46 protein-coding genes (1 of these 46 only partly in view) are annotated in these 57,671 nt (G+C 53.4%); 39 read left to right on the forward strand and 7 right to left on the reverse strand.

What is annotated here, in order from left to right; all coding sequences use genetic code 11:
- Positions 1-184 precede the first annotated feature (184 nt).
- The 4 genes from ribD to ribH all read left to right on the forward strand — a co-directional run bounded on the left by ribD (position 185) and on the right by ribH (position 4,066).
- Positions 185-1,453: a bifunctional diaminohydroxyphosphoribosylaminopyrimidine deaminase/5-amino-6-(5-phosphoribosylamino)uracil reductase RibD gene (gene ribD, locus BR86_RS14660; RefSeq protein WP_038288298.1), complete on the forward strand. Its 1,269-nt coding sequence runs from the start codon at positions 185-187 to the stop codon at positions 1,451-1,453.
- Positions 1,434-2,114, forward strand: a complete 681-nt coding sequence (locus tag BR86_RS0108355) for a riboflavin synthase (RefSeq protein ID WP_031472979.1) — start codon at positions 1,434-1,436, stop codon at positions 2,112-2,114. Before ribD ends, BR86_RS0108355 begins: the two co-directional genes overlap by 20 nt.
- A 45-nt stretch (positions 2,115-2,159) precedes the next feature.
- Positions 2,160-3,431 (forward strand): bifunctional 3,4-dihydroxy-2-butanone-4-phosphate synthase/GTP cyclohydrolase II, encoded by a 1,272-nt coding sequence (locus tag BR86_RS0108360; protein ID WP_051684698.1) that lies wholly within the window; start codon positions 2,160-2,162, stop codon positions 3,429-3,431.
- A 158-nt stretch (positions 3,432-3,589) separates the two neighbouring features.
- Entirely contained in the window at positions 3,590-4,066 is a 477-nt protein-coding gene (ribH, locus tag BR86_RS0108365) for a 6,7-dimethyl-8-ribityllumazine synthase (protein WP_031472983.1), read from the forward strand.
- Positions 4,067-4,197: 131 nt separating this feature from the next.
- Here ribH and BR86_RS0108370 read toward each other — a convergent pair whose 3' ends face one another.
- The 6 genes from BR86_RS0108370 to BR86_RS0108405 all read right to left on the reverse strand — a co-directional run bounded on the left by BR86_RS0108370 (position 4,198) and on the right by BR86_RS0108405 (position 14,099).
- Positions 4,198-6,204, reverse strand: coding sequence for an autotransporter outer membrane beta-barrel domain-containing protein (locus BR86_RS0108370; RefSeq protein WP_031472985.1), 2,007 nt, complete (start codon positions 6,202-6,204; stop codon positions 4,198-4,200).
- A gap of 329 nt (positions 6,205-6,533) precedes the next feature.
- On the reverse strand, positions 6,534-8,534 hold the full coding sequence (locus BR86_RS14665) for a hypothetical protein (RefSeq protein WP_038288300.1): 2,001 nt from the start codon (positions 8,532-8,534) through the stop codon (positions 6,534-6,536).
- 211 nt (positions 8,535-8,745) lie between these two features.
- Positions 8,746-9,825 (reverse strand): TAXI family TRAP transporter solute-binding subunit, encoded by a 1,080-nt coding sequence (locus tag BR86_RS0108380; protein WP_051684694.1) that lies wholly within the window; start codon positions 9,823-9,825, stop codon positions 8,746-8,748.
- A 289-nt stretch (positions 9,826-10,114) separates the two neighbouring features.
- On the reverse strand, positions 10,115-11,362 hold the full coding sequence (locus BR86_RS0108390) for a sodium/glutamate symporter (protein WP_031472989.1): 1,248 nt from the start codon (positions 11,360-11,362) through the stop codon (positions 10,115-10,117).
- Between the two features lie 362 nt (positions 11,363-11,724).
- On the reverse strand, positions 11,725-12,411 hold the full coding sequence (locus BR86_RS0108400; protein ID WP_031472993.1) for a response regulator: 687 nt from the start codon (positions 12,409-12,411) through the stop codon (positions 11,725-11,727).
- A 68-nt stretch (positions 12,412-12,479) separates the two neighbouring features.
- Complete coding sequence (locus tag BR86_RS0108405) at positions 12,480-14,099, reverse strand: sensor histidine kinase (RefSeq protein WP_031472997.1); 1,620 nt, start codon at positions 14,097-14,099, stop codon at positions 12,480-12,482.
- A gap of 278 nt (positions 14,100-14,377) precedes the next feature.
- Here BR86_RS0108405 and gap point away from each other — a divergent pair, with 278 nt between their 5' ends.
- From gap to thiI, 21 genes are all read left to right on the forward strand, one after another.
- Positions 14,378-15,406, forward strand: a complete 1,029-nt coding sequence (gene gap / locus BR86_RS0108410; RefSeq protein ID WP_031472999.1) for a type I glyceraldehyde-3-phosphate dehydrogenase — start codon at positions 14,378-14,380, stop codon at positions 15,404-15,406.
- A gap of 189 nt (positions 15,407-15,595) precedes the next feature.
- Positions 15,596-16,813: a phosphoglycerate kinase gene (locus BR86_RS0108415; protein ID WP_031473001.1), complete on the forward strand. Its 1,218-nt coding sequence runs from the start codon at positions 15,596-15,598 to the stop codon at positions 16,811-16,813.
- 40 nt (positions 16,814-16,853) lie between these two features.
- Positions 16,854-17,606 carry a triose-phosphate isomerase gene (tpiA, locus tag BR86_RS0108420; RefSeq protein WP_031473003.1) on the forward strand — a complete coding sequence of 251 codons (753 nt, stop codon included), beginning with the start codon at positions 16,854-16,856 and terminating at the stop codon, positions 17,604-17,606.
- A gap of 149 nt (positions 17,607-17,755) precedes the next feature.
- A complete protein-coding gene (gpmI, locus tag BR86_RS0108425) occupies positions 17,756-19,297 on the forward strand; it encodes a 2,3-bisphosphoglycerate-independent phosphoglycerate mutase (RefSeq protein WP_031473005.1) in 1,542 nt (513 codons plus the stop codon).
- A 316-nt stretch (positions 19,298-19,613) separates the two neighbouring features.
- A complete protein-coding gene (locus BR86_RS0108430) occupies positions 19,614-20,486 on the forward strand; it encodes a DegV family protein (protein WP_031473007.1) in 873 nt (290 codons plus the stop codon).
- Positions 20,487-20,500: 14 nt separating this feature from the next.
- Positions 20,501-22,015 carry a sensor histidine kinase gene (locus BR86_RS0108435; RefSeq protein ID WP_038288303.1) on the forward strand — a complete coding sequence of 505 codons (1,515 nt, stop codon included), beginning with the start codon at positions 20,501-20,503 and terminating at the stop codon, positions 22,013-22,015.
- 19 nt (positions 22,016-22,034) lie between these two features.
- Positions 22,035-22,973, forward strand: coding sequence for a GerMN domain-containing protein (locus tag BR86_RS0108440; RefSeq protein WP_031473011.1), 939 nt, complete (start codon positions 22,035-22,037; stop codon positions 22,971-22,973).
- 113 nt (positions 22,974-23,086) lie between these two features.
- A complete protein-coding gene (locus BR86_RS14670; protein WP_075034464.1) occupies positions 23,087-25,846 on the forward strand; it encodes a ComEC/Rec2 family competence protein in 2,760 nt (919 codons plus the stop codon).
- A 49-nt stretch (positions 25,847-25,895) separates the two neighbouring features.
- Entirely contained in the window at positions 25,896-26,876 is a 981-nt protein-coding gene (holA, locus tag BR86_RS0108450) for a DNA polymerase III subunit delta (protein ID WP_031473016.1), read from the forward strand.
- A 135-nt stretch (positions 26,877-27,011) separates the two neighbouring features.
- Positions 27,012-27,275 carry a 30S ribosomal protein S20 gene (gene rpsT, locus BR86_RS0108455; RefSeq protein WP_031473018.1) on the forward strand — a complete coding sequence of 88 codons (264 nt, stop codon included), beginning with the start codon at positions 27,012-27,014 and terminating at the stop codon, positions 27,273-27,275.
- Positions 27,276-27,792: 517 nt separating this feature from the next.
- Entirely contained in the window at positions 27,793-28,680 is an 888-nt protein-coding gene (locus BR86_RS0108460; RefSeq protein ID WP_031473020.1) for a L,D-transpeptidase family protein, read from the forward strand.
- 232 nt (positions 28,681-28,912) lie between these two features.
- Positions 28,913-30,154, forward strand: a complete 1,242-nt coding sequence (locus BR86_RS0108465; protein ID WP_242841590.1) for a sensor histidine kinase — start codon at positions 28,913-28,915, stop codon at positions 30,152-30,154.
- Between the two features lie 65 nt (positions 30,155-30,219).
- Complete coding sequence (locus BR86_RS0108470) at positions 30,220-30,951, forward strand: response regulator transcription factor (RefSeq protein WP_031473024.1); 732 nt, start codon at positions 30,220-30,222, stop codon at positions 30,949-30,951.
- 618 nt (positions 30,952-31,569) lie between these two features.
- Positions 31,570-33,204, forward strand: a complete 1,635-nt coding sequence (locus BR86_RS0108475; RefSeq protein ID WP_075034465.1) for a PspC-like choline-binding domain-containing protein — start codon at positions 31,570-31,572, stop codon at positions 33,202-33,204.
- 405 nt (positions 33,205-33,609) lie between these two features.
- Positions 33,610-34,173 carry an LOG family protein gene (locus tag BR86_RS0108480; protein WP_031473028.1) on the forward strand — a complete coding sequence of 188 codons (564 nt, stop codon included), beginning with the start codon at positions 33,610-33,612 and terminating at the stop codon, positions 34,171-34,173.
- Between the two features lie 483 nt (positions 34,174-34,656).
- Complete coding sequence (lepA, locus tag BR86_RS0108495) at positions 34,657-36,474, forward strand: translation elongation factor 4 (protein WP_031473032.1); 1,818 nt, start codon at positions 34,657-34,659, stop codon at positions 36,472-36,474.
- A complete protein-coding gene (gene hemW, locus BR86_RS0108500) occupies positions 36,474-37,805 on the forward strand; it encodes a radical SAM family heme chaperone HemW (protein ID WP_031473034.1) in 1,332 nt (443 codons plus the stop codon). Before lepA ends, hemW begins: the two co-directional genes overlap by 1 nt.
- Before the next feature lie 236 nt (positions 37,806-38,041).
- Positions 38,042-39,028 carry a 50S ribosomal protein L11 methyltransferase gene (gene prmA, locus BR86_RS0108510; RefSeq protein WP_031473038.1) on the forward strand — a complete coding sequence of 329 codons (987 nt, stop codon included), beginning with the start codon at positions 38,042-38,044 and terminating at the stop codon, positions 39,026-39,028.
- 7 nt (positions 39,029-39,035) lie between these two features.
- Positions 39,036-39,776: a 16S rRNA (uracil(1498)-N(3))-methyltransferase gene (locus BR86_RS0108515; protein WP_031473040.1), complete on the forward strand. Its 741-nt coding sequence runs from the start codon at positions 39,036-39,038 to the stop codon at positions 39,774-39,776.
- A gap of 74 nt (positions 39,777-39,850) precedes the next feature.
- On the forward strand, positions 39,851-41,005 hold the full coding sequence (locus BR86_RS0108520) for a cysteine desulfurase family protein (RefSeq protein WP_031473041.1): 1,155 nt from the start codon (positions 39,851-39,853) through the stop codon (positions 41,003-41,005).
- 14 nt (positions 41,006-41,019) lie between these two features.
- Positions 41,020-42,204, forward strand: coding sequence for a tRNA uracil 4-sulfurtransferase ThiI (gene thiI, locus BR86_RS0108525; protein WP_031473042.1), 1,185 nt, complete (start codon positions 41,020-41,022; stop codon positions 42,202-42,204).
- Between the two features lie 233 nt (positions 42,205-42,437).
- Here the strand turns inward: thiI and BR86_RS0108530 are convergent, their stop codons facing one another.
- Positions 42,438-42,677 carry an HPr family phosphocarrier protein gene (locus BR86_RS0108530; protein ID WP_031473044.1) on the reverse strand — a complete coding sequence of 80 codons (240 nt, stop codon included), beginning with the start codon at positions 42,675-42,677 and terminating at the stop codon, positions 42,438-42,440.
- Positions 42,678-42,800: 123 nt separating this feature from the next.
- On the opposite strand from BR86_RS0108530, the gene mtaB reads away from it, so the two are divergent.
- The 14 genes from mtaB to BR86_RS0108605 all read left to right on the forward strand — a co-directional run.
- Complete coding sequence (gene mtaB, locus BR86_RS0108535; protein ID WP_031473046.1) at positions 42,801-44,144, forward strand: tRNA (N(6)-L-threonylcarbamoyladenosine(37)-C(2))-methylthiotransferase MtaB; 1,344 nt, start codon at positions 42,801-42,803, stop codon at positions 44,142-44,144.
- 99 nt (positions 44,145-44,243) lie between these two features.
- Positions 44,244-44,507, forward strand: coding sequence for an IreB family regulatory phosphoprotein (locus tag BR86_RS0108540; protein ID WP_031473048.1), 264 nt, complete (start codon positions 44,244-44,246; stop codon positions 44,505-44,507).
- Between the two features lie 241 nt (positions 44,508-44,748).
- Positions 44,749-45,171: a Holliday junction resolvase RuvX gene (ruvX, locus tag BR86_RS0108545; RefSeq protein WP_031473050.1), complete on the forward strand. Its 423-nt coding sequence runs from the start codon at positions 44,749-44,751 to the stop codon at positions 45,169-45,171.
- 192 nt (positions 45,172-45,363) lie between these two features.
- Positions 45,364-45,687 (forward strand): DUF1292 domain-containing protein, encoded by a 324-nt coding sequence (locus tag BR86_RS0108550; RefSeq protein ID WP_081844200.1) that lies wholly within the window; start codon positions 45,364-45,366, stop codon positions 45,685-45,687.
- Positions 45,688-45,777: 90 nt separating this feature from the next.
- Positions 45,778-47,463 carry a ribonuclease J gene (locus BR86_RS0108555; RefSeq protein ID WP_031473054.1) on the forward strand — a complete coding sequence of 562 codons (1,686 nt, stop codon included), beginning with the start codon at positions 45,778-45,780 and terminating at the stop codon, positions 47,461-47,463.
- Between the two features lie 51 nt (positions 47,464-47,514).
- Positions 47,515-47,937, forward strand: a complete 423-nt coding sequence (locus BR86_RS0108560) for an endolytic transglycosylase MltG (protein ID WP_330372125.1) — start codon at positions 47,515-47,517, stop codon at positions 47,935-47,937.
- Positions 47,934-48,575, forward strand: coding sequence for an O-methyltransferase (locus tag BR86_RS0108565; protein WP_031473058.1), 642 nt, complete (start codon positions 47,934-47,936; stop codon positions 48,573-48,575). The genes BR86_RS0108560 and BR86_RS0108565 overlap by 4 nt, the downstream gene beginning before the upstream one ends.
- A gap of 55 nt (positions 48,576-48,630) precedes the next feature.
- The gene (locus tag BR86_RS0108570; protein ID WP_031473060.1) at positions 48,631-49,863 is read left to right on the forward strand and encodes a peptidase U32 family protein; all 1,233 of its coding nucleotides are present in this window, start codon (positions 48,631-48,633) and stop codon (positions 49,861-49,863) included.
- A 180-nt stretch (positions 49,864-50,043) separates the two neighbouring features.
- Positions 50,044-50,913 (forward strand): YdcF family protein, encoded by an 870-nt coding sequence (locus BR86_RS0108575; RefSeq protein ID WP_031473062.1) that lies wholly within the window; start codon positions 50,044-50,046, stop codon positions 50,911-50,913.
- Positions 50,914-51,001: 88 nt separating this feature from the next.
- A complete protein-coding gene (locus BR86_RS0108580) occupies positions 51,002-53,932 on the forward strand; it encodes an insulinase family protein (protein ID WP_031473064.1) in 2,931 nt (976 codons plus the stop codon).
- A 120-nt stretch (positions 53,933-54,052) separates the two neighbouring features.
- Positions 54,053-54,967: a GTPase Era gene (gene era / locus BR86_RS0108585; protein ID WP_031473066.1), complete on the forward strand. Its 915-nt coding sequence runs from the start codon at positions 54,053-54,055 to the stop codon at positions 54,965-54,967.
- Between the two features lie 39 nt (positions 54,968-55,006).
- Entirely contained in the window at positions 55,007-55,657 is a 651-nt protein-coding gene (recO, locus tag BR86_RS0108590) for a DNA repair protein RecO (protein WP_031473068.1), read from the forward strand.
- A gap of 197 nt (positions 55,658-55,854) precedes the next feature.
- Entirely contained in the window at positions 55,855-56,889 is a 1,035-nt protein-coding gene (locus BR86_RS0108595; RefSeq protein WP_031473070.1) for an acyltransferase family protein, read from the forward strand.
- Positions 56,890-57,222: 333 nt separating this feature from the next.
- Positions 57,223-57,671, forward strand: partial view of a glycine--tRNA ligase gene (locus BR86_RS0108605; RefSeq protein ID WP_031473072.1) — the start only. It continues 940 nt past the right edge of the window; the window shows 449 of its 1,389 coding nt (coding positions 1-449); the start codon lies at positions 57,223-57,225; its stop codon lies beyond the right edge, outside the window.

Consider the following 57,671-nt stretch of genomic DNA (forward strand, 5'->3'; position numbering starts at 1 on the left):
TGTACTGCAGGGCGTTTTGTGTTATGGGAGGTGTCTTGGAACGCTTCTGCGGCTCAGACGATTCCCGCATCTCCCCGGTGCTCCGGGGAGGGTAAAACGACATTTGCCTGCGGACTTTGTTCCGGCAATACACTTCCATCCGCCCGGTTCCGGGTATGTATCCCCTGAAGAGGAAAGGAACTCAATGAAAACAGAATATGACGCGGCATTTATGCGTCGGGCGATCGAACTGGCAAAAAAGGGAAATCCATTTTGCCATCCGAATCCCCTGGTCGGTGCCGTCATCGTCCGGGACGGACGGATTCTTGCCGAAGGCTGGCATGCGCGGTACGGTGGACTTCACGCAGAGCGGGAGGCCATTCGCAGCCTTACGGAACCGGCGGACGGCGCTGCGCTCTATGTGACGTTGGAGCCGTGCTGCCATCAGGGAAAACAGCCGCCCTGCACGGATGCGGTGATCTCCGCGGGGATCCGGACGGTGGTGATCGGATCCCGGGATCCGAATCCGAAGGTGGCCGGCAAAGGAGTGAAAAAACTCCGGGAGGCAGGCATTACCGTGTATGAGGATGTTCTGAAGGACGAGTGTGACGCCCTGAATCCGGTCTTTTTTCACTACATCACAAAGAAGATGCCCTATGTCCGGTATAAGTTCGCCATGACGGCGGACGGAAATACGGCGGTGCAAAGCGGGGAATCCAAATGGATCAGCGGACCGGCATCCCGGGAACTGGTGCAGCGGATGCGGAGTGAAAATATGGGCATCATGGTCGGAATCGGAACGGTTCTGGCGGATGATCCGATGCTCACCTGCCGGTTGGAGGGGGAAAACTTCCGGAATCCCATCCGGATCATTCTGGACAGCCGGCTGAGGATTCCCATGGATTCCAGGATCGTGCGGACCGCGGGAGAATATCCGACGATTGTCTGCGCAGCGGAACGGAGTGCGTCCGGGGATGAGAAGACTGTGACAGCAGACAAGGACCGGTATGCAGCAGAGAAGGGGAATACTGTGCCGGAAGACAAGGACCGGGATGCAGCGGAGGAAGGGAATATCGTGCCGGCAGACCCTTCCGAAGAACAGAAGGAAAAAGAGAATGCATTACGCCGTGCGGGAATCACGGTTCTGCGGATTCCGGTCAACCGGAAAACGGGCCGGCCGGATCTGAAAACGCTGATGGCCCGGCTGGCGGAACGGGAGATCGACAGCATCCTGCTGGAAGGCGGCGGAACGCTGGCCGCGAATGCACTCCGCGAGGGGATCATTCAGGAGGCGGACGCCTTTATCGCGCCGAAGCTTTTCGGCGGGCGGGGACATGCGCCGATGGAGGGCGAGGGCGTCGCGCTTCCGGAGGAGGCGTGGAAACTGGAGATCATGGAAATCCGGCGTTTTGCGGATGACTTCTTTATCCGTTACCGCGTAAAGGAGGAAGACGATGTTTACGGGGATCATTGAGGAAACCGGTACGATTCGCCGGATGGAACTCCGCGGCAATTCCGGTGTCATCGATGTGGAAGCGCATGGGATTATGGACGATGTGCAGGTCGGCGACAGCATTGCCGTGAACGGCGTCTGCCTGACCGCGTTTGAAGTTCGGCCGGACGGATTTCGCGCCGACGTCATGGCGGAGACCGTGCGGAGAAGTTCCCTCGGAACGCTTTTGCCGGGGCAGTATGTGAATCTGGAGCGGGCAATGGCAGCAGGAAGGCGATTTGGCGGCCATATCGTGACCGGCCACATTGACGGCACCGGTGTGATCACCGGAAGGCGAATAGAAGAAAACGCGGTGTGGGTGACAATCGAACCGAAGGATAGAGATTTCATGCTGATTGTGGAGAAAGGGTCCGTGGCGATCGACGGAATCAGTCTCACTGTGGCGAAAAAAGACCGGAACTCTTTTTCCGTCAGCGTGATCCCCCATACGGGGGGAGAAACAACGCTTCTGGAAAAGGCGGAAGGGCAAACGGTCAATCTCGAGTATGACATCGTCGGAAAATATGTACAGGAACTGCTGAAACCCATGGCGGTTGCGGAGGGCGGAGTCTCCGGAGGGAAAGAAACGTATCAGGGCGGAAGCACGCTCACAATGGAAATGCTGAAGGAGTACGGGTTTTGACGGAGGTAACTCAAACGGATGAAACGAAAGGAAGAGCGGAGGAACATGAAGCAGGAAACATTTTTGACCAAAAAATCGGCAGAAAAAAAGGCAACATATCGCTACAACCGGATTGAGGAGGCGCTGGAGGCGCTGCGGCGCGGAGAAGTCATTCTCTGCACGGATGATCCGGACCGGGAAAATGAGGGCGACATGATCTGTGCGGCACAGTTTGCGACGCAGGAGAATATCAATTTTATGGCAAGTTTCGGAAAGGGTCTGATCTGCACACCGATGAGCGCGGAACACGCGGCAAGACTTGGTCTTCCGCCCATGGTTTCGGAGAACACGGACAATCATGAGACCGCATTTACCGTATCCATCGACCATCGGGAGACGACCACCGGGATCTCGGCGAAAGAGAGAGCATTTACCATGCTGCGGTGCGCGGAGCCGGGTACCCGGCCGGAGGATCTGCGGCGGCCGGGACACGTCTTTCCGCTGGTGGCGAGAAAGGGCGGTGTTCTGGTGCGAAACGGCCATACGGAGGCGACGGTGGATCTTCTGCGCCTTGCGGGACTCACGGAATGCGGCGTGTGCTGCGAGGTAATGGATGAGGACGGCACCATGATGCGGACGCCGAAACTCTGGGAGATGGCAAGAGAACGGAACCTGGTGTTCATCACCATCCGCGAGCTTCAGGATTACATCCGCATTCACGAAAAACATGTGGTGCGGGAGGCGGAGGCCCATCTTCCAACGATTTACGGGGATTTCCGGATGTACGGTTATATCAATGACATTACCGGAGAACACCATGTGGCGCTGGTCAAGGGCAGAATCGGCGAAGGGGAACACGTGCTCTGCCGCGTGCATTCCGAGTGCCTGACCGGTGATACCTTTGGCTCTCTTCGCTGCGACTGCGGAGAGCAGCTTCACCGTGCGATGCGGATGGTGGAGCAGGAGGGGCGGGGCGTGATCCTCTATATGCGGCAGGAGGGAAGAGGAATCGGTCTCATCAATAAGATCCGGGCCTACGCGCTTCAGGAACAGGGAATGGATACCGTGGAGGCCAATGTCCGCCTCGGATTTGCGCCGGACCTTCGCGAATACTGGGTCGGAGCGCAGATCCTGCGGGACCTCGGCTGCAAGTCTCTGCGGCTCCTCACCAACAATCCGGACAAAGTGTACCGTCTGGAAGAATTCGGGCTGAAAATTGACGAGAGAGTGCCGATCGAGGCGAAACCGCAGAAATTCGATTACCGATATCTTATGACAAAGAAGACGAAGATGGGACATATGCTGACACAGCTTCCGGTAACCGGAGAGATGAGCTGATCAGACAGGAAAAGGCGAAGACCGGTATGGAAAAGAAAACGTCAGCATATGGTGCGCTGCTCTGGAATCTGACGGTCCGTTCCGCGCACAACAACTGACGTTCTGAGATATTGAAAAGGATTACTGAGGAAGAGTAAAAAAGAAGAGGAGAGAAACCAATGAGAAATATTCAGATGATGGAGGGAAATGTTGTCGCACCGGAGGGAATGCGTGTCGCCATCGCGGCGTCCCGCTTCAATGAGGTGATCACTGGAAAACTTCTGGACGGGGCTGTGGACGGGCTGGTCCGTCATGGGGCGGCGGAAGACCACATCACGGCTGTTTGGGTTCCGGGAGCCTTTGAACTTCCGGTAATTGCCATGAAACTGGCACAGTCCGGCAAATTTGACGCGGTGATCTGCGTCGGGGCAGTGATCCGCGGACAGACATCGCATTACGACTATGTGTGTAATGAAGCCTCAAAGGGAATTGCGCAGGTTGCGCTGACCACCGGCGTGCCGACTCTCTTCGGCGTGGTCACGGCGGAGAATATTGAGCAGGCCATTGCGAGAGCGGGCTGCAAGGCAGGAAACAAGGGCTTTGACTGCGCGCTCTCCGCCATCGAGATGGTGAACCTGATCCGGCAGATCGGATAAGATAAAAAAGAGAAAAAAAGAGATAAAAAAGAGAACTCCGTCCCGCGGGACGGAGTTCTCCGAATGTCGGCGTTTGATGTAGAAGTTGTTGCGCATCAAACATCAGCGGTTGATCTTGAAGTTGCTGTCGTTTAAACAGCAGCGCCTGCCGGATCAAGAGTCATGACCGGTGAATATCCGTTATCTGCAAAGATCGCCAGACGACCGTTGCGGATTGCGAAACGAAGTGTTCCGTATTTCGCAAGCAGTTCATTGAGATCGGCAGCAGTGATCACAAACTGTCCCGCTGAGGTCCGGAAGGTCATGTCAGTATATTCTGCGGTGAGGATGTTCTTCATCTCTTCCGCGGAGAATGTGACAGAACTCTTGCCTTCGCCGAAGGTATAGGAGCATTCTGTTCCGCTGGCGATGATGCTGTCAGCAGAAGCAGTTCCGGTTGCACCGGTTGTGCCGGATGCCGGCGGATTGCCGTCACCGCCATTGCCTTCGCCGCCGTTACTGTCACTGGTGTCGGGGATCAGGGCAAGGGACATGCTGATCATGACGCCGCCGCCCTTCGGAACGATGAGGTAGTAGTCGCCGTTCGTGTCACGCTTCAGGGAAACGGTCTGGTCTGCGTCGCTGTAAGCGGAAGTGACATAGTATCCTTCCGGAATATTGAGTTTCACAGCAACTTTCTCGCCCTCTTTGCCGACGGAGTAGACGGAACCGTTCTTGCTTTCTTTCTGATTGGCAGAGGTGAAAGAAACCGAATCCGTCCAATCCGGATCGACTTTCAGAATGTAGTCGATGGATTTTTCCAGTTTTTCGGTTGCTTCGGTGGCAGCATAACCGCTTGATGTCTTCTCCGCAATCAGAGAATCGGTTCCGGATTCAATCTTCCAGACAGTGAGATTCAGGGAAGACTTCGAGTCACTCATGACGGAAACCGCAGGTCCATTATCGGCGATCAGCGTTCCCTCAATGACGATGTCGGAGGTAAAACCTTCCGCGGTTGTCAGATCCATGATGCCGGTTCCGGAACTTTTTACGTCTCCGGCGATCTGCATCGCCAAAGTGGAGCCCGAGGTATCCATCGGAGAATCGATGGGGCTGATCTGGATACCTGCACTGGTTTCATCACCGAATGCATAGATACCGCCGCCTGTCCGGAACAACAGGAGGGAGCCGGCGTCGTCAATGTCTGCATTTACGCCGACGGCGCGGAGACCTTCCGCATATACACCGCCTTCACCGACAAAGGTATCGATGTAACCATTTACTGAGTTCATGTCCACGCCAATGGCTGAGTCTGTTGTTGATATGGCTTCGACGCCGTTCGCGATGGTAGCGAGAATTCCACCGTTATTGGTTTTGAGATCCAGTCCGGTTGCGGCCCCTTTGGTAGACGTAGCTTCGACCGTTCCTAAGATCTGCACGCCGCTTGCGTGACCGGAATTGACCGATGTCATATCCACACCGGTTGCCATTCCGCCTTCCGAGGTTGAGGAGACATTGCCATCGACGAGCACGTAAGCATTCGGATAATTGTATTCAGAATCTGTTCTGCTGTTGACTTCGAGACCTGTGGTATTTCCGTTCACACCGGTGGCGGTAATTCCGCCGTCAACGTATAAATCGCTGTAATCGGTTGTTGTCGTTACGGAAGCGCCGACGGAAGTGGTTTTTCCGGCAGATGAGACGTTGATGTTGCCGGTGGTTACTGCGACATTACCTTCGCCGGCGTTGTTCAGCATTACACCGTTTGTATTGAAATTGCCTCCCGTGGCAGAAACCGTTATATTTCCGCCGGAGTGAGGGGTCTCTTCGTTGCTCTTACCGATAGTGACGCCAATCCGGTCGACGTCGTTAGCATCGCTGGTGTTGGTGACCTCAACGCCGGTGACGGTGCCTTCGTCCTGCTGATTGGTCACGGTTACATTACCGGTTACTTGAACGCTCATGTCCTTATCTAACTGATCTGTTGCCTGTATACTCACACCCGTGCTGCTGTCTGTGTTGACAGAGCGGTCTATGGTGGGAGAATCATTGACCACGTTAACCGGACCGGTGGGGTCAATGTCGGCAAATACCGGTGTGACTGCGGACATGGTAAAATACACGGCCGCAGTTATGCCTGCGGTAAGTCGTTTGTTCATGCATATACCTCCTTTTTTTTGAATGTTCACGTTTCAAAATATATATAGGTTTATTACGACAATCTTACGAAAAAAATAACTTAGTAGAAGATATTTTTTTGGCGTTTAGCGACAGTCGCCAGGGCCTCATGTAAGCGTGGGTTTCGGCTTGCTTAGCGGCAGTTTCCAGGGACTCACCGGGGCGTTGGCGTCGGCGAGTTAGCCGCGTAAAAAAACTGCCGCTTTCGGACGGCAGTTTTTGCTCAAAGGCTGTATGTGTTTTGTGTCGTGAAAGCCGTCCGTCAGGCCGGTTTCACGGCGGGATGGGGCATATCATGGGGATGCCGGCATTAGGAAACCGTGTTTTCGACCACGTCCGGATCGACGGTCTTAAATGCTGTAGTATTATTGTCACCGTAAGCATTCATGTGTCCCTCCTCGACCGCAAAGCGAACGGTGGCGAAGTTGTTTACCATGGTCCAGAGATCTGCTGACGGGAAGGTGAAATTGCCGGCCGATGTCATGAAGGTCAGTTCGGTCAGTCCGCTTTCCAGAAGAGCTTTCAGTTCTGCGGTGGAGAGGACTACTTCCATCTGGTTTTTCCGTAATGTAAGGGAGTAGTGGGATCCGCTGCGGGAGAAATTATGGCTTTCATACTCAGCCGGCGGATTGCCGGAGTAGTTATCATCTTCGCCTCCGCCATTGTTCGAAACCGGCACCAGTTTCAGGTTGATCATAACGCCTCCGCCGTCGGGAACCACAAGAAGGTACTCATTACCACTGACATGTTGGAGAGCGGTCCTGGATTCATCGCTGTATGCCGAGTCAATGGTATATCCGTCCGGAACATGGAAGGTCACGGCAATTTTTTCGCCTGCTTTTCCGACGTCGTAGGTATAACCACCGACCGTTTTCCGTGCCGCAGTGAGATCGGTATAATCCGACGCGTTTGGCGCAACCTTGATGATGTAGTCAATGGCTTTTTCGAATTCCTGTGCTGTTTTCGAATCGGCGTATCCGGCTTCCGTCTGTTCCGCTACCAGCTGACCGGTTTTGGACTCAAGTTTCCAGACGGTGAGATCCAGACTGGACAGGGACTGGGTAACGACGGAGACGGCAGGACCGGCCTCGGCGATGACAGCGCCCTCCACAACAAGATTTGTCTTCACTCCGTTGATGGTGTTCATGTCCACGATGCCGGTGCCGGAGCTTTCCACATTTCCATCCGAAACGATGGTGATCTTGGAGTCGGAGGACAGGATCGGACCATCGATCACATTCTCAATATGGATTCCGGCAGAATCTTCGGTACCGGTTGCGAAAATTCCGTCCTTTACTTCGATGAGGATGTTCGAAGTAAGTCCGGCGAACGCAGTTGCGGAAACGCCGGTCGCCTCTCCGCCCTCTGCGTGGATTCCGCCATGTACCAATAGGCTTTCTGTACCGCCGTCTGCCCGCAACGCTGCTCCGACAGCGGTTTCTCCCGTCTGGGTTTTGGCCGTTATATCATCCAGAATATATATGTGAGAGGCTCCATCTCGGATATACTGATTCACACCGGTTGCGTTTCCGGATGTGGAATCGGCGGTTACGCTGCCGTAGATAAAAGCTTCCGACCGGTTTTCCGGAAGATCATTATACGCGGAATTCAGAGATACACCGGTTGCGTCTTTATTTTTCGAGGAAGCCTTGACATTTCCGTAGACATTGACGGTGGAGTAAGCCCCATCTTCTTCAGGCATCTCCGTCGGAGCGCAGTCTTCTATGGAAAGACCGGCTGTATATGCATTGTCATTCCGGGCGGAAATACCGTCGTAAATGGTCAGATCGGTTTCTCCGCCATTGGAAGAAACCGAAGCACCGTTCGTTTGAAATCCTCCGGTGGCAGTTACATCGATTTTTCCTGTGTTAACGTTGACAGGGACGGTACCTTCGTTCGTAATGTTAACACCGTTTGCTCTTCCGTTTTCTCCGGTGGATGTAACGGTGACCGTTCCGCCGGTATGATTTCCATGACCGTCATCCTGACCGATGGATACGTTGACCGAACCATCAGTGAAGTCACTATACACTTTAACACCGGATACGGAGTCATCATAGTCCGCGTTCGAGTTCTGAACCTTCACATCGCCGGTTACATTGACGCTGACGTTTTCCGGGTCGGCTCCCGATTCCTGGGCAGTTACATCCACACCGACTGGATCGGTGGTGTCTACCGAACCGTCGAGAGTGCCGGACTCGTTGTAAATGTCATACGTTTCGTGTCGAACCGTTTCCGCCAGTGCCGGAACGCCGGTGGCCAGTGTCAGCAATGTGCCTGCGGTGATCCAGACGGCCATTTGTTTTTTCATAAGCTCCTCCTGTCATTTTTTACAATGTTTGACGGAATGACAAAATATTACAAAAAATATTATAGGAGTCTTTACCAAAAAAACAATAATGCCTGTTATGCAAAGCAAGAAAACGGTAATGAATACCAAAAGAATAAGGCGGATGGTAGAAGGAGAGAAAAATATAAGAGAAAACAAAAAAGGGACTGCCGAAAGCAGTCCCGGGATTTCTTTATTTTAAAAGCCCTGCTTCCCGGTAGGCTTTTTTCGCGCCCGGATGAAGCGGGATCGGAAGATCCGTGCAGAGGAACTCCGGGTTGCTTAACTCTCCGAGAACCGGAATTGTTTTGGAGAGGTCGCCGGAAGAGCGGATCAGCGTTTGCGTGATCTTCTCAGCGGTTTCATCGTCCATGGATGCGCTGACGCACAGAAGACACTTGATACCGAAGGTTGCGATGGCATCCGTCTGTCCGCGGTAGGTGCCTGCCGGAATCGTCGTGAGATGATAGGCCGGATTCTTTGAGAGAATTTTTTGCAGTTCGTCATGGCGGAACATCAGAAGACGGATGTCCATTTTTTCTGCTGTCTCAGTGAGACTTGCAATCGGGATGCCGGCAAAACCGTGGACTGCGGTGACTTCTGACTTTGAAAGTCGGCTCAGGGTATCACCGAAACCGGTATTGAGAATCCGGTTGTCAGAATCAATGCCGAGGGTTTCCAGAACAATGCGGCCGTTGCGGTCCGTGGAAGAGCTCGCCGGTCCGTTTGCGATGATCTGATCTTTCAGATCATGGACAAAGGTAATGCCGGAACTTTTGGGGGCAATCCAGTTGGACATACTGGAGTAGACGGCTCCGAGTACCCGGATGTCCTTCGAATCTTTTCCGGAAAACGGCGGAAGATCCTGAAAGGCGTCATAGGCCGTGTCACCGCTGACAAGAGCCATATCAAACCGGTTTTTGACGAGATCGGTGACATTGGTGACCGAACCGCTGGATGCGGAAACGTTGATTTTCAGATTGCTGTCGTTGTTCTCAAGCGCTTTGGCGATGGCGTTGCCGGCCGGATACATGCTTCCGCCGGTGTCTGCTGTTCCGATGGTGAGAACGACCGGAGAAGCGGCCGGAGCGGGGATATCGTCATTCAGCGATGCATTGGATGATGCCGCCCCCATTCCGGAACCGGAACAGGCTGAAAGCGAGAGCATGATGACCGGCACAGAAGCGAGGAATACCGTGCGAAGACAGGTTTGGAAGAATGCCTGCAGACGGGCAGGCGATTCGCTCTGCTTTCGTATAATCTCTCTGTGCATGATGCTCCTCCTTGCAGATTGTTTGGCGGATATACCGCCGGATAGACCCGGATGATGAAGGTGTTGAAGAATGTTGATTCCTGTCCGTATTGCGGTGACATTTGCACACCGGTATCGTCCGGACCGGCAGATTTCGACAAAAATGATCTTCCGGTAGAATATTGTAAGAAATTATATCACAAAAAGGCCTGTCCAACAATGAATGATCGGACAGGTCTTTTCAAAAGGGGGAATTCAGCTTTTTTCTTTCCGTGTTTTCCTTTTTGTCCGGAATAATATCCGGAAGCGATCATCCAACGAAGTTGGAGAATACGGAAAGGAAGATCGGATTGTAGATATCATCTACGATAACCGCCCAGGACGGATAGAGAACCCATGCAACGGTGTGCCAGCCGTACTCATCCATCAGAGCCTTTTCATTTGCAACGGAGTTCGGACCGGAACCGCAGCCCCATCCGCAGTTTCCGCCGGTCATGATCGCAGCACCGTAATCGCGGCCGAACATGTTGAAGGAAACGAAGAGACCGAACAGAGCCATCAGGATTGCCTGAGCCAGAAGAACAACGCCCATCTGTCCGGCTACCGGGGCAAGCTTTGTGATGTCGATGGTCATCAGAACCAGTGCAAGGTAGAGTTCCAGGAACATGTGCTCGATGGCGTCAAATTCCGGAGCATATGTCTCGCTGCCGGTTGCCTCGATGATATTTCTGGCGATTGCGCCGGCGAAGAGGCAGCCGATGAATTTCGGCATCTCGATCATCGGGATGTTATCCAGAAGCACGTAGATCGGCATACCGAGCGCTGCGATGAGAAGAGCTCTTGCCAGAGCAACGGTCATTCTGGTGTTGTTCAGCGGATTCACAGAGCTTACTTCCTCGATCTGCGGCTGATCGTTCGGGTCTGCCTTCAGGCCGTGACGGCGGATGAGGAATGCAGCGACCGGTCCGCCGATGAGAGAACCCATGATGTTTCCGCAGGTACCTGCAGCGACGCCGACAGTGGTTGCATCGGCGATGCCCTTTGCCTCAAAGATCGGTCCGAAAGCAGAAGCGGTACCGACGCCGCCGGACATTGCGGCGGAAGAACACTGGAGTGCCAGGAGCGGGTTCAGGCCGACTGCTCCGCCGACAACGACGCCGACGATATCCTGCAGTGTGATGAGCAGGCAGGCTGCAACGGCGATCATGAAAACGAGTTTTCCGCCCGCCTTGGAAACAAGGGAAGTGGAGAAGCCGTAACCGACACACATAAAGAAGAGGTTCTGGCAGAGATCCTTCATGACTGTTGTGTCAAAGGAAAGTCCGATGATTCCCGCGCCCTTGATGGCGGAAACGATGACGGAGAAAATGATACCGGAAACAACCGGTGCCGGGATCGCGTATTTTCTCAGCGCTTTCGAGTGAGCGACGATGTAGCGGCCAAGGAAAATTACGATGGCAGCCAGTCCCAGAGTAGTCAGGTATTCGAACTTAAAGGTATTGAGCGCCCCATTTTCGCCCGCCTTAAAAGTACCGAAATACTTCATGATGAGTTCCATTTTGTACCTCCTTCTACTTAACCATTCCATGGTTATCTCTTGTACAGGAATCATTGTATAAAAGCAGATACAGCAGTTCAATTTATGTAAGTTTGTAAATATTTAAGTAAGTAATGTAAATACAAAAAACTTCAGAATATCATCAAAAAATAGGATAATATTTCAAAATAAAACAAGCAGCCGGCTTGTGTTCTTCGGCGGAATGTCGAAAAAACAAGTCTGACTGCTTCTTTTTGTGTCTTTTTTGCCGTGATGGTCCGGGCGGATAAACTTTTCTGCCGGGATGAGCCGCCGGCGGGCCGCAACGTGCCTGGCAGGTTCTGTCCGATGCTCTGCGTAAAGCAAAGCCGGAAAGCTTATCTTCAGACTTTGCAATACTTGTAATGAATACCCGGACGTCCGCCGGTCTGGTAGTCGATGGTGCTGGTGAGCTCGCCGATTTCCAGCATGTGGTTGACGTAGCGCCGCACGGTGATGCGGGAGAGATTTACCTCTTTGGAGATCTGTTCGCTGGTAAAGCTGTCCTCCGGATGTTTTTTCAGAAAATTGCGGATCAGATTCAGGGTAGGGGCGTTGAGCCCCTTGGCGAGGGTGTTTTTCCCCGGTTCCCCGGAGAATGACGGAGAGATCAGACGGTCGATATCGGACTGACTGACGGTTCCGGAAGTGCCGGACAGGACATTCATGCGAGCCGAGAAACGCTCGAGAGCGGAGCGGAAACGCTCATACTCGAACGGTTTGACCAGATAGTCCACCACACCGTGACGGAAGAGAGAGGTTACGGTCTCGGTGTCATTGGCCGAGGTGACCATGATGATGGCCGGTGACCATCCTGTCCGGTGAAGCTGGTTGATGAACTCGTCTCCGTTCATCTCCGGCATGAAATAATCCAGGATGATCAGATCGGTGTGATCAAAATCGGCTCCCTTCAGTGCGCTGATTCCGCCGTCAAACATGCCGGTCACACGAAAACCGGCGGTCATTTCCACATATTGTCTGTCGATGGCAGCGACCATCGGATCGTCTTCTATAATAATCACGTTGAACATAGGTCAGCAGTTCCTCCTTATTCCTTATTGACATTGTACATTCCGGGCGGTTTGCCGGCAAGTCGGTTTCATTCGCTGTTCTGTCTGGCAAACGTAACGGTAAAACAGGTTCCCTCGCCCTGCTCCGATTCCACTTCGATGGTTCCCCGGTGGTTGGCGGCGATATCATGAACCAGATGAAGACCGGTTCCGTGGCCGATTCCCTTCGTGGTCACTCCCTGTTCGAACATCCGCTCACGGATCTTCGGGTCAATGCCGGATCCCGTGTCTTCGCAGGAGATGATATTGCAGTCGTGCTCGAAGAAGATGCCGAGATTGATTTCCCTGACCGGAAAATCATATTTTTTCAGTTCATCGATGGCATTTTCCAGAAGATTCCCGACGATGGTGCACAAGTCACTTTCCGGGATCAGAAGATTGTTCTCCGCGGCGGAAGAACCGGGAACCAGCTTCAGGGTGATGCCGAGTTCGGCGGCATGCATCATTTTCCCGACCACCAGAGCGCACAGGCGGGAGATGCGCAGATTGTTCGCGGTCTCGCGGATTGCCTGACTGGTGACAAGATTCGAGTTGATGATGAACTGTTTGGCGCTGTCGATGTCGCCGGTCTGGAGATAGCCGAGAATGATGTGAAGCTTATTCAGATATTCGTGGTTGAATGCACGCATCGTGTCCATCATGCTCCGTGCGCCCGAGAGTTCATCCGACAGCCGGAGTGTTTCGGTCTGGTCCTGCAGGATGACGAGCATGCCGCCTTTGGAGCGATTTGCGATGCCGTGGTACTCCATCGGTACTTCGCTGATCAGAAGTCTTCTGCCGGAGATCTGGGCGGATTTGTGGAGAACCGGCTGCCCGCCGCGGACGATCCGTGCAAAGGAGGAGTCCGGAAAGAGATCAAAGATACTGCGGTTTCGGAGCTCTTCGCCGTCCGCGGAGAGCATGGCGCCCGCTTCCCGGTTGGAGAATGTGACCGTTCCGGAGGCATCCACCGAGAGAAGTCCCTCTGCCAGCGAATTCAGCGCCGCGTCCTGGTTGGTGTAACTTCGGATCAGCTCGTCCGGGTCATTTCCCCGGAGAGTATGACGGATCCTTCGGATGACGATGGCGGTCATGATCAGACAGAAAACGATCATGATGACGAAGAAAAACAGGTGCAGGTAGACAATATCGCGGTTCGCGGCGGAAATTCTCGCCTGAGAAACCGCCAGCATGACAAAGCCGATCTGTTTTCCGCTTTCATCGGTGACCGCGTGGAAGGAACGGCGCTGTGCGCCGAGAGTGCCGTAGCCTGTGGTGATGTAGGGGGCGGCTCCGTGAAGAATCGGGATCTCATCGCCGTCCAGATAGGTTTCACCGTCCGCATCGCGGCTCGTGTTGTAAAAGCGGACACCGTTGGTGTTGTAAATGACGGCGCCGGTCACGTCGGGAATGCTGGCGACGAACAGATCCAGCATTTCCGTGGTGGAACTCTCCGGATAACCGTTTCGGATCATCTGCCGGGTCTGGGGGAGTTCGGCCATCCAGGTGGAGGAGCCGGCGATCATCCGGTCCATATATGCCCGCTGCTGGTGGAGCGCATAGAACAGGGCAATGACGAGGGAGATTCCGGCCAGAAGAGCGGAAAAGGCAAGAAAAAGCCGGCAGATCAATTTCTCCAGCTCATTGGACGGTGTAAAGAGTCGCTTCATATTTATATAGCCTCCGTTACAAGCGTTTTAAGGAGCGAATTTTAACAGTTTGCACAAAGAAATGAAACGGGTTCCATAGAAAATGCATTGTATTTATAAAAAAAATTGCTTTCTTGGTACAGATAATGTTAGTATAGTAGATAGCGGACGCCCGTGCAATCTAACAATTCAGCAAAAAAAATCCGATTGCTCTTGTATTTTTTCGAGTACGTGTATATAATAATTGCAGATTGTTAAAACATAAACAAATTCGTTCTATCGATCAGGAGGATTAAAACATGGCAGTTAGAGTTGCGATTAATGGTTTTGGCCGTATCGGCCGTCTTGCTTTCAGACAGATGTTTGGAGCTGAGGGATATGAAGTTGTGGCGATCAACGATCTTACAACTCCTCACATGCTTGCACACCTTTTAAAGTATGACTCTTCCCAGGGCCGTTATATCGAGATTGGCCATGAGAATGAGATTACGGCAGATGATGAGGCTGGAACCATCACCGTAAAGGGAAAGACCATCAAGATCTACAAGGAGCCGGATGCAAACAACTGCCCGTGGGGTGAGCTTGATGTCGATGTTGTTCTGGAGTGCTCCGGATTCTACACATCCAAGGCAAAAGCGCAGGCTCATATCAATGCAGGTGCGAAGAAAGTTGTTATTTCCGCTCCGGCAGGCAACGATCTTCCGACCATCGTATACAATGTAAACCACAAGACTCTGACAAAGGATGACAAGATTATCTCCGCGGCATCCTGCACAACCAACTGCCTTGCTCCGATGGCAAAGGCTCTGAACGACCTTGCTCCCATCGAGTCCGGTATCATGTGCACCATTCACGCATACACCGGTGATCAGATGATCCTCGACGGACCGCAGAGAAAAGGCGATCTGAGAAGATCCAGAGCAGGCGCGGTTAACATCGTTCCGAACAGCACCGGCGCTGCAAAGGCAATCGGCCTTGTTATTCCGGAACTGAACGGCAAACTCATCGGCGCTGCACAGCGTGTTCCGACCCCGACCGGCTCCACAACACTTCTGTTCGCCGTTGTCAACAAGACTGTTACCAAGGAAGAGGTCAATGCCCAGATGAAGGCTGAGGCTACCGAATCCTTTGGATATAATGAGGAAGAGATCGTATCCAGCGATATCATCGGCATGAGATTCGGTTCCCTGTTCGATGCCACCCAGACCATGGTAAGCCCGCTTCCGGATGGAAAGACACAGGTTGAGGTTGTTTCCTGGTACGACAACGAGAACTCTTACACAAGCCAGATGGTTCGCACCATCAAGTATTTCGCTGAGAACTGCTGATCGGCAGAGGAATCGAACCGGCTTGAATAGACGATGAAAACGAGGTCCGGTGCCTTTTAGGGGCCCGGACCTTTTCTCTTTTTGAGTATAGTGGATTTGCTCAGAAAACCGGATCCCGGGGCAGGTTACAGCGGGCGGCAGTCTGCCCGGGCTGCAGGGATCCGATGAAATGAAGAAGGAGTACAAGATATGGCAGCATTAAATAAGAAATCCGTGGACGATATCAACGTAAAAGGCCAGAGAGTTCTCTGCCGCTGTGATTTCAATGTTCCGCTGAAGGACGGAAAGATCACCGATGAGAACCGCCTTGTCGCAGCGCTTCCGACGATCAAAAAGCTGATCGCAGACGGAGGAAAAGTTATTCTCTGCTCTCATCTCGGAAAGGTAAAGACCGAAGAGGACAAGCCGTCCAAGACGCTGGCTCCGGTTGCAAAAAGACTCTCCGAGCTTCTCGGTCAGGAAGTGAAGTTCGCGGCGGATCCGGAAGTGGTCGGCGCCAACGCAAGGGCAGCCGTGGAGGCGATGAAAGACGGCGACGTCATCCTTCTGGAGAACACCCGTTACAGAGCGGAAGAAACCAAAAACGGTGAGGCATTTTCCAAAGATCTGGCCTCTATCTGCGACGTATTTGTCAATGATGCCTTCGGAACCGCACACAGGGCACATTGTTCCAATGTCGGCGTGACACAGTTTGTCAAGACCTCCGTTGTGGGTTATCTGATGCAGAAGGAGATCGAATTCCTCGGCAATGCGGTCGAGAATCCGGTTCGCCCGTTTGTTGCCATCCTCGGCGGCGCAAAGGTTGCCGACAAGCTGAACGTAATCGCAAATCTTCTGGAGAAGTGCGATACGCTGATCATCGGCGGCGGTATGGCATACACCTTTGCGAAGGCACAGGGATATGAGATCGGAACATCCCTCTGTGATGATTCCAAGGTAGAGTACTGCAGAGAAATGATTGAGAAGGCGGAGAAACTCGGCAAGAAGCTTCTTCTTCCGGTAGATGCCGTGACAACCGATCACTTCCCGGATCCGATCGATGACGCTGCCATCGAGACACAGACCGTCGATGTGGACAAGATCCCGGCAGACCGCATGGGAATGGATATCGGCCCGAAGACAAGAGAGATGTATGCGGATGCCGTAAAGAACGCGAAGACGGTTGTCTGGAACGGACCGATGGGCGTCTTCGAGAATCCGGTTCTTGCGGAAGGCACCAAGGCGGTAGCAAAGGCGCTGGCCGATACCGACGCGACTACCATCATCGGCGGCGGTGATTCTGCAGCGGCAGTCAATCAGCTTGGCTACGGCGATCAGATGAGTCACATTTCCACCGGCGGCGGCGCTTCCCTGGAATTCCTGGAAGGAAAAGAGCTTCCGGGCGTTGCGGCGGCAAACGATCGCTGAAAACAAGACGGAAGTTACGAAGACACGAAGGAGAAAAGCCATGGCAAGACGTAAGATTATTGCAGGAAACTGGAAAATGAATAAGACCCCGAGCGAGGCAAGAGAGCTCTGCGCTCTGCTTGCACCGCTGGTTAAGGATGCGGATACCGATGTCGTATACTGCGTTCCGGCAATCGACATTGTCCCGGTCGTTGAGGCGGTGAAGGGATCCAATGTTGAGGTCGGCGCAGAGAACATGTACATCGAGGAGAAGGGCGCATATACCGGAGAGATCGCTCCGGACATGATTGTGGATGCCGGCGCCAAGTGGGTTATCATCGGTCATTCCGAGAGAAGAGAGTATTTCAAAGAGGATGATGCGTTCCTGAACAAGAAGGTGTTAAAGGCATTCGAACACGGCCTGACCCCGATTCTCTGCTGCGGCGAGTCTCTGGAGCAGAGAGAGTCCGGCGTGACCCTGGACTGGATCCGTCTTCAGATCAAATCCGATCTTCAGGGCGTAACCAAAGAACAGGCTTCCGGTATGGTCATCGCGTATGAGCCGATCTGGGCTATCGGAACCGGCAAGACTGCAACGGCCGATCAGGCAGAGGAAGTATGCCGTGCGATCCGTGAGTGCATCGCGGAGATCTACGATACCGACACGGCGGAGAAGATCCGTATCCAGTACGGCGGCTCCATGAACGGCGGAAACTGCAAAGAACTTCTGGCAAAGCCGAATATCGACGGCGGACTGATCGGCGGCGCATCTCTGAAGGCAGAGTTTGCCGAGATCGTAAACTACAATAAGTAATGATTTTAAGAAAACGCGGAGTTGATCATTGCTTCTTTAGAGGATTTTATGTAGAAAGACAGAAGTTTGAAGGGACGTTTTCAAACTTTGATTGACGGCTCAGACAGACAGGCAGACAGGCCTGTCTGCTTGGGTTTGGAGGATAAATTATGAGCAAAAAGCCAACACTTCTGATGATTCTTGACGGATACGGCGACACCGACGGCTGCGAGCATAATGCCATCTGTGAGGCAAAGACTCCGGTTATGGATTCACTGAAGAAGGAGTATCCGTATGTCCGCGGATATGCCAGTGGCCTGGCGGTCGGTCTTCCGGACGGACAGATGGGAAACTCCGAGGTCGGCCATATGAATATGGGCGCCGGAAGAATCGTCTATCAGGAACTGACCAGAATTACGAAATCCATCGAAGACGGCGATTTCTTCCTGAATGAGGATCTGCTTGCCGCAGTGGAGAACTGCAGAAAGAACGACAGTGCGCTGCATCTGTGCGGCCTTCTGTCGGACGGCGGTGTTCACAGCCATAACACCCATCTGTACGGCCTTCTGGAACTGGCAAAGAAGGCGGGACTTTATAAGGTATATGTTCACTGCTTCCTGGACGGCCGCGACACACCGCCGACTTCCGGAAGGGGCTTCATCGCGGAGCTGGAAGAGAAGATGAAGGAGATCGGTGTCGGAGAGGTGGCTTCCGTTGCCGGCCGTTATTACGCGATGGACCGCGATAAGAACTGGGACCGCGAGGAAAAGGCGTACCGCGTCATGACGGCGGCCGAGGGACCGAAGGCATCCGGAGCGCAGGCCGGAGTTCAGGCATCCTATGATCAGGGCGTGAACGATGAGTTTGTGGTTCCGTTTTATGTGGAGAAGGACGGGGAACCGACCGCCGTGGTGAAAGACGGGGATTCGGTGATTTTCTTCAACTTCCGTCCGGACCGGGCCCGCGAACTCACCCATATTTTCTGTGACGACACCTTTGACGGCTTTGAACGGGGCAACCGTCTCGATCTCACCTTTGTGTGCTTTACCGATTATGACGGAACCATTCCGAACAAGAGAGTGGCGTTCCGCAAGGAAATTCTGACGAATACCTTCGGTGAGTGGCTTGCCGGAAAGGGCATGAAGCAGCTTCGCATCGCGGAAACCGAGAAGTACGCACATGTCACCTTCTTTTTCAACGGCGGCATCGAGGAGCCGAATGAGGGGGAGGACAGAATTCTCGTTCCGTCTCCGAAGGAGGTTCCGACGTACGATCTGAAACCTCAGATGAGCGCTCCGGAAGTCTGCGAAAAACTCTGCGCGGCGATCCGCTCGGGCAAATACGACGTGATCGTGTGCAATTTCGCGAATCCGGATATGGTCGGACATACCGGCGTGGAGAGTGCGGCCATCAGCGCCATTGAGTGCGTGGACAGCTGTGTGGGCAAAGCGATCGATGCCATCCGCGAAGTCGGCGGTCAGGCGTTTATCTGCGCGGATCACGGAAATGCCGAGCAGATGGTGGATCCGGATACCGGAAAGCCGTGGACGGCACATACCACCAATCCGGTGCCGTTTATCATGGTCAATGCCGAGCCGGGCTGGAAACTCCGCGAGGGCGGACGTCTCTGCGACATTATCCCGACGCTGATCGAGATGATGGGTGAGGAGAAACCGGCCGAGATGACGGGTGAGTCCCTGATCGTAAAGTAAAGGGCAGAAACGATAGCGGGGTCCGGCGGGAAAAACAGCGTTGCCGGACATAAAGCATAAAGATTTGAAAAAACATGGAGCGGTCTGCCTCTGCCGGAGAGATTCGGGAGTGCAGACCGCCTTCTCCATGTCATCGGGATTTCTCCGGAATTCCCTGTGAATGAGCCGGAGTACGAGGGGATCCCAAAAGTATCCTTTGGCACCGACCAACCGCATACCGACAGAAAGTTACAGAGCATCATCTTGAATCCTGTCCGGAATCATAGTAAAATGAACAATCAGCGTGAATAGAGATAGAAACACAGGAGATAGATATATGTCTGAAAAGATAGCAGTAGTTACAGACTCTAACAGCGGGATTACACAGGAGCAGGGGAAAGAACTGGGCGTGTTTGTTCTTCCGATGCCGGTGCTGATCGACGGGAAGGAATACTTTGAAAATGTGAATCTGTCGCAGGAAGAATTCTATCGGATGATGGAAAACGGGGCGGATATCACGACGTCTCAGCCGTCTCCGGAATCGGTTACACAGCTTTGGGATAAGCTTCTCGAAACCTACGATAAGATCATTCACATTCCGATGTCCAGCGGACTGACCGGATCGGTGCAGACCGCGAGAATGCTGGCTCAGGATTACAACGGCGCAGTGTTTGTGGTGGACAACCACCGAATCTCGGTTACCCAGCGTCAGTCGGTTATGGATGCTAAGGCAGCAGCGGCAGCAGGCTGGGAAGCAGAGCGGATTGCGCGGTTTCTGGAAGAGACGGGAAGGGATTCGTCGATCTATATTATGCTGGATACTCTGAAGTATCTGCGCAAGGGCGGACGAATCACACCGGCGGCAGCCGCACTCGGAACGCTGCTTCGGCTGAAACCGGTTCTTCAGATTCAGGGCGATAAGCTGGATGCATTTGCGAAGGCGAGAACCATCAAGCAGGGAAAGAAACTGATGCTCCAGGCCATTCAGCATGACTGTGAGAACCGTTTCGGCTCACCGGACGGTACCGGCCTTCATCTGGCCATGGCGCACACGATGAATGATGAGGAAATCCAGATCTTCCGGGACGAATTCGCAGAGCTCTTCCCGGGACAGGAAATCTACATTGACCCGCTTCCGCTGAGTATTGCCGTCCATATCGGACCGGGTTCTCTTGCCGTAGCGGTATCAAAACGATTCAAATTCGACTGAACCGGAGGAAAACAATGAAAATCATGGGAAAGCAGGTATTGGGCAGAGTCAGTATGAGGATTCCGCTGATACTCTGCTTTCTTTTTGTTACAGCCATTCCGTTGATGATTCAGGCGAGAGTGCTGGCGATTTACAACCGGAAAGCGATGACCAGCCAGGCCATCAATGACGCGCAGAACCGCTGTACGATTCTTGCCAATGAACTTGCCCAGGCGGAGTTTTTTACCGGACTTCAGAACACGTCGCGGATCACCTCTCTCAAGACGGAGATTGAGACGACGGCGGATGTGTTGGGCGGAAGAATCGTTCTGGTGGATGCGAACTACAAGATCATGGAGGACACCTTCGGCCTTTCCGGCGGAAAGACCATCGTGGTCCGCGAGGTTCTGAAGGCATTTGACGGAACACCGGTCACCCATATTGATGATGACAACGGATTCTATTATGTGGTTTATCCGGTGATGAGCCGGGAAAATGCACTGGCGGACGGAACCGGCGGCAATGGTTCCGGCGCGGCCAAGGGAAACGGAGATGATCCGGCGGGGGGCAAGACGGCGGACGGCGTCATGATTCTGATTGTATCGACGGAATCCATCGGACTGGTTCGGGGGAAGATTTCCGGAAGCACGGGGCTTCTCCAGCTTCTGCTGATGCTTGCCTTTTTCTTCGTGGATGTCCTGCTGGCATCGCTTCTTCTGCGGCCTTTCCGTAGACTGCAGGATCAGCTGGATACCGCAGCGGACGGAAACCTGAGTCAGGAGATTGACGAGGATACCTATGCGGAGACCTCGGATATCAGTGACACGGTCAGTCGGACCATCAATCAGCTGAAGGCGATCGATGAGTCAAGGCAGGAGTTTGTATCCAATGTGTCGCACGAGCTGAAAACGCCGATCACATCCATCCGGGTTCTGGCGGATTCCCTGATGACGATGGAGAATCCGCCGGTTGAACTCTATCAGGAGTTTATGGAGGACATTTCCCAGGAAATTGACCGTGAGAGCCAGATCATCGAGGATCTTCTGACACTCGTGCGCATGGACCGGTCCAATCCGGATATGAACATGCGATCCGTCTCGATCAATGCGATGATCGAGGAGATCCTGAAACGGCTCCGGCCTCTGGCCAAGGCAAAGAACATCGAGCTGGCCTATGAGAGCATTCGAGAGGTGAAGGCAGACATCGATGAGGTGAAACTTTCCCTTGCCATCATGAATCTGGTGGAGAATGCGATCAAATATAACCGCGAGGAAGGCTGGGTGCATGTGACGCTGGATGCGGATCACCGGTACTTCTATGTGCGTGTGATCGACAACGGAATCGGCATTCCAAAGGAATACCAGGATCATGTCTTTGAGCGGTTCTACCGTGTGGACAAGGCGAGATCGAGGGAGAGCGGCGGAACGGGACTGGGCCTTGCGATCACGAAGAATATCGTGGTGCTTCACCGGGGCGCAATCCGTCTGCAGAGTGAAGAAGGAAAAGGGACGACATTTACGGTCCGCATTCCGCTGAATTATATTCCCTGACGGGATAGGGAGGTCAGTGATGAACAGACGGAGAGGAAAACGGATTTCCGCGGCGGTCTGCGGTCTGGTGCTGGCGGCGCTAATGGTCTTTCTGGCCGGGTGTACATCCGGTAAGAAAGAAGAGGAGCCCGGCGCAGGAGATTATTATGTCTGGTATCTGGAGTCGAGCGGCGCGGAACTGACGAAAAAGCGGTTTCACACAGATGCGGACACGACAGAGAAAGTCGCGGCGGATCTTCTGGAGCAGATGTTTGCGGTACAGGAAGACGGCGGTATGCAGCCGGTCTTCCAGGACGGAGTCAGCGTGTCATCCGCGTCGATGGAAAAAGGTGTTCTGAGCGTGGATTTCAATAAGCGCTATAATTCCATGGATCCGTCCAGAGAAGTGCTGTGCCGTGTCGCACTCGCCAAAACGCTGACGGCGGTGGAGGGGATCGATTATGTTCTGGTCAGCTGTGACGGCCAGCCGCTGCAGGACCGGAGCGGCAATGCCGTCGGCGCGTTTTCGGCGTCGGATTTTGTGGACAGCATCACCAACGTCAACTCATACGAGAGAGTCAAGCTGAAGCTGTATTTTGCGAACAGCGACGGAACGCAGCTGGTACAGGAAGAGCGGGACGCCGTGCACAACACCGGAACATCCCAGGCGAGACTGGTGGTTGACCAGCTTCTGGCCGGTTCGGAGAACGGAAACGGGGATGTGCTTCCGCGGGATCTGAAAGTCCTGAATGTCACGGTGACAAACGGAACCTGTTATGTCAACCTGGATTCCGCATTTCTGAACAGCACGCTCAATGCGGCGGATTACATTCCGGTCTATGCGCTGGTGAATTCCCTCACGGAGCTGAAAACAGTCACGAAGGTTCAGATCATGGTCGGCGGATCGGCGGATGTCACGTACCATTCGATCAGTTTTGCGGAACCGTTCACGAGAAATGATGAGTATGTGCAGAAGTGATCGGGGATCCGGCAGGAGAGCGCTGGAGCGAAGCGGAAAAGAAACAGGTAAATAACGGATAATCATCAGAAAAGGATCGGGAGGAAACGACCATCAAAAGACCACTTGTCCGGATGACAGCGGCATTTGTACTTGGAGAGGTCCTATGCGGTCAGACAGACATCATACCGGCAGTATCGGGGCGGATAGCGGCCCTGATACTGCCGGTTTTTCTGCTTCTTACAATCGTTTGGATGTACTGGAGGAAGGCGCGCGGGGGCAGCTTTCTAATGATGGCTGTGATGCTTCTCTTCGGATTCTTCTGCATGAGAAGCGCGATGCGGAAAGAGCCGCTGGAAGTGCGTCTCGAGAAGGCGGAGAGCGTTTGCGGCGCAGAGGCGGAGGGCGTGGTCGATTCGGTGTCGGAAAAGGAAGACCGGGTAAGATATACCGTCCGCGATGCGGTGATCCGGATTCCGGCAAGCGATGGCGGGACGGAGACATTCCGCGCGGAGAAGATCTATGTGACGAGGCTGGAGGAGCGGGAAGAGTATGGGATTGAACCGGGAGAACCGGCGCGCTTTCACGGAAAACTCTCTCTCTTTGAGGAGGCGACCAACCCGGGACAGTTTGATTTTAAGCGATATTACCGCGGACTCGGAATCCGTTACCGTCTGCAGGCCGACAGCGCGGAACGGCTGGAAGGGGAAAATGAAAGCTCCCCGGCGGAAATGGCAGCGTATCGAATCAAAAAGCGGGCGGAGCGCGCGATCGATGCGGTCTGTCTTCCGGAAGACCGGGGATTTTTCCGCGCGGTTCTTCTGGGCGATCGGGGGTTTTTGTCGGAAGAGGATGCGAAACTTTTCCGCGAAGGCGGCATTTCCCATATTCTTGCGGTATCGGGGCTGCATGTCTCTCTGATCGGAATGACGGTCTATACGATCCTTCGAAAGACAGGGGCGGGATATGGTCCGGCCGGCGCGGCAGCAGGAGTGCTTCTTCTGATTTACGGGATCATCGCCGGCTTCGGGGCGTCGGTATTCCGGGCGGTGTTCATGACGATTCTCGGGATGGGCGCAAATTTCATCGGACGGACCTATGACCGGATGAGCGCGATGGCACTGGCACTTCTCCTTCTTCTGATTCCGTCGCCGTATCTTCTGTATTCGGCGGGCGTTCAGCTTTCTTTTGCAGCGATCCTTGCCATCTGTGTTCTGGAGAACCGGGACAGGAGGCGGAAGCGGAGAGAGATGCTGGAGGAGAAAAACAGAAACCGTGACCGGGAGGGACGAAGAAACGGCGGAAAAACGATATGTGCCAATGGATTCGGACGGATCTTCGGAAAGGGCGGCGGAACCGATGGACGGAAGGCGTCTTGTACTGCAGATGCCCTGCCATGCGCGGACCGGATTCGGGGGGCATTCCGGATGAATGCCGCAATCCAGCTCTTTACCCTGCCCGTTATTTTGCAAAATTTCTTTACATATCCGGCGATCGGTCTTCTGCTCAATCTTGTGGTGATTCCGCTGATGTCATTTGCAGCCGCTTCCGGATTCTTCGGAGCAGGCCTCTGCGCGCTCGGAATCACGTCATTTGCCGGAGCGGTGATCGCGCCGGGACACTATATCTATCATTTTTACCGGTTTCTCTGCGCGATTGCGGAGAAGGCCTTTTTCCTGCAATTCACGCCCGGAAGCCCGTCAAATTTGGCGGTTTGTGGGTATTATGCGCTGATTTTTGCCGCATTTTACGAAGATGAGATCAGAATAAAACTAAATCTGAGAAAAAAGTGGGGATTTGGACTCGGCATCGCGATCGCACTCGGCATCCTGTTTATTCGACGGCCGCTGTCCGGTCTCGAAGCGACGTTTCTGGACGTGCGGCAGGGAGAATGCCTTGTGCTCCGGTATGGAGATCACACCTGGATCTCGGACTGCGGCAGCACGCAGGATAAGAACGTGGGGGAGAACCGTCTGGTGCCGTTTCTGAAATCAAGAGGGGTGACGCATGTGGATACGGCCTTTGTCAGTCACTCGGACGCGGACCATGTGAACGGAATTTCCTATCTTCTAAAAGAGAAGACGGGGATTTCCGTTGGAAAACTGGTTCTTCCGACGGTGGCAATTTCCTCGGACCGGTACGATTCGCTGAAGGAAACCGCGAAAAAAGCAAAGGTGCCGGTGGAGTATATGGATGCGGGGGTGACTTCGGCAATTGGAAAGACGGATCCGTGGGGAGGCCGGATGCGGTGCATTCATCCGCTGGCCGGTGAGAAGCCGGATGCGGAGGAACCGAACGAACACTGTCTGGCGTTTGAAGTGTCCTGCGGGAAGCTAAAGATGATCCTGACGGCGGATCTTCCCGAAACACATGAGAAAGAAATCGTCGGACAGATAATGGAACATAAGTCGGAACGGGATACCGGATCCGGCAAAGCATCTGATAATACATCCGATAAAGCATCCGGTAACACATCTGATAATGCATCCGATAATGCATCCGGCAAAGCATCCGGAAATACATCTGATAATGCAACCGGTAAAGCATCCGGAAATACATCTGATAATACATCCGGAAAAGCATCCGGAAAAACGGTCACCATCCTCAAAGCGGGACATCACGGTTCAGCGACAAGCACATCCGAAGCTCTCCTGAAAGCCGTGAAACCGGATCTGGTTGTGATCTCATGCGGTAGGCACAACCGTTACGGGCATCCGGCGCCGGAAACGATGGAACGGATCCGGAGGTCCGGGACAAAGATTCTGGATACGGAGTTCGACGGAGCGATCACAATCCGGAGCGATGGGGAGAGTGTCCGCACGGAGACATTTCGGCAGAGGCGGTCCCGGGCCGCCGACTGCCGGTCGGGCTCAGAGACCGGAAACAGGCCTTGAGAAAACTGCTTTGCATATCGTATAATGATGTTTCGAGGAGGACGACGCAGTGAGTAATGTTTTAGATGAAGATATCAAAAAGAAAAGCTTTCATACGCTGTATCTCCTTTACGGGGAGGAGGATTTCCTCCGGCAAAGCTACAAAAAACAGCTCTGTCAGGCGATGACCGGCGGAGATGACATGAATTTCAACACGTTTCACGGCAAAGACATCAGCGTGAACGAGATCATCAGCCTTGCGGACACGCTCCCGTTTTTTGCGGAGCGGAGAGTTCTTCTGATCGAGGACAGCGGCTTTTTCAAAAAGAGTCCGGAGGAGCTGGTAAAGTATCTGCCGGATATGCCGGACACGACGAGCATTGTCTTTTCGGAGACGGAAGTCGATAAGCGGAGCGCACTCTATAAGAAGGTGAAAGACCTCGGTCTGATTTCCGAGATGGCGAAGCAGGAGACCGGCGATCTTGCGGTCTGGGCGGCAAAGTATCTGGCACATTCCGGAAAGAAAGTGACGCGGCAGACGATGGATGAATTCCTGATGCGCACCGGAAACGATATGTTGAATATCCGGTCCGAGCTGGAAAAACTCATCAGCTATGTCGGTGAAAAAGATGTCGTGGAATCGAAGGACGTGGCGGCAGTCACCACCATGCAGGTGGAGAGCCGGATCTTTGATCTGGTGGACGCGCTGGTTTCCGGGAAAATGTCGCAGGCGATGAAGCTGTACGAAGATCTGACGGCCCTCAAGGAGCCGCCGATGCGGATTCTTTTTCTGATCACCCGGCAGTTCAACCAGCTTCTTTTGGTAAAGGATATGCAGGCGGGCCGTGCAGACCGTGCGGCGATCGCGAAAGCGGTGAAGGTCCCGCCGTTTGCGGTGCGGAAGCTTGAAGCGCAGGCGGGAACATTTTCCAGAAAGCAGGTACTTTCCTGCGTCCAGAGCGCGGTGGAACTGGAAGAGGCGGTGAAAACCGGAAGGTTATCGGATCGGATGGCGGTGGAGCTGATGATCACGCGAAAATATAAAAATTAATGCTTGACATATCGCCCGAGTCTGATAGAATACAAGAGTATGTTTACATTTAAACTAACCGTGTCAAGGTTTAATGCAAACGCCATATGTTTCAAAGAAAACTATTAAAATCACATTCCAATGGAGGTGTCCAAATTGGCTAACATTAAATCCGCCAAGAAGAGAATCTTAGTTGCAGAGAAGAAAGCTGCAAGAAACAAAGCAATCCGTTCCGAAGTTAAGACCGAGATCAAGAAGGTCGAGGCTGCTGTAGAGGCTGGCGACAAGGCTGCTGTCGAGGCTGCTCTTAAGCATGCAACTTCCGTAATCGAGAAGGCTGGAACCAAGGGCGTATACAAGAAGAACAATGTTGCCCGCAAGGTTTCCCGCATTGCAAAGGCTGCAAACAAGGTTCAGTAATCACTGACCGATATAAAATAAATTAACCCAATCAAGGACTCTGCTGGTGTGGCGGGGTCCTTTTTTTATTTCATAGGATATTTCTACGAAATTCCCTATGAAACAAAACCGCCCCGCGAGGATGCGCACGCCGCTGTAAGTAAGCTGTCACCTAACGGTGACCAGCGGCGGCGCGCAAAGTTCGCAAGCTCATCTCAGGAGTGATGGGCGAGGGGAGTCGAAGTCCGCTTGCGGACTTTGTCATAGATATAATGCTATTGAAAACGCTGGCGTTCGAAGCGCGTGATACATTATGAAAATATATTTCCCGGATGAAGAGATAAAAAAGGATTTGCGGAAGAATCCCGGAATAATGCGCAACAGGAAGAAGGTCGAAAAGAGGGCAGAAAACAAGAATTTCCTTGACGTAACCTCCGTTTGGGTATAAAAAGGTATTTGGCGCTGTCTGTGGGCAGGCAGCAGAGTGTAGGTATGAACGGTGCAGCGGAGAAAGCCCCGTTGCAGGGAGGATGAAAACGTGAATACAGAAAATCAGAGCAGAAATGTCAAGGGGATTCTATTTTATCTGGCAGTATTTGTCGCTGCGGTTGTGCTGATGATTTCAGGAACAACGACGACGGCATTTGCGGGAAAATATGAGAATGTTACCGTGAAGGGCGGCCACGCAGGACCGGCTTCCACCGGATGGATGCAGAATGCGGACGGAACCTGGAATTATCTTGCAAGCGGCAGCGCACTGAAGAGCCAGTGGCAGGAGATCGGCGGAAACTGGTATTATTTCAATCACGACGGTCTGATGCTCACCGGATGGCAGGATCTGACACAGAGATACTATTTCAGCAGTGAAGGAAAGATGCAGAAGGGCTGGCAGAATATCGACGGCGTTGATTATTATTTCGCCGAGGATGGCGACACGACTCACTCCGTCGGCGCGCTCTACGTCAACGAGGCGACACCGGACGGCAACAAGGTGGATGCGACCGGCGCAAAGGTTGATCCGGCAAGACCAAACCCGACCGGATATGCCAACTGCGTTGAGGTTTCCATCGGAGAGCAGTCCATGTACTGCTACCGCAACAATCAGCTGGTGCTCTCTTCTCCGTGCGTAACCGGCAGACTGGGCGCACATGACACCACACAGGGCGTACACCGGATCCAGGCAAAACAGCTGAACCGCGTGCTCAGAGGAACCAATGACAACGGAACCCCGTATGCATCTCCGGTAAAATACTGGATGCCGTTCTACAACGGCGAGGGACTCCATGATGCTTCCTGGAGATCCAATTTCGGCGGCGCAATCTACACCACCGGCGGTTCTCACGGCTGTGTAAACCTGCCGACCGACATTGCGGCTCAGCTCTATAATCTGGTTTATGTCGGTATGCCGGTTGTGATTCACGCATAAATTTACTGAAAAAATATCATATCGCGTTCAGGGAAAGCATTCGATGCGGAGAGATTCGTGTCGGATGCTTTTTGCTTACGCGGGATGAATACGCCTCTTAGCGGAAGGAAGACAGAAAAACGTAACATTCTGGCGATGGACTGTTTAGAAAGTTTGCATAAAATGATAATGAGCTTTGTTAAAATGGTCATAATGACGATATATGATTATATGACAGATCGAGGTGGCCGCTATGATGTCTGAACGAAAGAAAACCATTGAATCGAAGGTATTTCGCTCCAATACGTTTATGGTTCTTTTTGTGCTGCTCACTTTTCTGACCGTCAATCTGGTCACGCTGAAGATTTATTCCAAAATTGTGGAACAGCGTTTTAACGAGGCGATCACAGAGATGCTGAAAGATACTTATGATCCGGAGAAGGACCTGGAAGAAGAGCTCGAAGCGCGAATGGCGATCGAAGGCGGAGAGGTGGATGATCTTCTGCAGACATACGCCGAGTCCTGGAGCGGTTTCTTCATTCTGTTTGCGGCGGACGGTGCAATCTGTATCGGCGGTCTTCTTCTGATCAGCCAGTTCTTCACCAAGCGGCTTTCCGGAAGCATTATGGTTCCTTTGGACGAACTGGAGAGCGGAGCCAGAAGGATTCGTGACGGAAATCTGAAGACCGATATCTGTTACGAGGGGATTGAGGAATTTGAACATGTCTGCGGTCAGTTCAACCGGATGCAGCACTCCATTCTGGAGGCACAGGAGCAGAACGCGCGTTATGAGAAAGCGAGAACCGAGATGATCGCCGGCATTTCCCACGATCTTCGCACGCCGCTGACGGCGGTGCGCGGAACCGTGAAGGGGCTGATGGACGGAGTGGCGGTGACGCCGGAACAGCAGCAGAAATTCCTGCAGAGAGCCTATCAGCGGACGGGAGATATGGAAGTGCTTCTCCGGAATCTGCTGTATCTGTCCCGCGTAGAGACCGGGCATATTCCGCTTCAGATGGACAGTTTTGACGCGGATCTGTTTTTGGATGGATATGTGAAAGACCGGCAGGAGACCAATGAAGACCTCATATTGGAGTTTGATTCCGCGAACCGGCCGGTGATGATCTGGGCAGATCCCGATCAGATCGTTCGGATTCTGGACAATCTTCTGGAGAACAGTAAAAAATATGCGGAAGCGGATCCGCTGAAGCTCCGGATCGGAATCCGGCAGTCCGGAGACCGCGTGGTGATCGATTTTAGTGACAACGGAAAAGGCGTGCCGGAGGATCAGATCGAGAATATTTTTGAGGAATTTTACCGGGGCGATGAGTCCAGAAACCGGACGAAGGGAAACGGACTGGGGCTCTACATTGTCCGTTCGCTGATGCATGGAATGAACGGATCCGTGACCGCGGAGTCGGATCACGGAATGATCTTTCATCTGAGCTTTTGCAGCGGAAGAGACGACACCGAAAGCACGGAAGCTGAGAAGTGAGTGATGTCCGGCAGGAGGAAGATGCCCCTTTGACTTTCAGAAAACAGTTAGGAGAGCGATATAAGATGGATGAGAAGAAAAAGATTCTGATTATCGAAGATGATGAAGATATCAGCATGATTGAGGAGGCGTACCTTTCCGCAGCCGGTTACGAGGTGGAGGTGCATCGGGACGGAAAAGAACTGGAGAAACTTGCCGCATCCGGGGTATACTCCCTTTTTCTGATCGACGTCATGCTGCCGGGGAGAAACGGATATGAGCTCTGCAAGGCAATCCGGAGTCTGACGGCTGTGCCGATTCTGATGGTGACGGCGAGGACCGAGGCGATCGATAAGATTCAGGGACTGGGAAACGGGGCCGACGACTACATTTCCAAGCCGTTTGATCCGGCGGAGCTGGTGGCCCGCGTCAATGCGAATCTTCGCCAGTATGACCGGATCGTGGAGAGCGCCGGAAATGAGGCGCTGAAAGAAATGCAGGAAAATGAGAACGACGCCGAGGAGATCGTGATCGGCGATCTTCATATCTTCCCGAAAGGCTATCGCGTTACCAAGAACGGGGAGGAGATCTCGCTGAAGACGAGAGAATTTGAACTTCTCTGCTTCCTTGCGCAGAACCCGAACATTCTCTTTAATAAGGAACAACTCTATGAGAAAATCTGGGGCTATGATTACGTCGGCGATGCGGCGACGGTGATCGTTCATATCAACCGAATCCGTGAGAAGATCGAGGATGAGCCGAAAAAGCCAAAACTTCTGGAGACGGTCTGGGGCGCCGGATACCGGATGAACAAATAAATGACGGAAAAAGAAAAAAGGATAAAAGCGAAAAGGATATAAGAAAAAAGGATAAAAGAGAAAAAAGAAAAGGATAAAAGCGAAGCGGGAAAAAGACAAAAGGACAAAAAACAGAAAAAGAGAGAAAAGATTCAGGTTGAAAAATATGCCGGCACGGAATGTCAGCGCAGTTGGACGGGAAAGGTCCGGCTGCGTTTTTTTTTGCGGTATAGGAACCCTATAACACAAAAAACGCTCCGCAGCTGACTCGCCAAAGCCCACGCCTTAATGAGGTCCTGGAGACTGCCGTTAAACGCTCGAAACTCGCAAAGCGTGTTAGGACTCGTTTGGTCATTCTTCTGGGAAATCCCGGAAACTGTCATCTTTTGGTAGAAAACAGTTTAGAAACGGTTTAGGAAATCCCGACTTTTCGTTTAAGAGGTTTCGTTATAGTGATATGCGTAGGGCGGAACGGGCAATTCAGGGGTTGCCCGCGCTGTCCTGACAGTTTGTGCGGGCAGTCGCCAATAATCAGGGTGATACAGACTCCGGATTTTGGCGGGGAGCCGCGACAGCGCATGAAAACCGCCGGGCGTGTTTCATGCGCTGAAACGAAAAGAAAAGGAGTGAGCATAAACAATGAATAAGAAGGCAAAACTTGTTGCAGTATTATCTGTGTCTGCCATTCTCGCACTCGGTGCCTCTCAGGCATCATTTGCGGCCGGCTGGGAGAAGGATTCCACCGGTGTATGGCATTATTATGACAAAGATGACGAGATGGTGACCGGTTCCTGGCAGAAGGACGGAAATAAATTCTTCTATCTGGATGATGACGGTAATATGAAGACCAACGGATGGGTTGACGATGAGCACTATGTCGGCTCAGACGGCGCCATGCTGGTTAACCAGTGGGTTAAGACATCGGATTCCGATGACAGCGACAGCTCCGCTCCGGGCGAGAACGACGAGCATTGGTACTATTTCGGCACAAAGGGAAAGAAAGTGACCGACGGTTCCAAGAAGATTAACGGCAAGACCTACTACTTCGATTCCGACGGTAAGATGCAGTACGGCTGGTATCAGAAGGGCGATGATATCTTCTATCTCGGAACAGAGGATCAGGGTTGGAGAGTGGAGAGCAAGTGGCTCTGGCTCCAGAATCCGGGGGAAGCGCACGATGAAAATGACGAGGATTCCAAGGAGATCAGCTTCAAGGGTGAGAACTGCACCGGCGATACGGATTCCCAGAAGTGTGAATCCGAGGGATGGTATTATTTCCAGAACTCCGGAAAACTCTACACCGGCGCAAGCAGAAAGAAGATCAATGGAAGCTATTTCATGTTCAACGGCCACGGACAGATGCTGTATGAGTGGATCGACGGCGATACCAAGGTGACACGCAGCTCCAATGCGAACCTTGACGGAAATCTCCCGGAGAATGCCACCAGAGCATCCATCGACAAGATGTACTACTTTACGCCGAACGGCGAGGGCAAGGCAGACGGCGGTGCCGCAAAGGGCTGGTTTGAGATTACCGGATCCAGAGATCTCGGCACCGATGACGATACCGACTGGTACTGGGTAAAGAACACCAAGGGTGAGATTATGCACGCGGGAAGCCGTGATGCGAACGGCCTGACCGATGAGGGCAAGGACGTTTACCGCAAGAAGGAGAAGATCTCCTGGAACGGCAAGACCGGAACCTTCGCATTTGATGAGAACGGAAGAATGAAGACCGGACTGCAGTATATTGGCGGTCACACCTACTACTTTGACGGCGACGGCTACATGAAGACCGGTAAGATCAGTAACCTGGAAGAGGATGACAACAACACCTACTACTATTCCTTCAAGACCAAGAAAGGCGGCTCCGGTCAGGGCGTTGACGGTGTAGATCACGATACGCTGTACTTCCAGGGTAAGCGTCTGGAGGCACAGGACGACAACCGTGTATTCAAGATCGGCAACAAGTTCTATCTGGTCAACAAGAGCGGTAAGATCCAGAAGAGCAAGACAAAGAAGTACAATATTGAGACCGTTGACGGCAATACCTACTCCAAGTGCAAGGTTGAGATGAGCGGTCAAAACATCAAGTCCGCTGTCGATGAGGACGGAAACGTTCTGAATCTGAATGAGATTGCGGAAGTACCGCACATCGAGCTGCTGGATAACTGGATGTATCCGAATGCGAACGGCGCAGTCGGCATCATGCCGAAGCAGGACGGCGCAGACACCCTCACTCCGGCGGCACTCGGAAATGAAGCCGAGAAGTAATACCGTTTTTTTGAACAGTCCCGCTTTATGACAGAGAGCGGAAGTGCTGATATTTTTTTTCCGAAACGGACGGCGGAGCGGATGAACCCGCCGCCCGTATTCTATATCTCGGGAGAGGGTTTGTGCGCAGTCCTTTTTTCTTTTTTCATAATTTGTAAATGCTTAAATGATATCTTTGGTGAGAAGCAGTTTCCGGAACAACCAGCCGGAGGCTGCTTTCTTTTTGCGGGCAAAACTTTTGGAAGGAGAGACTTTTGGGGATGAGTTTTCACAGGGGATTTTTGCGGGAGAATATTTCATTGCAATGTCAGTGACAAAAGATGTCCGGGAAAGCACATGCGCGGAGCGGAAGGAATCTGTGCTACAATACGCTCATACATGTTTGACAGCGGGAGGAGACTATCCATGAACATTACAGTATATCTCGGATCATCATTCGGCAAAGATGAGAAATATCGAAGAGCGGCGGAACGGCTCGGAACCTGGATCGGGGAGAATGGACACCGTCTGATTTACGGAGGCAGCAGAGTCGGACTGATGGGCGTTCTGTCCACCGCGGTTCTCGGTGCGGGCGGTCATGTCATCGGCGTGGAACCGGAATTTTTCGTGAAGAATGCGCTTCAGAATGAAGATATTGATGAACTGATTGTGACAAAAGACATGCGGGAGCGAAAGGGAAAGATGATCGAACTGGGCGATGCGTTCATCGCTTTTCCGGGAGGGACCGGTACGCTGGAGGAGATCACTGAGGTGATGGAAATGACGACGCTGGCCCGCATCGAAGAGGGGAAAGAAGGCGGCATTGACAGTCCGTGCATCTTCTTCAATCTGGACGGATACTACGATCACATCCGGGCGCTGCTTTTGCAGATGGTGGAAGCCGGTTTTCTGGAAAAACATCGTCTCGGCGGAGTGCATTTTGCGGAGAGTCTGGAGGAGATTGTGCAGATTCTGACTTCCGGATCATGATCGGGCAGTATGGTGCTCCGGCGGTCCTGATGATCGGGCAGTATAGCGCTTCGGCGGTCATCATGATCGGGGATAACAGCGCTGCGCAGTCCTGATGATCGGGGGAGTACCGTGTTACGGCGGCCAGGAAAAATGGTGACCGGGAATTGGCAGCGGAACCGGAGCGAAGAATCGGCAGATAGGTCGGCGTGCGGAACCGGCGTGAGGAACCGGCAGTGGAACCGGAGCGAGGGACCGGCAGTGGAACCGGTACACGGAACCGGCGCACGGCGTAAAGTGTTGCGGAAACGCCGGATCAATGATATTCTATTAAATTGAGTTATTGTGTCTTTCTTGTGTTATGCGGACTTTGCTCCGTTTCGGGAAATCCTTCCGGAGAGAGACAGGGGTATGCGCGGGCATACCCGCCGGCCGCGTTCCATAAGAGAGGAACGGGCAATTACCACAGAACGATATTTCGATATAAAGAAAAGAGGAAACAGGATGGGAGCTGCTGATCAGAGCAGAATCAGAAATTTCTGCATCGTGGCACACATTGACCACGGCAAATCAACACTTGCAGACCGTATCATCGAGAAAACAGGACTTCTCACCGAGCGTGAGATGCAGGACCAGGTGCTGGACAACATGGAGCTGGAGCGGGAGCGCGGCATCACCATCAAGTCGCAGGCAGTCCGCACCGTGTATAAGGCAAAAGACGGCAATGAATATATCTTCAATCTGATTGACACTCCGGGACACGTCGACTTCAACTACGAGGTATCCCGAAGCCTTGCGGCGTGTGACGGAGCCATCCTCGTCGTCGATTCCACACAGGGTGTGGAGGCGCAGACGCTGGCCAATGTCTATCTTGCGCTGGATCATGACCTGGAAGTATTCCCGGTGCTGAACAAGGTGGATCTTCCGAGTGCGCATCCGGACGAGGTTGCCGAGGAGATCGAGGATATCATTGGGATCGATGCCTCCGAGGCACCGCGTGTATCGGCGAAGACCGGTCTCAACGTGGAGGAAGTGCTGGAGAGTATCGTGACAAAGCTTCCGGCGCCGTCCGGAGATCCGGATGCACCGCTGCAGGCGCTGATCTTCGACTCGATCTATGATTCCTATAAAGGCGTCATCGTGTTCTGCCGTGTGAAGAACGGCTCCATCAAAAAGGGCATGAAGGTTCGCATGATGGCCACCGGAGCGGAGATCGACGTAGTGGAGGTCGGTTATTTCGGCGCGGGACGGTTTGTCCCGGGCGACGGCCTTGACTGCGGCATGGTTGGATATTTCACCGGAAGCATCAAGAATCTGCAGGAAGCGCGTGTCGGCGACACCGTGACCGGCGCGGCCAATCCGTGTGCGGAGCCGCTTCCGGGATATAAGAAGGTAACGCCGATGGTTTACTGCGGCATTTATCCGGCAGATTCCGCCCGCTATCCGGAACTGCGGGATGCACTGGAAAAACTTCAGTTAAATGATGCCGCTCTCTACTATGAGCCGGAGACATCGGCGGCCCTCGGCTTCGGATTCCGCTGCGGATTCCTTGGCCTTCTCCATCTGGACATCATCCAGGAGAGACTGGAGAGAGAATACAATCTTGACCTTGTGACCACCGCGCCGGGCGTTGTCTACCATGTCTACAAGACCGACGGCACGATGATGGAGCTCACCAACCCGTCGAACCTTCCGGACCCGTCGGAGATTGAGCACATGGAGGAGCCGATCGTCAAGGCGGAGATCATGGTCACCACGGAATATGTCGGCGCCATCATGACGCTCTGCCAGGAGCGCCGCGGCGTATACCTGAATACGGATTATGTGGAGGCGACCAGAGCGATCCTTCACTACGAGCTTCCGCTCAACGAGATTATTTACGACTTCTTCGACGCCCTGAAATCCCGATCCAGAGGATATGCGTCTCTCGATTATGAACTCAAGGGTTATGAGCCGTCCAAACTGGTGAAACTGGACATCCTCATCAACCGCGAGCAGGTGGATGCGCTGAGCTTCATCGTCTTTGCGGATTCTGCCTATGAGCGCGGAAAGAAGATGTGCGAGAAACTTCAGAACGAGATTCCGAGACATCTCTTCGAGATTCCGATTCAGGCAGCGGTCGGCGGCCGCATTGTGGCCAGAACGACGGTTCGCGCGATGCGCAAGGATGTCCTGGCGAAATGTTACGGCGGCGATATTTCCCGTAAGAAAAAACTTCTGGAGAAACAGAAGGAAGGTAAGAAGCGTATGCGCGAGGTCGGCAATGTCGAGATCCCGCAGAGTGCGTTTATGAGCGTCCTGAAGCTGGATGACGGAAATTGATGAAGAAAGAGCGGCCGGATATGGAGATCTATGTTCACATTCCGTTCTGCGTAAAAAAATGCCGGTACTGTGATTTTCTCTCTTTTCCCTGCGGAAATGATTCTGCCGGAAAGGAGGACCGGTATGTGGAAGCGCTTCTCCGGGAGATCGCAGAAATGCGGCACGGAAGAGGAAAATGCGATGCCGCACCGGCGGACGTAACCTCCGTTTTTATCGGCGGCGGCACGCCGTCGGTCCTGCCGGCGGAATCGATCCGTCGGATTCTGGACCGGATCCGGGAAGTCTACTTCGTCCGGGAGGATGCGGAGATCACGATGGAGGCAAATCCCGGCACGATCACGGAGGAAAAAGCGCGGATCTGGAAGAAGGCCGGCGTGAACCGCCTGAGTATGGGGCTTCAGAGCGCCCATGACGAGGAACTCCGGCTTCTCGGGCGGATTCATACATGGGAAGATTTTCTGGAGAGCTGGAAGACGGCGAGAAATGCGGGCTTTGACAACATTAATATCGATCTGATGAGTGCGCTTCCGGGCCAGAAGGAAGAGACCTGGCGGGATACCCTGAAACGGGTGATTGCGCTCGCGCCGGAACACATTTCGGCGTACAGCCTGATTGTCGAACCCGGAACGCCGTTTTATGAAGATTACGGCGCGATGAGCAGCGATATCGCGGATTACGGCGAGTACGCCGATGTACCCGAAGATCATCTGGCGCGCTACCGCGGCCGGGCAAGGATTCCCGGGGAGACCGAGGACCGGGCGATGTATCACGATACGAAACGGATTCTCGCGGAGGCCGGTTACCGGCGCTACGAGATCTCCAATTATGCGAAAGCAGGCCGGGAATGCCGGCATAATCTCGGGTATTGGACCGGGGTGGAATATCTCGGCTTCGGCCTCGGCGCAAGTTCCTGTCTGTGTGAGAACGGGCATTACGTCCGGTTTTCCGTGACGAGAGATCCGGATGAATACTGCGGCTGCTTTGAGAGCAGAACCCGTGCCACGGCCGAGCGACCCTCTGAACCGGAGTCATCGGACCACAATGCCGGGGATGCCGGTATAAGGCCGCGCGCACTGTACGATACAACGGAAATTCTCTCCGAAGCGGACCGGATGGCGGAATTCATGTTTCTCGGACTTCGCCTCACGGACGGGGTGTCCGCGGCGGAATTCCGGAAAGAATTCGGCCGGGAGATCCGGGAGGTTTACGGAGAAGTGATCGGGAAACTGAGACGAGAAGGTCTTCTTGCGGAGAACGGTGACCGCATTCTGCTCACAGAGACAGGACTGGATGTGTCCAATATCGCGATGGCAGAGTTCCTGCCGGACTGAATGCGGGAAAGAGCAGGAGACGGAATCGAACGCCGGAAAAAACCATCGGAGACGGAACGCCGGAAAAAGACTATCGGAGACGGAACGCCAGAAAAAGACCATCGGAGACGGAACGCCAGAAAAAGACCATCGGAGACGGAACGCCGGAGAAGGATAGACGGAGAAAGATCACAGGAGACGGATTGTCGGAATAGAGCACCGGAAACGGATTAACGGAGATAAATGGAGGAAACGCAATGAAGTGGAAAAAATACACACTGACAACAACAACCGCAGCGGAGGATCTGGTTTCCGCAACGCTCGATGATATCGGCATCGAGGGCGTTATGATCGAGGACAATATCCCGCTGACCGAAGAGGAGACCAAGGGAATGTTCATTGATATTCTGCCGGAACTTCCGCCGGATGAGGGTGTTTCCCGGATTTCCTTCTATCTGGACGACGATGAAAATGCGGCGGACATGCTTCAGAAGGCAAAGGAGGCGCTGGCAGAGCTTGCGCAGTTCACGGACCTCGGCGCCTGCACCATCGAGGAGTCTGAGACCGAGGACAAGGACTGGATCAACAACTGGAAACAGTATTTTAAGCCGTTTACCGTCGACAATATCCTGATTAAGCCGACCTGGGAGCCGGTGCCGGAAGAGCACAAGGATAAGCTCATGATCCAGATCGATCCGGGCACAGCCTTCGGAACCGGTCTTCATGAGACGACACAGCTCTGCATCCGTCAGCTCGAAAAATATATCAAAGGCGGCGAGCAGATTCTGGATGTCGGAACCGGAAGCGGTATTCTCGGCATCGCGGCGCTGAAGCTTGGGGCCGGCTATGTCTTCGGAACGGATCTGGATGAAAATGCCATCGACGCTGTGGCGGAGAACCTTGCGTCCAACGATATTGCAGGCGATAAGTTTGACGTCCTTCAGGGCAACCTTCTCTCCGGTGGCCCGGATAACCAGACCGAAGAAGAGACCAGAGCCGTACAGGAAAAAGTCGGCTTTGAAAAGTACGATATTGTGACCGCCAATATCCTTGCGCCGGTGATCATCGGCCTGGTTCCGGAGATCCCGCAGCATCTGAAAAAGGGCGGCGTGTTCATCACCTCCGGTATCATCAATACCAAAGAAGAGGACGTTGTAGCGGCATTTCAGGCGGAACCGTCCCTGAAGATCGTGGAGATCAATCATCAGGGCGAGTGGGTCAATGTGACCGCAGTGAAGGAGTGACCGGATCATGTACCATTTCTTTGTGGAACCGGATCAGATCGCGGAAGACCGGATCACGATCCTCGGTGAGGATGTCAATCACATCGGCAATGTTCTACGCATGAAGCCGGGAGAAAACGTTCTGATCAGTGCGGAAGGGGAAAAGGACCGTCTCTGCGGGATTGAAGAAATCCGGCGGGACGAGGTGATTCTCCGGATTTTGGAAGTGCGGGAGGAAAATAATGAACTTCCGGCGCGCATCCATCTGTATCAGGGACTGCCGAAGAGCGACAAAATGGAACTCATCATCCAGAAGGCGGTGGAGCTTGGCGCATACCGCATTGTTCCGGTGTCAACGAAGAATACGGTTGTGAAGCTGGACGCCAAAAAGGCGGAGGCTAAAGTGAAGCGCTGGAACGCCATCGCGCTGGCGGCGGCCAAGCAGTCCCAGCGGAGTGTGATTCCGGAGGTCGCTCCGGTTATTTCCTTCGGACAGGCCCTGGAGGAAGTGAAGGCGTTTGATCTGAAGCTGATTCCGTATGAAAATGCGGATGGAATGGCGAAGACGAGAGCGTGTCTGGAGAAGGCGGCGCCGGGACAGGATATCGCGGTGTTCATCGGCCCGGAAGGCGGATTTGATCCGGGAGAGATCGAAAAGGCAAAAGACGCAGGCACAGAGCCGGTGACGCTCGGAAAGCGGATCCTCCGCACGGAGACCGCGGGGCTCTGCATCCTGTCCGCTCTGATGATGCAGCTCGACGACTGCTGAAAAGCGATGAAGGCCGATAACGGCAAACAGAACTGAATAAGACAAAATCACCAAAGTTTAGAAAAGAAAGAATTATGGAAGCATATTTTGACAACTCTGCGACGACCAGAGTATATGACGAAGTCGCCGAAGCCGTTCTCCGTGCCATGACAGCGGATTTCGGCAACCCTTCCTCCATGCACACGAAGGGAATGGAGGCGGAAAACCTGATCCGTGAGGCGAGACAGAACATCGCGGATACCCTGAAAGTAAGCGCCCGGGAGATCGTGTTTACCTCCGGCGGAACGGAGTCGAACAATATGGCGCTCTACGGAACGGCATATTCGATGCGCCGAATGGGAAAACACATCATCACCAGCGGCGTGGAGCATGCGTCGATCTATCAGCCGCTGACATTTCTGGAAGAGATGGGATATGAGATCACCTATCTTCCGGTAGATGAGAACGGACACATTTCTCTGGAGCAGCTCCGGGAGTCCATCCGGAAAGACACGATCCTGGTGTCCATTATGTACGTGAACAACGAGATCGGCGCCGTGGAGCCGGTGGAAGAGATCGCAAAGGTGATCCACGAGACCAATCCGCGCACCGTCTTCCATGTGGATGCGATCCAGGCATACGGAAAATACCGGATCCGTCCGAAGAAGTCGGGCATTGACCTTCTGTCGGTCAGCGGTCACAAGATCCATGGACCGAAGGGAACGGGCTTCCTCTATATCGGCGAGAAGATTCATGTCCATCCCATTATTCTCGGCGGCGGGCAGCAGAGAGATATGCGTTCCGGAACGGAAAATGTTCCCGGCTGCTACGGTCTCGGCGTGGCCGCAAAGATGGCTTATACGGGATTTGAAAAACGGATTGACCGCTTTTACGAGCTCCGGGATCGCCTGATCCGGGGACTCCATGAGATCGAGGGAACCACGATCAACGGATTTGAGGACCGGAGAAATGCGCCGCAGATCGTGAGCTGCAGTTTTGACGGCATCCGCGCGGAGGTTCTCCTCCATGCACTGGAGCGAAAAGAGATCTATGTCTCCTCCGGATCGGCATGCTCGTCCAACCATCCGGGCATCAGCGGTACGCTGAAGGCGATCGGCGTGAAGAAGGAACTTCTGGACTCCACACTCCGCTTCAGCCTCGGAAGCTTTAACAACGAAGAACAGGTCGATTATGTCATCGCACAGCTGAAAGAGATCCTGCCGGAACTGAGAAAATTCCGCAGATATTAATTTAGGAGAAAAATATGTTTCATTCATTTTTGATCAAGTACGCCGAGATCGGCATCAAGGGAAAGAACCGTTATCTTTTTGAAGATAAGCTGATCTCCCACATCAATACCGTCCTTCGCCCGCTGGACGGAAAATTTCTTGTCACCAAAGAGGCGGGACGCATTTATGCGGACGCATCCGAGGAATTTGACTTCGACGAGGTTGTGGATGCGCTGAAGAGAGTATTCGGTATCGCAGCCATCTGCCCGCTGGTCCGCATTGAGGACAAGGGCTTTGATGACCTGAAAGAGCAGGTTGTGAAATATGTCGGCGATGTCTATAAAGACCGTCATTTCACCTTTAAGGTCAACAGCCGCCGCATCAACAAGGAGTATCCGGGAACCTCCGAGACGATCAACGCGGATCTCGGCGAGGTTCTTCTGCAGGCGTATCCGGAGCTGAAAGTTGACGTGCACCATCCGGAAATGCTGCTGAACGTGGAAATCCGCAAAACCTGCGTCAACATATATTCTCTGGTGATCCCGGGACCGGGAGGAATGCCGGTGGGGACCAACGGAAAGGCAATGCTTCTTCTGTCCGGCGGAATCGACAGCCCGGTTGCGGGATACATGATCGCAAAGCGCGGCGTTGTGCTGGAGGCGACATATTTCCATGCGCCGCCGTATACCAGCGAGAGAGCAAAGCAGAAGGTAGTGGATCTCGCAAAGCAGGTTTCCAAATATTCCGGAAACATCCGTCTGCATGTCATCAATTTTACCGATATTCAGATGTATATTTATCAGAACTGTCCGCATGATGAGCTGACCATCATCATGAGACGATACATGATGAAAATTGCGGAGAAGCTGGCGCAGAAGAATGGCTGTCACTGCCTTGTCACCGGCGAGTCCATCGGTCAGGTGGCATCCCAGACCATGCAGTCCCTGCAGTGCACCGATGCTGCAGTCACGAACATGCCGGTCTTCCGTCCGCTGATCGCGTTTGACAAGCAGGATATCGTCGACATTTCCTATAAGATCGGAACCTATGAGACCTCGATCGAACCGTATGAGGACTGCTGCACGATCTTTGTCGCAAAGCATCCGGTAACCAAGCCGTTCCTCGATACGATTGAAAAGAGCGAGAAGAATCTCGAAGAGAAGATCGATGAGATGGTCCAGACCGCGATTGACACCGAAGAAGTCATCGCGTGCTGGTAAAGAGAGGACAGAACAAAGTCCTCAAGAGGACTTCGGCTCCTCCATCCCCTCAGGAGTGAGGGAATGGGGGAGCTTCGCAAGTTACGACCGTTTCGCGGCAGTTGCCAAAGTCTCGCCGGGGCGGGGGCTTTGGCGGGTTCGCCGCGTAAAAAAACCGGACTTCCGTCGGGAAGTCCGGCTTATGTATGACTTATATTTGATGTCGGATGGCGTACAATGAAGCTCTGCCTTGATCAGGCGATGATGTACGGTGCCAGAGTGGCAAGAACTTTGTCCAGCTTCTCGCCCGGGTCGCACTGGATATTCAGGTCGATCGGCTTGGAGAGATCGAGGGAAAAGATACCCATGATGGATTTTGCATCAACAACATATCTTCCGGATACAAGGTCAAAATCAACATCAAACTTTGCAAGGTCATTGACGAAAGCCTTGACTTTATCGATAGAATTTAAGGAAATCTGAACAGTTTTCATGAAAACGCCCTCCATTCAATAAGATTAGTAAATATAAATAATAGTACAAATCAGTGACGTAAAAGTCAATGGGAAATGTATGCACGATTTTTCATACAGTAACACTCGGAAGGAAGGAAAAATATGCGAAAAGCTGCTTTTCATACACTGGGCTGCAAAGTCAATTCCTGGGAGACGGAAGCGATGGAACAGCTTCTGGAAGCGGACGGATACGAGATTGTTCCGTTTACGGAGAAGGCAGATGTCTATGTAATCAATACCTGTTCGGTGACGAATGTGGCGGACCGGAAATCCCGTCAGATGCTTCACCGGGCGAAGAAAATGAATCCGGATGCGGTTGTCGTGGCAGCGGGATGTTATGTGCAGTCGGCGGAGGGCACGCTGAAAAATGACGGCGCCGTGGACCTCATCATCGGCAATGACCGGAAGACAGAACTTGCCCGCCTGCTGAATGAATATCTCTCGGAGCACGGACCGGAAAACGGAGAAAAGAAGGAAGAAATCCTCGATATGAATGAGGTTCATGAATTTGAGGATCTTCACATCAGCCGCACGGAGGAACACACCCGGGCGTTCATCAAAGTACAGGACGGCTGCAATCAGTTCTGCAGCTACTGCATTATCCCGTATACCAGAGGGCGGATTCGGAGCAGAAGACCGGGCGATGTGGTTCGTGAAGTGACGAGACTGGCCGAATCCGGCTATAAAGAATTTGTCCTGACCGGAATTCATCTGGCGTCCTACGGAAAAGATTTCAAGGACGCGATGGAAGGCGCGGGAGATTCCAATATGAATCTTCTGGATCTGATCGTGATGCTGGATCGGGTGCCGGGCGTCGAGCGAATCCGCCTCGGTTCCCTGGAGCCTCGCGTGGTGACGAGGGAATTTGCCCAGACGATTGCGACACTTCGCACCATCTGTCCGCATTTCCACCTCTCGCTTCAGAGCGGCTGCGACGCGACGCTAAAGCGGATGAACCGCCATTATACAGCGAAAGAATATTTATACAGCTGCGATGAGCTGCGGGAGGCATTTGATCACCCGGCGATTACGACGGACGTCATTGTCGGCTTCCCGGGCGAGACGGAGGAAGAATTCGAAGAATCCAGAACATTCCTTGATAAGGTGAATTTTTACGAGATGCACGTGTTCCGCTATTCGAGAAGAAAGGGAACCCGCGCGGACCGCATGGATCATCAGATTCCGGAGTCGGAGAAAGAAAAGCGCAGCGACATTCTGATCCGGATGGGCGATGAGATGTCAAAGGAATTCCGCCGCTGGTATCTGGGGAAGGAATCGGAAGTGCTTCTCGAAGAGCCGGTGGAGATTGACGGCGTCAAATACATGATGGGACACACCCGGGAGTATGTCAAAGGCGCTGTTCCGTATCGGGACGGACTGAAAAATGTCACCGTCCGCGGAACCTTTACCCGTATGCTGAACGACGAAGTTCTTCTGTTAAATTGACACTTTCTTAAAGAATTTTAAAGATGCGATCCGGCGCTCTTGTAGAATGATTTGCGTTATGTTAGAATGACGCATAGGTATAAAAAGGACGTGAATACTATGGGCGATATTATGGATACACAATACTTCAGGGCCGTTCAGGACCAGAAGAAGATGGAAGTAGCAGATGTCATCAGACAGGTGTATGAGGCGCTGACCGAGAAGGGATATAATCCGATCAATCAGCTGGTCGGTTATATCATGTCCGGTGATCCGACCTATATTACAAGCTACAAGAGCGCGCGCAGCCTGGTCATGAAGGTGGAACGCGATGAGATCGTGGAAGAACTGATGAAAGCTTACGTGGAAACGAAGCTCTCATGACGGAGATAAATGAGAAACTCAGGTGCGAATGAAAGGCCGTGCGGCCCGATCCTGTGACGGGGATATGGGGCATGGTCTCGTTTGCGTGATAAGAATCTTTTTGTGCAGTCTTTCCTCTGATAGGAACGGAAAACGGTTCGATAGTATAGATAATGAGCAGGATACCGCATCCCGGGGACTGTCGTCCGCGGGTTATGCCGGTGTGACGTGAAAAAGCAAACGGAATAAAGGAAAACTGAATATGAGAGTAATGGGACTGGATTTCGGGTCCAAAACGACCGGTGTGGCGGTCAGTGACGCGCTGGGAATCACGGCGCAGGGAGTTGAGACGATTACAAGGCCGGATGCGAATAAGCTTCGCAGAACCTGTGCCCGGATCGAGGAACTGATTCGCGAGTATGAGGTTGAGAAAATCGTGCTCGGATATCCGCTGAATATGAACGACACCGAGGGGGAACGTGTGGAAAAGACCCGGGAGTTCAAGACGATGCTGGAGAGAAGAACCGGCCTTCCGGTCATCTTATGGGATGAGCGGCTGACGACGGTGGAAGCGGACCAGATTCTGATGGAAAGCGGCGTGCGCAGAGAGAACCGGAAAGCGGTGATCGACAAGATCGCGGCTGTATTGATTCTGGAGAGCTGGATGAATGCGCAGAAGCAGTGAGCCACAGAAAACGTGAGCCGCAGAAGCAGTAACTCGCAGAAGCCGTGAGACGCGGAAGCAGTGACCGGCAAAAAGAGGGCTTCGGCATGCCGGAGGCAGACTGCGCCGGCAGGATACATTTTTACTGAAATATAAAACATACAAATATGATATACATTTCCGGCGAACGCCGGAGGAGAACGGGAGAATTCAATGACAGATAAGATAAATCATGCGGATTCCAAACGCGCGGAAGACGCGATCCGTAGTTTTCCGGACCACATTGTTTTTGTGGATGAAAATGGGGATAACGTGACGTTCTATGTGATCGAGCAGACCAGAATGAGCGGAATGGACTATCTGCTGGTGACCGATCAGAAGGACGGGGACGGCGAGTGCTGGATCATGAAGGATGTTTCCACGCCGGAGAGCCCGGAGAGCGCGTACGAATTCGTGGAAGACGACGTCGAGCTGGACGCGGTATTCCGCATTTTTGAAGAACTGATGTCGGATTCCGGCATTGACATTACAAACTGATTAAGACATTCATGTCCGAAACGGATTTCGGACCCGGATATAGATATTGTACGTTGTCCGCGGAGCGGACAGATGACACAGGAGGATATTTTGAAGAAACAGAAAGAACAGGAACCGAACCACAATAAGATAAGAATCATTCCGCTCGGCGGACTGGAGCAGATCGGAATGAATATGACCGCGTTTGAGTACGGCGATGATATCATAGTCGTGGACTGCGGCATGGCGTTCCCGAGCGACGATATGCTCGGAATCGATATGGTCATCCCGGATGTGACCTACCTGAAGGAGAATATTCAGAAGGTGCGCGGCTTCGTGATCACCCACGGACATGAGGACCACATCGGCGCGCTGCCGTATGTTCTGCGCGAGATCCCGGCTCCGGTCTACTCGACAAAACTGACCATCGGCCTGATTGAGAACAAGCTGAAAGAGCACGAGATGCTGCGCTCCACCAAGAGAAAGGTGATCCGCCACGGACAGTCCGTAAATCTCGGATGTTTCCGCGTGGAGTTCATCAAGACCAATCATTCCATTCAGGACGCGTCCGCGCTGGCGATCTTCTCGCCGGCCGGAATTATCGTCCACACTGGTGACTTTAAGATCGATTACACTCCGGTATTCGGCGAGCCGGCGGATCTTCCGCGCTTTGCCGAACTCGGCAAAAAGGGCGTTCTCGCGCTGATGTGCGATTCCACGAACGCGATCCGTAAGGGATTCACGATGTCGGAAAAGACGGTCGGACAGCGGTTTGACTCGATCTTTTCGGAGCATCAGAACCAGCGTATCATCGTTGCGACTTTCGCGTCGAACGTCGACCGTGTGCAGCAGATCATCAACTCCGCATACAAATACGGCCGGAAGGTTGTCGTTGAGGGCCGGAGCATGGTCAATGTCATCGGCGTTGCGACCGAACTCGGATACATCAACATCCCGGAGAACACACTGATCGACATCGATCATCTGAAGAATTACAAGCCGGAAAAGACCGTGCTTGTCACAACCGGCAGCCAGGGAGAGTCCATGGCGGCACTCTCCCGTATGGCAGCCAATATTCACAAGAAGGTATCCATCCGCCCAGGCGATGTCATCATTCTCAGCTCGACCCCGATTCCGGGAAATGAGAAGGCGGTAGCCAATGTCATCAATGAGCTTGAGGCAAAGGGCGCAGAGGTCATCAATCAGGACACTCATGTTTCCGGACACGCCTGTGAGGAAGAGATCAAACTGATGTATTCCCTGGTGCGCCCGAAGTACTCCATTCCGGTGCACGGAGAGTTCCGGCATCTGACCGCGCAGAAGCACATCGCAATCTCGATGGGCGTTCCGAAGGAAAATGTTGTCACCATGCAGACCGGCGATGTGATTGAGATCGGCGAGGAAGGCTGGGAACTGAAGGATCATGTTCAGGCCGGCGGTGTTCTCGTGGACGGCCTTGGCATTGGTGATGTCGGCAACATTGTCCTTCGCGATCGTCAGAATCTTGCGGCAAACGGTATCATCATCGTGGTTCTCACGCTGGACCGCGCGTCGAATCAGCTTCTTGCGGGGCCGGATATCGTCTCCAGAGGTTTCGTCTATGTGCGTGAATCCGAGGATCTGATGGGAGAAGCGCAGAATATCGTGGACGATGCCGTTCAGGACTGCCTTGACCGCAATATCAGCGACTGGGGTAAGATCAAGCACGTGATCCGCGACAGCCTCAGCGGCTATCTGTGGAAGAAGATGAAACGAAACCCGATGATCCTGCCGATCATCATGGAAGTCGACGAATAAAACGGCAAAAGATCGAAAAAACGCATTTCGGAAAGGAGAAGAACCTTGAGTGTGATCAAAGAACTGAACCGCATTATGTCTGCGATTCTCGGGACCTCAATCCGTCTTCTCCTGATCCTGATGGTGGTGTTCCTTCTCTATGAAGGCTCGGTCCGCGGCTACCGGTTCGGCTACCGGCTGTTCTCACCGGATACCTGGAATGAACAGCAGGGGATCGCCGAACTCCCGGCGCTGGACCGCGATTTCGAGGTGCATAAAGGGGAAACGATCGAGGAGATCGCGGCAGATCTCGCCGATCAGGATCTCATCTGGAACCGGAATGCCTTCTGGCTGACCGCTCGCTTCTATGAGTACAAGCCCCAGCCGGGCGTCTACCGGATCAACCGGAATATGAATATCCGTGAGATTCTGGATACGATTTCCGGAATGGGCACCGAAGAAAAGGATACAAAGGAAATATCAGCAAAATCATGATTACAGATCAGCGAATCAGGGATTACATCGGATCGCTGGACCGCGGAAATGGAGCACTTCTCGATGCGATCGAGGAGCGCGCTCTCCGGGATCGTGTTCCGATTGCAAAAAAAGAGACACAGGCACTGTTAAAGACGATGGTGGTACTGACCGGGCCGGAGAAAATCCTGGAAGTCGGTACTGCTGTCGGCTTTTCTGCGCTTCTGATGGCCGGTGTTATGCCGGAACACTGTCATATCACAACGATCGAAAAATATGAGAAGCGGATCCCGGAGGCGAAAGCCAATTTTGCCGCGGCAAAGATGGAGGACCGGATTACCCTTCTGGAAGGGGACGCCGAAGAAATCCTTGCGGGGCTGGAACCCGGATACGGACTGATCTTCATGGATGCGGCAAAAGGCCAGTACATCAACTGGCTTCCGCAGGTGCGGCGGCTTCTTGTGCCGGGCGGTCTTCTGATCTCCGACAATGTCCTGCAGGACGGAGAGACTGCCCTTTCCCGTTACGCGGTCGGAAGACGCGACCGCACGATTCACACAAGAATCCGGGAGTACATCTGGGAACTGACGCATTGCGATGATTTTGAGACGGCCATTCTTCCGGTGGGAGACGGCGTTGCGCTGAGCGTGAAGAAGTGAAAAAAAGAGATATTATTCGAAAAGAACGATATAATAGATACAGTAGGAGAATTTGATGAAAAAACCAGAATTACTGATTCCGGCCGGAAGCCTGGAAGTGATGAAGACAGCAATCCGATACGGAGCAGATGCAGTATACTGCGGAGGCGAGGAATTCAGCCTGCGCGCGAAAGCCAAGAATTTCAGCGACGAGGATCTGGCGGAGGGAATCCGCTATGCCCATGAGCACGGTGTGAAGGTTCATATCACCGCGAACATTCTCGCACATAATTATGATTTCCCGGAAGTCGAAGAATTCATGAAGAAGATGAAGGAACTGAAGCCGGATGCCATGATCATCAATGATCCGGGAATCTTCATGACCGCAAGACGGATCTGCCCGGAAATCGACATCCATATCAGCACCCAGTCCAGCAGTACGAACTACGAGACATTTAAGTTCTGGCATGATCTCGGCGCAACCCGCGTGGTGGCGGCGCGAGAGCTCTCTCTCGAGGAGATCCGTCAGATTCGTGCGAAGGTGCCGGAGGATCTGGAGATTGAGGCCTTTGTGCACGGAGCAATGTGTATGTCTTACTCCGGCCGCTGCATGCTGAGCAATTTCTTCACCGGCCGCGACGCGAACCGCGGCGAGTGCACGCATCCGTGCCGCTGGAGATACTCCATCGTGGAGGAAACCAGACCGGGTGAGTACATGCCGGTTTATGAAAATGAGCGCGGAACCTACATTTTCAACTCCAAGGACCTCTGCATGATCGACTACATCCCGGAGCTCTGCGAGGCAGGCATTGATTCCTTCAAACTGGAAGGAAGAATGAAGACGGCGCTCTATGTGGCAACCATCGCCAGAACCTACCGCAAAGCGATCGACGATTATTATGAGGATCCGGAAAAATACCGCAGAAATCTTCCGTGGTACCGCGATGAGATCGCAAGATGCACATATCGCGAGTTCACGACCGGCTTCTATTTCGGGAAACCGGATACGAACGCGCAGATCTATGACAGCAATACCTATGTGAAGAATTACACCTACCTCGGTACGGTGCGCAGTCTGGAGGAGGACGGAACAGCGGTCTTCGAGCAGAAGAACAAGTTCTGCGTCGGCGATGCGATCGAGATCATGAAGCCGGACGGCACCGATCTCACCGCAAAAGTTCTGTCGATCCGCAACGACGACGGGGAGGAACAGGATTCCGCGCCGCATCCGCTTCAGAATCTTCATGTGAAGCTGGATCAGAAGGTGGAAGAAGGCGATATTCTTCGCGTGGAAGCTGCCGCGGAGTAAGCGGAACCATTTGCGGAATGGAAGCCGCCGCGGAGTAAGCGGAACTGTTTGCGGAATGGAAGCTGCCGCGGAGTAAGCGGAACCGTTTGCCGAAGGAATGGCCCGCAGTAAGCGGATGGCGTGAGGTTTGCCGGCTCTGCCGGCGGGCAAAGAGATAAAGAGAATAACGGGGGTGGAGAAATGATCAGGATATTTGAACTGATATCGGCGGGATGCCTTGTATACGCGGCAATCCTGGCCGTATATTCCGGTCTGACCACCTCCTTTTTTGTGTTCTGGCCGCTGATGAGCATCTTGTTCGCGGGACTTTCCCTCTGGATCCGCTACACACAGACGAGTCCGGTGGAACTTCAGACCAAAGTTCGCGTGATCACCATCATGGCTGCGGCAGCGGCCGTGTTTCTCGCCGCGGAGGCGGTGATTTTCATCGGGCTTCTCCGGTCTGACGATCGTTTCGGGCCGGAAGACAAAAAGCCGAAATACTGCATTGTCCTGGGGGCCGGACTCAAAGACGGAAAGCCGTCCGTCTCACTTGAACGCCGGCTGGAGCGGGCCTATGAGTATCTTCAGGAGAATCCGGGAGTCATTCTCGTTCTGTCCGGCGGAAAAGGGAAGGACGAGAATATTCCGGAGGCGGAAGCGATGCGCGTCTGGATGATGGAACATCATGTTCCGGAATACTGTTATCTGATCGAAAACCGTTCGGAAAACACGGTGCAGAATATCGAGTGCAGTCTTGAAGTGATCCGGAAACATGTCGAGTCCAGGACACTCGTTCCGGTCCGCGTGACGATCCGGAGCAATGGGAAAGACGGTCCGCCGGAGGAAAAGACGATGCCCGAAGAACGGGAAGCGGAACCGTACCAACTTCCGCCGACGGCCGTTCTGACCAGCGATTTTCATGTCTACCGGGCACTGAAAATCTTTCAGCGAACCGCGGGCGTGACGTGCGCGGGCATCCCTGCGAAGACCGACCCGGTGATGTCGCTTCATCTCTGGGTGAGAGAAGGAGTGGCGCTGTTAAAGGATAAATTTGTCGGAAATATCTGATTAGCGTGCGGACCGGGCGGAAGGCTTAGGAATCGGCAGCAGAATACAGAATCATAGAGAAAAACAAGGAAAGGAACAGAGAAATCGGATGAAACTTGAAGAACTTTCGAATTACCGTCTGATCAGAAGAAATACGATTCCGGAGCTGAACGGCGAGGGAATCCTGATGGAACATATCAAAACCGGAGCAAAATTTTTCCTGGTATCCAATGATGACGACAACAAAGTCTTCACCATTGCGTTCCGCACAAGACCGTCGGACAGCACCGGCGTTGCCCACATTATGGAACACAGCGTTCTGTGCGGATCGGAGAAATTCCCGGTCAAGGATCCGTTTGTCGAACTGGTCAAGGGGTCGCTCAACACATTTCTGAATGCGATGACTTACCCGGATAAGACCGTATATCCGGTGGCGAGCTGCAATGAGCAGGATTTCCAGAATCTGATGGACGTCTACATGGACGCGGTGCTTCATCCGAATATCTATAAGACCGAGAAGATCTTCCGGCAGGAAGGCTGGCACTATGAGGCGGAGGATGAGAACAGCCCCATCACGGTCAACGGCGTGGTCTACAATGAGATGAAGGGCGCATTTTCGTCCCCGGACAGTGTTCTTGAGCGCGCGACAACCACCGCTCTCTACCCGGATACCACCTACAGCGTGGAGTCCGGCGGTGATCCGAAGGATATTCCGAACCTGACCTACGAGCAGTTTCTGAATTTCCACCGCACATTCTATCATCCGAGCAACAGTTACATCTATCTGTACGGAGATATGGATATGGCGGAGAAACTGGACTGGCTCGACCGGGAGTATTTATCCAGATACGATCGCAAAGAGATCGACTCGGAGATTCAGTATCAGAAGCCTTTCGACGAGATCCGTGAACTGCGGGTGCCGTACTCCGTGACGGAAGACCAGCCGACGGACCATGCGGCGTATCTCTCGCTGAACATGGCGATTGACGATAAGATCGACAGCACCCTTCACATCGGACTTCAGGTTCTGGAATATGTCCTTCTGGATGCGCCGGGCGCGGTTCTGAAGCGCGAACTGGTGAAGGCCGGCATTGGTGACGACATCTACGGCGGTTACGACAGCGGGATGCGCCAGCCGTATTTCTCCGTGGTCGCAAAAGATGCGGATGAGGGACAGAAAGAGGACTTTCTCCGCATTATCCGGGAGACACTCGAGAAGACCGCCAGAGAGGGACTCAGCAAACGCTCGCTTCTTGCCGGTATCAACTATTATGAGTTCCGGCTTCGCGAGGCGGATTTCGGGAGCTTCCCGAAGGGACTGGCGTACGGTCTGCAGTGCTTTGATTCCTGGCTGTACGGCGAGGATCCGGAAATGTACCTTCGGTACAACGAAGCCTTTGAGTATCTGAAAAAGGCCGTGGATGAGAGATATTTTGAGAAACTGATCCGCCGCTATCTTCTGGACAACCGCTTTGCCGCGGTGGTGATCGCGTATCCGGAGAAGAATCTGGATGAGAAGCAGGACAGAGAACTTGCGGAGAAAATGGCGGCGTTCCGGGAAAGTCTCTCCTCCGATGAGATTCGCGGCATTGTGGATTTCGCGAAGGAACTGAAGATCTATCAGGAGACGCCGGATTCCAGGGAAGATATGGAGAAGATCCCGCTGCTCCGCAGAGATCAGATCAAACGCGAACCGGAAAAACTATCGCTGGAGACGGCATCCGTCAAAACGGCGGATGAGGAGACCACAGTCTTAAAGCACGAATTCTTTACCTCCGGCATTGACTATATGCGTCTTCTCTTTGAGACAGACCGTGTGCCGTCGGAAGATCTTCCGTATGTGACCTTTCTCAAACAGGTCATCGGATACATTGCGACGGAGAAGTATTCGCTCGAAGAGCTGAGCGATGAGATGGATCTTGTGACCGGCGGCATCGGCGCCGATATGGTGAACTATGTGGATTTCGACCGTCACAACGAATTCCGCGGCTTCCTTGCGCTGAACCTGAAAGTTCTGGATGAACGTCTGGAAGACGGAATGGCGCTTCTGGAAGAGATTCTCCTTCGCTCCCGGCTTCACGACACGGACCGCCTGAAGGAAGTGCTGGATGAGATGAAGTCCCGTCAGCAGACAAAACTGAACAACGCCTCCCATATGGCGGCGGCGCTCCGGGCCGGTTCCTACATCGCGAAAGACCGCGCCTGGGATGAGATGACCGGCGGCATCACCTACTATGACTTCCTCTGCGGACTCTCAAAGGATTTTGAGTCCCGAAAGGAAGCGATCGCCGATAAGCTTGCGGAGGTTGCCGGAAAGCTCTTTACGAGAGAGAACCTGACGTTCAGCTTTACGGCGGATCATGACGGAATCGCGCATATGTGCAGGGCGGCGGAGAAATTTGCCGCGGCACTCCCGAAAGGAAGCGGCGAGACCTTCCCGTTTGAGTGGAAGGAAAATCTGGCCAATGAAGGCTTCCGCGTACCGTCACAGGTGAACTATGTGGCCCGCAGCGGCGATTTCCGCGCAGCCGGCTATTCCTATGACGCGGCGCTGAAAGTGCTGAAGGTTATTCTCGGATATGAGTATCTCTGGAAAAATGTCCGCGTAAAGAACGGCGCCTACGGTGTGATGTTCGGCACCGGCCGCTCCGGAATCGGAAACTTTGTCTCCTATCGGGATCCGAAACTGCGCGAGACCGATGAGATCTACCGCACCGTGCCGGATTACATGGAAAACTTTGCGGCGGATGAGCGCGAGATGACAAAATATGTCATCGGCACGGTCAGCGATCTGGATACGCCGCTTGCCCCGCAGTATAAGGGACTCCGGGGTGATTCCGCGTACTTCTCTCACGTGACGGACGAAATGCTGACCCGGGAGAGAGGACAGGTGCTCGACTGCACACCGGAGGATATCCGGCGGCTGGCACCGATTGTCCGGGCGGTTCTGGAGACCGGCGCATTCTGCACCGTGGGATCCGGAAGCGCGATCGATGCGAACAAAGAGATGTTTAAAGAGACAAGAAATCTGTTCCAGTAAGACACGAAGCGGCACACCGCAAAGAGGTTGCACTGCAGAGAGGACTGTGTGGCGGTAACTTCCCGACTGCGGCGGTGACGGCACGGCGGAAGAGAACAGGATGAAGGAGATATGGAAGATATGGAAGGAAAGAACGGATTTCATTCCGGGTTTGTGACGCTCATCGGGCGGCCGAATGTCGGCAAATCGACTCTGATGAACCATCTGATCGGACAGAAGATCGCGATCACGTCCGCAAAGCCGCAGACAACGCGGAACCGGATCCAGACGGTCTATACCGATGAGCAGGGCCAGATCATTTTCCTGGATACGCCGGGAATTCTGAAGGCCCGTCACAAGCTGGACGAATATATGCTCGAGACTGCGGAAGAGACGCTCGCCGAGGTCGACGCGGTTCTGTGGCTCGTCGAGCCGGCAAGCTATGTCGGGGAAGGCGATCAGTATATCGCGAAGATCCTCGCCGCGGCGAAAAAGCCGGTTATCCTGGTCATCAACAAGATCGACCAGGCGGATGAAGCGAAGCCGGAAGAAGCGAAGAATGCGTTCGCCGGACTGATGGATTTTGCCGGGATCGCGGAAGTGTCCGCTCTCCGGGGCATCGGCGTGGATGCGCTCCGCAGGAAAATCATGAGCGTTCTCCCGGTGGGACCGCAGTTTTTTGACGAGGAGACGGTCACCAACCAGTCGATGCGGGAGATTGCGGCGGAGATTGTCCGCGAAAAAGCGCTTCGTCTTCTGAAGGAGGAAGTTCCCCACGGCATCGCGGTGGTCATCGATTCGATGAAACAGCGCGGAAACGGCCTCTGGGACATCGACGCGTCCATCGTCTGCGAGAAGGATTCCCACAAGGGCATTGTCATCGGAAAAGGCGGCGCCATGCTGAAGCGTATTGGTTCTCAGGCGAGAAAAGACATCGAGGACATGGTTCAGGATCAGGTGAATCTTCAGCTCCATGTCAAGGTGCGCAAGGACTGGCGAGACAGCGAGCTGTATATGAAGAATTTCGGCTATGAGATGAAAAACGGGAAAAAATGATGTCTGCGGGCAGGCTGCCGGCAGAGGGAAAGGCTGTCTATGAGAGATCTCGTAAACCTCAGCGGCATGGTGCTCTCCGCATCGCCGGTGGGCGATTATGACCGGCGCCTGGTGATCCTGACCCGCGAGAGGGGAAAGATCACGGCGTTTGCGCGGGGGGCGAAACGCAGTTCCTCGACGCTCCGGGCGGCGGCGTCCCCCTTTGTCGCGGGAACATTTTCCCTCGCGGAAGGAAGAGACTCCTATAACCTTTATTCTGCGGAAGTGGACGATTACCATTCAGAGTTGGCGATGGATCCGGAGGCGGTCTGCTATGCGTCGTATTTCAGCGAGTTTGCCTCGTACTACGGCCGGGAGGGGATCGAAGCGGGAGCCGTGATCGATCTTCTCGAGGCCGCGTTCACCGCCATTCGGGAAGACCGGGTGCCAAACGTCATGGTGCGCCGGGTTTATGAACTGCGGCTGATGGTCCTGAACGGCGAATATACGGAGACTATGCCGGGGGGCGAGTACAGCGATGCGGCCCGGTATGCCTGGTACGTGTCCGCCACAAGACCGGTTGACAACCTGTTTTCCTTCCGGCTGAAGGACGAGCCGATGAGGGAGTTCGGACATGCGGTGGATCGGAACATCGCCCGTTTTGTGGACCGGCACTTCCACTCGCTGGATGTGCTGAAGGTGATGGTGTAAATCCGACGGAGAACGTCACCGCCGTCAGGGAGCTGGGGAAAACAGCGGTAAGACGAAGGGGCCGTCAGGGCAGGATTCCGGGCTGCGTTTCAGTCTGCCACGGGATACGGAAACACAGAAGGAAAAGGCTGCTTAAGACAAGAATACAGGCCGGAAAAAACGGCGGGAAGCTTTAACATCGGGAAGGAGAAGACGGGATGACAGACGCACAGTTTCAGCGAAAAGTGACCTGGCTCAGTTTCCTCTGCTGTGTCCTCGTTATCTGGAATCACGCGGGAAACGCGGATCTTTTTCTTCCGGGTCAGGGAACGAACGGTTTTCTGTGGCGGTTTGAATATGAATACGCCTACTCGGTCATCCGCGCGGATATCCCGTTTTTCCTGATGATTTCCGGATACCGGTTTTTCCGCGGTTTTGAGCTGAAAAAACTTCCGGGCAAATGGTTCCGGAGAGTACGTTCGCTCCTTGTTCCGTATCTACTGTGGAATCTTCTGTACTATGCCGCAGATGCGGCGGCAAGCCGGATTCCGTTGCTTTCGGAGATTACGGGACGGACCGGGATTCCGGTCACGGCAGAGGAGATCATCCGCGCGGCGGTATTTTTTACACATAATCCGGTGTTCTGGTTCATGTTTCAGCTGATCCTACTGGTAATTCTTGCCCCGGTGATCTGGATCTTTCTCCGGTCGAAGGCGGGATATCTCGTGATGCTCGCGGGCTTCGCCGTGCTCTGGTATGTCTGGCCGGCTGTGCCGGTCCTGAATCCGGACGCGCTGATCTACTTCAGCCTCGGCGGGATGGCGGCCGTCCGGTTCCGGAACGTGACCGAACAGGCGTGGAGCATAAAGCAGCTTTTGCTCGGATGCGCGTCGCTCGCGGCGGCAGCGGCGCTTTACCGGTATTACCGGATCGTTCAGACCCCCCAGCCGATCGTACTTTATTCGATTCTGGTACCGGCTGGACTCTGGCTGGTATTCAATGAAAGGTGGATTTCGGAGGACGGGATCCGCCCGTGGATGAAAGAGACATTTTTTATCTATGCCTTTCATTTTGTCGTGGTCCGTGCTGTAAATAAGACGGTTGTCCGCATTTTCCCGGGAAATGGCATCGTGGCGGCGATTCTCTTTACGGTTATGCCGCTGATCGCGGTGGCGGTATGCCATGGGCTTGCGGGATTTCTGCGGAAGAATGTTCCGCCGCTGTATTCGCTTCTGAACGGCGGCCGGGGGTGAATGCGGATCCGGTGATGCAACGGTTTCGGATGGATGGCACATCCGGCGGAACGGCGGATCTGGGTGAATGCGGATCCCGAGGAATCTGAGGTTTCGGATGGATGGTACATTCGGCGGAACGGCGGATCTGGATGAATGCGGATTCGCCGAAAAGTTTAGAGAGGACACTGAACGGATGTAAGGGAACGCCGCGGCTTACAGGCGGAGGAAGGGATGGAATTCCTTCTTGAAAAGCGTAATGAAAGCATATATACTAAATTCTACGTGTAAATAATTTAACACTTTTATGAGATGAACCCCGGCAGCCAGCCGGCGGTCATGAGGAGGATCAAGATGGAAAAGACAATGGAGAAGATCGTTGCCCTCGCAAAAGCAAGAGGTTTTGTATATCCGGGTTCCGAGATTTACGGCGGACTTGCGAATACATGGGATTACGGTCCGCTCGGAGTTGAGCTGAAGAACAATGTGAAGAAAGCATGGTGGCAGAAGTTCGTACAGGAAAGCCCGTACAATGTCGGCGTTGACTGCGCGATTCTGATGAACCCGCAGACATGGATCGCTTCTGGACATCTCGGCAGCTTCACCGATCCTCTGATGGACTGCAAGGAGTGCCATGAGAGATTCAGAGCCGACAAGCTGATCGAGGACTGGTGCGCAGAGAACAACTTCGCACTGGAGGGTTCCGTTGACGCATGGTCCAATGAGCAGATGCAGGACTTTATCGCGGAGCACGGAATCGCATGCCCGAGCTGCGGCAAGAGCAACTGGACCGATATCCGTCA

The sequence above is a fragment of the [Clostridium] aminophilum DSM 10710 genome (assembly GCF_000711825.1).
Taxonomy (GTDB): domain Bacteria; phylum Bacillota; class Clostridia; order Lachnospirales; family Lachnospiraceae; genus Clostridium_R; species Clostridium_R aminophilum.

Bases quoted from the DNA above. Each gene is read 5' to 3' on its own strand.
- ribD (WP_038288298.1), top strand. From the start codon at position 185: ATGAAAACAGAATATGACGCGGCATTTATGCGTCGGGCGATCGAACTG.
- BR86_RS0108355 (WP_031472979.1), top strand. From the start codon at position 1,434: ATGTTTACGGGGATCATTGAGGAAACCGGTACGATTCGCCGGATGGAA.
- BR86_RS0108360 (WP_051684698.1), top strand. From the start codon at position 2,160: ATGAAGCAGGAAACATTTTTGACCAAAAAATCGGCAGAAAAAAAGGCA.
- ribH (WP_031472983.1), top strand. From the start codon at position 3,590: ATGAGAAATATTCAGATGATGGAGGGAAATGTTGTCGCACCGGAGGGA.
- BR86_RS0108370 (WP_031472985.1), bottom strand. From the start codon at position 6,204: ATGAACAAACGACTTACCGCAGGCATAACTGCGGCCGTGTATTTTACC.
- BR86_RS14665 (WP_038288300.1), bottom strand. From the start codon at position 8,534: ATGAAAAAACAAATGGCCGTCTGGATCACCGCAGGCACATTGCTGACA.
- BR86_RS0108380 (WP_051684694.1), bottom strand. From the start codon at position 9,825: ATGCACAGAGAGATTATACGAAAGCAGAGCGAATCGCCTGCCCGTCTG.
- BR86_RS0108390 (WP_031472989.1), bottom strand. From the start codon at position 11,362: ATGGAACTCATCATGAAGTATTTCGGTACTTTTAAGGCGGGCGAAAAT.
- BR86_RS0108400 (WP_031472993.1), bottom strand. From the start codon at position 12,411: ATGTTCAACGTGATTATTATAGAAGACGATCCGATGGTCGCTGCCATC.
- BR86_RS0108405 (WP_031472997.1), bottom strand. From the start codon at position 14,099: ATGAAGCGACTCTTTACACCGTCCAATGAGCTGGAGAAATTGATCTGC.
- gap (WP_031472999.1), top strand. From the start codon at position 14,378: ATGGCAGTTAGAGTTGCGATTAATGGTTTTGGCCGTATCGGCCGTCTT.
- BR86_RS0108415 (WP_031473001.1), top strand. From the start codon at position 15,596: ATGGCAGCATTAAATAAGAAATCCGTGGACGATATCAACGTAAAAGGC.
- tpiA (WP_031473003.1), top strand. From the start codon at position 16,854: ATGGCAAGACGTAAGATTATTGCAGGAAACTGGAAAATGAATAAGACC.
- gpmI (WP_031473005.1), top strand. From the start codon at position 17,756: ATGAGCAAAAAGCCAACACTTCTGATGATTCTTGACGGATACGGCGAC.
- BR86_RS0108430 (WP_031473007.1), top strand. From the start codon at position 19,614: ATGTCTGAAAAGATAGCAGTAGTTACAGACTCTAACAGCGGGATTACA.
- BR86_RS0108435 (WP_038288303.1), top strand. From the start codon at position 20,501: ATGAAAATCATGGGAAAGCAGGTATTGGGCAGAGTCAGTATGAGGATT.
- BR86_RS0108440 (WP_031473011.1), top strand. From the start codon at position 22,035: ATGAACAGACGGAGAGGAAAACGGATTTCCGCGGCGGTCTGCGGTCTG.
- BR86_RS14670 (WP_075034464.1), top strand. From the start codon at position 23,087: ATGACAGCGGCATTTGTACTTGGAGAGGTCCTATGCGGTCAGACAGAC.
- BR86_RS0108465 (WP_242841590.1), top strand. From the start codon at position 28,913: ATGATGTCTGAACGAAAGAAAACCATTGAATCGAAGGTATTTCGCTCC.
- BR86_RS0108470 (WP_031473024.1), top strand. From the start codon at position 30,220: ATGGATGAGAAGAAAAAGATTCTGATTATCGAAGATGATGAAGATATC.
- BR86_RS0108475 (WP_075034465.1), top strand. From the start codon at position 31,570: ATGAATAAGAAGGCAAAACTTGTTGCAGTATTATCTGTGTCTGCCATT.
- BR86_RS0108480 (WP_031473028.1), top strand. From the start codon at position 33,610: ATGAACATTACAGTATATCTCGGATCATCATTCGGCAAAGATGAGAAA.
- lepA (WP_031473032.1), top strand. From the start codon at position 34,657: ATGGGAGCTGCTGATCAGAGCAGAATCAGAAATTTCTGCATCGTGGCA.
- hemW (WP_031473034.1), top strand. From the start codon at position 36,474: ATGAAGAAAGAGCGGCCGGATATGGAGATCTATGTTCACATTCCGTTC.
- prmA (WP_031473038.1), top strand. From the start codon at position 38,042: ATGAAGTGGAAAAAATACACACTGACAACAACAACCGCAGCGGAGGAT.
- BR86_RS0108515 (WP_031473040.1), top strand. From the start codon at position 39,036: ATGTACCATTTCTTTGTGGAACCGGATCAGATCGCGGAAGACCGGATC.
- BR86_RS0108520 (WP_031473041.1), top strand. From the start codon at position 39,851: ATGGAAGCATATTTTGACAACTCTGCGACGACCAGAGTATATGACGAA.
- thiI (WP_031473042.1), top strand. From the start codon at position 41,020: ATGTTTCATTCATTTTTGATCAAGTACGCCGAGATCGGCATCAAGGGA.
- BR86_RS0108530 (WP_031473044.1), bottom strand. From the start codon at position 42,677: ATGAAAACTGTTCAGATTTCCTTAAATTCTATCGATAAAGTCAAGGCT.
- mtaB (WP_031473046.1), top strand. From the start codon at position 42,801: ATGCGAAAAGCTGCTTTTCATACACTGGGCTGCAAAGTCAATTCCTGG.
- BR86_RS0108540 (WP_031473048.1), top strand. From the start codon at position 44,244: ATGGGCGATATTATGGATACACAATACTTCAGGGCCGTTCAGGACCAG.
- ruvX (WP_031473050.1), top strand. From the start codon at position 44,749: ATGAGAGTAATGGGACTGGATTTCGGGTCCAAAACGACCGGTGTGGCG.
- BR86_RS0108550 (WP_081844200.1), top strand. From the start codon at position 45,364: ATGACAGATAAGATAAATCATGCGGATTCCAAACGCGCGGAAGACGCG.
- BR86_RS0108565 (WP_031473058.1), top strand. From the start codon at position 47,934: ATGATTACAGATCAGCGAATCAGGGATTACATCGGATCGCTGGACCGC.
- BR86_RS0108570 (WP_031473060.1), top strand. From the start codon at position 48,631: ATGAAAAAACCAGAATTACTGATTCCGGCCGGAAGCCTGGAAGTGATG.
- BR86_RS0108575 (WP_031473062.1), top strand. From the start codon at position 50,044: ATGATCAGGATATTTGAACTGATATCGGCGGGATGCCTTGTATACGCG.
- BR86_RS0108580 (WP_031473064.1), top strand. From the start codon at position 51,002: ATGAAACTTGAAGAACTTTCGAATTACCGTCTGATCAGAAGAAATACG.
- era (WP_031473066.1), top strand. From the start codon at position 54,053: ATGGAAGGAAAGAACGGATTTCATTCCGGGTTTGTGACGCTCATCGGG.
- recO (WP_031473068.1), top strand. From the start codon at position 55,007: ATGAGAGATCTCGTAAACCTCAGCGGCATGGTGCTCTCCGCATCGCCG.
- BR86_RS0108595 (WP_031473070.1), top strand. From the start codon at position 55,855: ATGACAGACGCACAGTTTCAGCGAAAAGTGACCTGGCTCAGTTTCCTC.